This is a genomic window from Njordella aestuarii (genome assembly GCF_056494165.1).
This window is the reverse complement of sequence record NZ_CM151397.1, coordinates 4,093,498-4,151,168: the sequence shown is the minus strand read 5'-3', so window position 1 is coordinate 4,151,168 and position 57,671 is coordinate 4,093,498. Positions and strand designations below refer to the sequence as shown.

At 50.4% G+C, this 57,671-nt stretch carries 48 protein-coding genes and 1 tRNA gene (2 of these 49 only partly in view); 28 read left to right on the top strand and 21 right to left on the bottom strand.

Annotation, left to right across the window (positions count from 1 at the left end):
• The 4 genes from SH451x_RS16355 to SH451x_RS16340 form a co-directional block, all read right to left on the bottom strand.
• Positions 1-1,015 carry the 5' portion of a response regulator gene (locus SH451x_RS16355; protein ID WP_479358062.1) on the bottom strand. 608 nt of this gene lie to the left of the window's left edge, so only the first 1,015 of its 1,623 coding nucleotides appear in the window; its start codon is at positions 1,013-1,015; its stop codon lies beyond the left edge, outside the window.
• Between the two features lie 148 nt (positions 1,016-1,163).
• Complete coding sequence (locus tag SH451x_RS16350; protein ID WP_479358061.1) at positions 1,164-1,673, bottom strand: DUF1569 domain-containing protein; 510 nt, start codon at positions 1,671-1,673, stop codon at positions 1,164-1,166.
• 85 nt (positions 1,674-1,758) lie between these two features.
• Positions 1,759-6,288 (bottom strand): PVC-type heme-binding CxxCH protein, encoded by a 4,530-nt coding sequence (locus tag SH451x_RS16345; protein ID WP_479358060.1) that lies wholly within the window; start codon positions 6,286-6,288, stop codon positions 1,759-1,761.
• A 183-nt stretch (positions 6,289-6,471) separates the two neighbouring features.
• Positions 6,472-7,755 (bottom strand): flavin reductase family protein, encoded by a 1,284-nt coding sequence (locus SH451x_RS16340; RefSeq protein ID WP_479358059.1) that lies wholly within the window; start codon positions 7,753-7,755, stop codon positions 6,472-6,474.
• 378 nt (positions 7,756-8,133) lie between these two features.
• On the opposite strand from SH451x_RS16340, the gene rnc reads away from it, so the two are divergent.
• Both rnc and SH451x_RS16330 read left to right on the top strand, forming a co-directional pair.
• A complete protein-coding gene (rnc, locus tag SH451x_RS16335) occupies positions 8,134-8,874 on the top strand; it encodes a ribonuclease III (RefSeq protein WP_479358058.1) in 741 nt (246 codons plus the stop codon).
• A gap of 144 nt (positions 8,875-9,018) precedes the next feature.
• The gene (locus SH451x_RS16330; protein ID WP_479358057.1) at positions 9,019-10,341 is read left to right on the top strand and encodes a peptidylprolyl isomerase; all 1,323 of its coding nucleotides are present in this window, start codon (positions 9,019-9,021) and stop codon (positions 10,339-10,341) included.
• Between the two features lie 23 nt (positions 10,342-10,364).
• On the opposite strand, the gene SH451x_RS16325 is transcribed toward SH451x_RS16330, so the two are convergent.
• From SH451x_RS16325 to SH451x_RS16310, 4 genes are all read right to left on the bottom strand, one after another.
• Complete coding sequence (locus SH451x_RS16325) at positions 10,365-10,991, bottom strand: hypothetical protein (RefSeq protein WP_479358056.1); 627 nt, start codon at positions 10,989-10,991, stop codon at positions 10,365-10,367.
• 22 nt (positions 10,992-11,013) lie between these two features.
• Positions 11,014-12,042: a hydantoinase/oxoprolinase family protein gene (locus SH451x_RS16320; protein ID WP_479358055.1), complete on the bottom strand. Its 1,029-nt coding sequence runs from the start codon at positions 12,040-12,042 to the stop codon at positions 11,014-11,016.
• A gap of 30 nt (positions 12,043-12,072) precedes the next feature.
• A complete protein-coding gene (locus tag SH451x_RS16315) occupies positions 12,073-12,999 on the bottom strand; it encodes a hypothetical protein (RefSeq protein WP_479358054.1) in 927 nt (308 codons plus the stop codon).
• 411 nt (positions 13,000-13,410) lie between these two features.
• Positions 13,411-14,730 (bottom strand): SPFH domain-containing protein, encoded by a 1,320-nt coding sequence (locus SH451x_RS16310; RefSeq protein WP_479358053.1) that lies wholly within the window; start codon positions 14,728-14,730, stop codon positions 13,411-13,413.
• 221 nt (positions 14,731-14,951) lie between these two features.
• On the opposite strand from SH451x_RS16310, the gene SH451x_RS16305 reads away from it, so the two are divergent.
• The 4 genes from SH451x_RS16305 to hemP all read left to right on the top strand — a co-directional run bounded on the left by SH451x_RS16305 (position 14,952) and on the right by hemP (position 18,137).
• Entirely contained in the window at positions 14,952-15,989 is a 1,038-nt protein-coding gene (locus SH451x_RS16305) for a zinc-dependent alcohol dehydrogenase (RefSeq protein WP_479358052.1), read from the top strand.
• A gap of 207 nt (positions 15,990-16,196) precedes the next feature.
• Positions 16,197-16,775, top strand: a complete 579-nt coding sequence (locus tag SH451x_RS16300; protein WP_479358051.1) for a glutathione peroxidase — start codon at positions 16,197-16,199, stop codon at positions 16,773-16,775.
• A 284-nt stretch (positions 16,776-17,059) separates the two neighbouring features.
• Entirely contained in the window at positions 17,060-17,758 is a 699-nt protein-coding gene (locus SH451x_RS16295) for a PEP-CTERM sorting domain-containing protein (protein WP_479358050.1), read from the top strand.
• Between the two features lie 193 nt (positions 17,759-17,951).
• The gene (gene hemP, locus SH451x_RS16290) at positions 17,952-18,137 is read left to right on the top strand and encodes a hemin uptake protein HemP (protein ID WP_479358049.1); all 186 of its coding nucleotides are present in this window, start codon (positions 17,952-17,954) and stop codon (positions 18,135-18,137) included.
• Positions 18,138-18,141: 4 nt separating this feature from the next.
• Here the strand turns inward: hemP and SH451x_RS16285 are convergent, their stop codons facing one another.
• From SH451x_RS16285 to SH451x_RS16270, 4 genes are all read right to left on the bottom strand, one after another.
• Positions 18,142-19,572, bottom strand: coding sequence for a tetratricopeptide repeat protein (locus tag SH451x_RS16285; RefSeq protein WP_479358048.1), 1,431 nt, complete (start codon positions 19,570-19,572; stop codon positions 18,142-18,144).
• Positions 19,573-19,822: 250 nt separating this feature from the next.
• Positions 19,823-20,521, bottom strand: coding sequence for a hypothetical protein (locus tag SH451x_RS16280; protein WP_479358047.1), 699 nt, complete (start codon positions 20,519-20,521; stop codon positions 19,823-19,825).
• A gap of 176 nt (positions 20,522-20,697) precedes the next feature.
• Positions 20,698-20,770, bottom strand: a tRNA-Lys gene (locus tag SH451x_RS16275).
• A gap of 228 nt (positions 20,771-20,998) precedes the next feature.
• Entirely contained in the window at positions 20,999-21,313 is a 315-nt protein-coding gene (locus tag SH451x_RS16270; protein ID WP_479358046.1) for a hypothetical protein, read from the bottom strand.
• 726 nt (positions 21,314-22,039) lie between these two features.
• Between SH451x_RS16270 and SH451x_RS16265 the strand changes: the two genes are divergently transcribed.
• The 3 genes from SH451x_RS16265 to SH451x_RS16255 all read left to right on the top strand — a co-directional run bounded on the left by SH451x_RS16265 (position 22,040) and on the right by SH451x_RS16255 (position 25,743).
• Positions 22,040-23,650: an AMP-binding protein gene (locus SH451x_RS16265; RefSeq protein WP_479358045.1), complete on the top strand. Its 1,611-nt coding sequence runs from the start codon at positions 22,040-22,042 to the stop codon at positions 23,648-23,650.
• 190 nt (positions 23,651-23,840) lie between these two features.
• Entirely contained in the window at positions 23,841-24,215 is a 375-nt protein-coding gene (locus SH451x_RS16260; RefSeq protein WP_479358044.1) for a FliM/FliN family flagellar motor C-terminal domain-containing protein, read from the top strand.
• Between the two features lie 202 nt (positions 24,216-24,417).
• Complete coding sequence (locus tag SH451x_RS16255; protein ID WP_479358043.1) at positions 24,418-25,743, top strand: hypothetical protein; 1,326 nt, start codon at positions 24,418-24,420, stop codon at positions 25,741-25,743.
• A gap of 9 nt (positions 25,744-25,752) precedes the next feature.
• Here SH451x_RS16255 and SH451x_RS16250 read toward each other — a convergent pair whose 3' ends face one another.
• Entirely contained in the window at positions 25,753-27,063 is a 1,311-nt protein-coding gene (locus SH451x_RS16250) for an alpha/beta hydrolase family protein (protein ID WP_479358042.1), read from the bottom strand.
• 187 nt (positions 27,064-27,250) lie between these two features.
• Here SH451x_RS16250 and SH451x_RS16245 point away from each other — a divergent pair, with 187 nt between their 5' ends.
• The 4 genes from SH451x_RS16245 (at position 27,251) to SH451x_RS16230 (ending at position 31,877) form a co-directional block, all read left to right on the top strand.
• Positions 27,251-28,366 (top strand): Gfo/Idh/MocA family protein, encoded by a 1,116-nt coding sequence (locus SH451x_RS16245; protein WP_479358041.1) that lies wholly within the window; start codon positions 27,251-27,253, stop codon positions 28,364-28,366.
• A gap of 251 nt (positions 28,367-28,617) precedes the next feature.
• On the top strand, positions 28,618-29,757 hold the full coding sequence (locus tag SH451x_RS16240) for a flagellar basal body P-ring protein FlgI (RefSeq protein WP_479358040.1): 1,140 nt from the start codon (positions 28,618-28,620) through the stop codon (positions 29,755-29,757).
• A 113-nt stretch (positions 29,758-29,870) separates the two neighbouring features.
• A complete protein-coding gene (locus tag SH451x_RS16235) occupies positions 29,871-30,254 on the top strand; it encodes a rod-binding protein (RefSeq protein WP_479358039.1) in 384 nt (127 codons plus the stop codon).
• 186 nt (positions 30,255-30,440) lie between these two features.
• The gene (locus SH451x_RS16230; protein ID WP_479358038.1) at positions 30,441-31,877 is read left to right on the top strand and encodes an IS4 family transposase; all 1,437 of its coding nucleotides are present in this window, start codon (positions 30,441-30,443) and stop codon (positions 31,875-31,877) included.
• A 151-nt stretch (positions 31,878-32,028) separates the two neighbouring features.
• On the opposite strand, the gene SH451x_RS16225 is transcribed toward SH451x_RS16230, so the two are convergent.
• Positions 32,029-32,406, bottom strand: coding sequence for an iron dependent repressor, metal binding and dimerization domain protein (locus SH451x_RS16225; RefSeq protein ID WP_479362914.1), 378 nt, complete (start codon positions 32,404-32,406; stop codon positions 32,029-32,031).
• A 183-nt stretch (positions 32,407-32,589) separates the two neighbouring features.
• Here SH451x_RS16225 and SH451x_RS16220 point away from each other — a divergent pair, with 183 nt between their 5' ends.
• From SH451x_RS16220 to SH451x_RS16210, 3 genes are all read left to right on the top strand, one after another.
• A complete protein-coding gene (locus tag SH451x_RS16220) occupies positions 32,590-33,579 on the top strand; it encodes a DUF1559 family PulG-like putative transporter (RefSeq protein ID WP_479358037.1) in 990 nt (329 codons plus the stop codon).
• Positions 33,573-33,944, top strand: a complete 372-nt coding sequence (locus tag SH451x_RS16215; protein WP_479358036.1) for a hypothetical protein — start codon at positions 33,573-33,575, stop codon at positions 33,942-33,944. Before SH451x_RS16220 ends, SH451x_RS16215 begins: the two co-directional genes overlap by 7 nt.
• A 270-nt stretch (positions 33,945-34,214) precedes the next feature.
• Complete coding sequence (locus tag SH451x_RS16210; RefSeq protein WP_479358035.1) at positions 34,215-35,441, top strand: HEAT repeat domain-containing protein; 1,227 nt, start codon at positions 34,215-34,217, stop codon at positions 35,439-35,441.
• A gap of 87 nt (positions 35,442-35,528) precedes the next feature.
• Here the strand turns inward: SH451x_RS16210 and SH451x_RS16205 are convergent, their stop codons facing one another.
• The gene (locus tag SH451x_RS16205) at positions 35,529-36,803 is read right to left on the bottom strand and encodes a cytochrome-c peroxidase (protein ID WP_479358034.1); all 1,275 of its coding nucleotides are present in this window, start codon (positions 36,801-36,803) and stop codon (positions 35,529-35,531) included.
• Positions 36,804-36,980: 177 nt separating this feature from the next.
• Positions 36,981-38,309: an outer membrane protein assembly factor BamB family protein gene (locus SH451x_RS16200; RefSeq protein WP_479358033.1), complete on the bottom strand. Its 1,329-nt coding sequence runs from the start codon at positions 38,307-38,309 to the stop codon at positions 36,981-36,983.
• 254 nt (positions 38,310-38,563) lie between these two features.
• On the opposite strand from SH451x_RS16200, the gene rnhA reads away from it, so the two are divergent.
• Entirely contained in the window at positions 38,564-39,043 is a 480-nt protein-coding gene (gene rnhA / locus SH451x_RS16195) for a ribonuclease HI (protein ID WP_479358032.1), read from the top strand.
• Between the two features lie 34 nt (positions 39,044-39,077).
• On the opposite strand, the gene SH451x_RS16190 is transcribed toward rnhA, so the two are convergent.
• Positions 39,078-39,398 carry a hypothetical protein gene (locus SH451x_RS16190; protein WP_479358031.1) on the bottom strand — a complete coding sequence of 107 codons (321 nt, stop codon included), beginning with the start codon at positions 39,396-39,398 and terminating at the stop codon, positions 39,078-39,080.
• A 189-nt stretch (positions 39,399-39,587) separates the two neighbouring features.
• Between SH451x_RS16190 and SH451x_RS16185 the strand changes: the two genes are divergently transcribed.
• From SH451x_RS16185 to SH451x_RS16165, 5 genes are all read left to right on the top strand, one after another.
• On the top strand, positions 39,588-40,412 hold the full coding sequence (locus SH451x_RS16185; RefSeq protein WP_479358030.1) for a carboxylesterase family protein: 825 nt from the start codon (positions 39,588-39,590) through the stop codon (positions 40,410-40,412).
• A 1-nt stretch (position 40,413) separates the two neighbouring features.
• Positions 40,414-41,448, top strand: coding sequence for a DUF6807 domain-containing protein (locus SH451x_RS16180; protein WP_479358029.1), 1,035 nt, complete (start codon positions 40,414-40,416; stop codon positions 41,446-41,448).
• Positions 41,449-41,493: 45 nt separating this feature from the next.
• Entirely contained in the window at positions 41,494-43,005 is a 1,512-nt protein-coding gene (locus tag SH451x_RS16175; protein WP_479358028.1) for a hypothetical protein, read from the top strand.
• A 206-nt stretch (positions 43,006-43,211) separates the two neighbouring features.
• Positions 43,212-44,480, top strand: coding sequence for an outer membrane protein assembly factor BamB family protein (locus tag SH451x_RS16170; protein WP_479358027.1), 1,269 nt, complete (start codon positions 43,212-43,214; stop codon positions 44,478-44,480).
• A 272-nt stretch (positions 44,481-44,752) separates the two neighbouring features.
• Positions 44,753-45,598: a hypothetical protein gene (locus SH451x_RS16165; protein WP_479358026.1), complete on the top strand. Its 846-nt coding sequence runs from the start codon at positions 44,753-44,755 to the stop codon at positions 45,596-45,598.
• 57 nt (positions 45,599-45,655) lie between these two features.
• On the opposite strand, the gene SH451x_RS16160 is transcribed toward SH451x_RS16165, so the two are convergent.
• The 3 genes from SH451x_RS16160 to SH451x_RS16150 all read right to left on the bottom strand — a co-directional run bounded on the left by SH451x_RS16160 (position 45,656) and on the right by SH451x_RS16150 (position 49,205).
• Entirely contained in the window at positions 45,656-46,990 is a 1,335-nt protein-coding gene (locus tag SH451x_RS16160; RefSeq protein ID WP_479358025.1) for a hypothetical protein, read from the bottom strand.
• Positions 46,991-47,203: 213 nt separating this feature from the next.
• Entirely contained in the window at positions 47,204-48,835 is a 1,632-nt protein-coding gene (gene groL / locus SH451x_RS16155) for a chaperonin GroEL (protein WP_479358024.1), read from the bottom strand.
• Between the two features lie 52 nt (positions 48,836-48,887).
• On the bottom strand, positions 48,888-49,205 hold the full coding sequence (locus SH451x_RS16150; protein ID WP_479358023.1) for a co-chaperone GroES: 318 nt from the start codon (positions 49,203-49,205) through the stop codon (positions 48,888-48,890).
• A gap of 640 nt (positions 49,206-49,845) precedes the next feature.
• Between SH451x_RS16150 and bamJ the strand changes: the two genes are divergently transcribed.
• From bamJ to SH451x_RS16120, 6 genes are all read left to right on the top strand, one after another.
• Positions 49,846-50,559 (top strand): BamJ family beta-barrel-assembly machinery protein, encoded by a 714-nt coding sequence (gene bamJ, locus SH451x_RS16145; RefSeq protein ID WP_479358022.1) that lies wholly within the window; start codon positions 49,846-49,848, stop codon positions 50,557-50,559.
• A 138-nt stretch (positions 50,560-50,697) separates the two neighbouring features.
• Positions 50,698-51,723, top strand: a complete 1,026-nt coding sequence (ispE, locus tag SH451x_RS16140) for a 4-(cytidine 5'-diphospho)-2-C-methyl-D-erythritol kinase (RefSeq protein WP_479358021.1) — start codon at positions 50,698-50,700, stop codon at positions 51,721-51,723.
• Between the two features lie 14 nt (positions 51,724-51,737).
• The gene (locus SH451x_RS16135) at positions 51,738-52,394 is read left to right on the top strand and encodes a septation protein SpoVG family protein (protein ID WP_479358020.1); all 657 of its coding nucleotides are present in this window, start codon (positions 51,738-51,740) and stop codon (positions 52,392-52,394) included.
• Positions 52,395-52,414: 20 nt separating this feature from the next.
• Positions 52,415-54,994 (top strand): ATP-dependent helicase HrpB, encoded by a 2,580-nt coding sequence (hrpB, locus tag SH451x_RS16130; RefSeq protein ID WP_479358019.1) that lies wholly within the window; start codon positions 52,415-52,417, stop codon positions 54,992-54,994.
• Between the two features lie 116 nt (positions 54,995-55,110).
• Entirely contained in the window at positions 55,111-55,896 is a 786-nt protein-coding gene (purQ, locus tag SH451x_RS16125; RefSeq protein WP_479358018.1) for a phosphoribosylformylglycinamidine synthase I, read from the top strand.
• A gap of 13 nt (positions 55,897-55,909) precedes the next feature.
• Complete coding sequence (locus SH451x_RS16120; RefSeq protein WP_479358017.1) at positions 55,910-56,485, top strand: hypothetical protein; 576 nt, start codon at positions 55,910-55,912, stop codon at positions 56,483-56,485.
• Between the two features lie 23 nt (positions 56,486-56,508).
• On the opposite strand, the gene uvrA is transcribed toward SH451x_RS16120, so the two are convergent.
• A protein-coding gene (uvrA, locus tag SH451x_RS16115; protein WP_479358016.1) for an excinuclease ABC subunit UvrA crosses the window boundary here: on the bottom strand, positions 56,509-57,671 show its 3' end. Its footprint extends 1,714 nt past the window's final position; 1,163 of the gene's 2,877 nt are visible here — the last part of the coding sequence; its start codon lies off the right edge, out of view; it ends in the stop codon at positions 56,509-56,511.

The following is a 57,671-nucleotide window of genomic DNA, read 5'->3' as shown; positions in this document are numbered from 1 at the left end:
GGCGGCGTTTGTTGCCTACTTGAACAAACGGTTGGAAGATAGTCTCCAAGTCTTCTTCCGAAATCCCGCACCCAGTGTCTTGGATCGAAAAGCATAAGTGCGGCGTTTCGTTGTACAAGCATTGGGTTACGGCGATCAATACTTTGCCATTGGGGGTAAACTTGATCGCATTGCCTAAGAGGTTCAGCAAAATTTGTCGAATACGTATTGGGTCGCCTGCAATACCGTTGGGCAGTTCTTCGGCCACATGACTGCTCAGTATGGTGCGGTTCTCCTTGGCGCGTATTTTCAAAAAGCCAAGTAGCTCTTCAATAAAGGGTCGCAGTTTGATCGTGCCGACTTCAAGGCGGAGCATATTCGCTTCCATCTTTGACAGATCGAGCAGGTCATTAACGATTTCGACGAGATACGATCCGTTGTCTCGGACCATCTTTAAGAGATTGCGCTGATCGGTCGTTAAGTCTCCATCTAGCAGTAATTCGCACAGACCTAGCACTGCCGTCATGGGGGTTCGAATCTCATGACTGATATTGCCAATGAGCGCGGACTTTGCGCGATTCGCGGCATCAGCAGCCCGTTCGCTCTCTTTGAGACGCCTAACCATCGAGTGCCGCTCGATCGCATTATCGATGACTCTAAACAGCACGGACGGATAAATCGAATCTTTCGTAATGTAGTCTTGCGCACCCGCGCGTAGCGCCGCCGATGCATGGCAGTCTTCCGAACCACTGGTTAGGACAATTACAGGGAAGCGAACCACATGGTCTTCCTGGATTTCATTTAGAAATGCAATTCCGTCCATTCCAGGCATATGGATATCGATAACGACACAGTCGATGTTTGCGTCGGTACGCGCCCTGCAAATTTCAACTGCTTCATCGCTGCTTCCAGCTTCGTAGAACAAGTATTCGCGGTGCGGAGCTCCGTGCAGCAGAGCGTTTTTAATGCGAGTACGGTCCTCTTGAGAATCGTCGACGATTAAGATTCGTTGAGTCGCGGGTCGCTTATCCGGCATCAGTTTGGCCCTTGTGGCAACGCCACGACGAAGCTAGGTATGCAAATGTAGACTGCAAGATTGTCAATGTTATTGCAGATAGCCGCGACGGCAAATCGGTTGTGGATTGCCGCGAATCTACACGCCCCTATTCCTTCAGCAGACTCGTTTAAGCCGAGTTCTGCAGCAGGCTGAAATATCCTAGGTGCAGTTCTGCATGGCGCAAGTTCAGCCTGATCCGATCGGTGTGTGACATCTTGCCAAACCCAGGGCTATCAAAGTCCGCGACGTCCCCATTCTCTAATCTTCGAAAAGCTTTCTTTAAACGCTCGGACGATGTCTCCACATCCGCATCGTCCTGTCCGACAGTTCCCGTCGGGACCCGCGGAATCTTCACACCACGTGGTAATCCTTTTTCGAGATATCTCGGAAGCAGGAGCCGCATAATCCATCGGATAAAAAATGGCGACTTATCAATTGGGTAGCCTTCATACCCATACTCAATCCACGCAGCCAGATGAGAAAATACTTGCCCCGCCGTCCAGTTGCCATTTGTCCGCAGCCGGCCATTTCTAGCAGCCTCTGCACATCGGTCGACTTCGTCAATGCACTCTTGGATTGAACAAAAGTGCAGTTCGCGATAATTGCCGATCTCTGCAACAGGAATCACTTTTGGCATATACGCGGCCTGTTCCGGACTAGGTTCTGAGCACTGAGGTCTTCGCTATTCGACATGAAAAAAGCAGTTATCTGGAATGGTCGTATCAAGGAGTTGTCGATAGGAGGGCGTCAACCTGTATATCGAGCTGCTTCGCAATATTGCGCATCTCTTCCGCCTCGACGGCGTTATTTCCTTGCTCGTGTTTGCGAAATAAAAATAGGTAAGTTTCATTTGCAGGTCGAAAGCCATTGAAGAAATTTTGTCGTTTCCGTTGGACTATTTGGTATACCTGCCAGAGCTGTTGCGGAAACTGGTCAGCGCCAATCGTTGGATCCGACTTTGAATATCGAGCGTCATTGATCGCATAGAACGTTCCGCGAGCCGTCTCCTCTGCAGCCTCATCTAGGTTTGCGCCAACGATAGTTTTTGTCCAATCGATTGAAAGGTCGATCAATCCTTTTTCGGAAAACCGGAAACCATCAGGAATATATTCGGCTTTGATCGTAGGCAGGTCAAGCATCGCGTAATTCTGTTCTACGCAAAGATTTCTCACGGCAGCGGTGAATTCTGCGAATCTGGTACTCATGCCATGCGAACTATTTTCATCAGCGACGTTTCCGAACTCTTGCGAGGGTGGCACGATAACGATAAGCCGGCGTCCAGGTCGATCAAGGTCTGCCAGGAACCGTTTGTAGTCGGCAGCGAAACTCGCAACCGTCCACTCGGGGTTCAATGCTTCGTTGCGACCGAAACAGGTTAACACAACCGTTGGTTCGACTAGATCAACTTGCTGAAGTCGCCTTTGGTAGCCGTCCTTCGTTTCACCAAACACTGCTTGTGCAGCACCTGTGACATCGTCACCTGCCCATGACAAGTTGCGAAGGTGCAGCGACTTGTTCGGTAAGGTTGTGCGCAAAAGAGTCTCAAAGACACACGCGTTTCCGATCTGCTCCCAAATGTCATCGCCTACGATCGCAATGGTTTCGTCGGACGACAAATTCAATACATTATCATGTTGAGTTTCAGCACTGACTAGCTTGAGGGAGCGCGTGCGTTGTCGCCGAGCCTGGGCATGCACGCCACTTGAGTCAACGGCATGGTTAGCTGAAATATCGACAATTGCAGGTCTTTCACCTGCGTCTTCGACGGCAATTCCGAACTCCCCTTCACCGTCGCTGAGCAGAAGGGCAACCAAACGATGTTTGCCTTGTCCGAGACTGAATGGTTCTTGGTGCAAAATTGGTTTGCCGTCGATGAAAACGTTCACACGTTCCGTGGATACAATGCGAAGCTGTACCTCGCCCGCTCGCTTGCAATCCAGTTCCGTCTCGAACACTTGGATTGCTTCTTGCGATCCGTGCGGGGAAAAAGTATCTGCTTCGGCCAATGGTATGGAACCATTTACTTGAGTCGTGATGCCTGCCCAGAACATGTCGTCGTTGTCATCGGTGACCTTGTCAATGCCGTGTCGATTGAAGAACGTTCGTATTTCATCGGTCCCTTTCAAGAAGTTCCAATTCCGAATCCATCGCTCGGTCGAGACAGTGTATTCCTGGGTACGACCTAACTGACTCAGGAAGTCTGACAGGTCCGCGAGGTCTTCCAGTGGCAATCGATCTAGTAGTCCGACTGGCATTAGCGAACCACCTAGCTTTTCTTCCGCGATATCATCCGTGGAAACGTTGACCAGTTTGCCTTCGGCGGTTTGGAGTACAATTTCTTTTTCCGTGCGAGATTTTTCAAGGCCAGTAATGACTTCATCGCTTTCAAGCAACACGACGACCGTCTTGTACCCTTCCTTTAACTTCGCATCGGGCGCGATCAAAGATTCGACGATGTAATCAAGCTGTGAGCTTCCACCGAGTGAGATTAAGTTAGGGCCGATGTTCCCGCCCGCCGTTCCAATTTGGTGGCACCTTACACACTGGATTGATGTCTGCCGATACAAAGCTTCTCCGCGAGCCGCGTCGGACTTTCCCGATTCAATTCGTTCGCGAATCTTCTGAACAAGCTCCGTGTTATATACCCATCGATGTTCATCGAGCTTTCCTAACTGTGCGATGCGTTCAGATAATTCGCTGCTGTTGATGGCGGCTCCTTGGAGTATCGCCAAGAGTGACCTTGCTGTTTCAGGGGATAAGGAGTCGCGTTTTGCGAGGTTGGCTGCGAGCAGATTTACGCCTTCCTTGCGTGAAAAAACGCTGGTCAGGCTTCGTTGTGTCTCTGTGTCGGCGTTGGCACTACCGAGGATCTTAACTGCGACCGTTATTGCGGCACCCAGATCTTTCTCCGATAAAGCTAGGACGGCCGCGACACGCTGCTCGATGGGTTTCTGTTCAGAATCGCCAATACTTGAAAGGGATTTTTCCCCCGCGGTGCCGAGCGTTGCCAATGAACGGGCAATGGTTTGTAAGGTATCTTGCGATGTACTTTGTCCCAGCAGCTTCTCGAGAAACGCCTGTTGTGGTAAGTCCGCATGAAATATTGCCAGTTGCGCGACGGTAGCTACTACCGCGTCTTGCTGCTGTTCGTTCGCGAATGTCGTCGCTTGGAAAACGGCGATGGCCTTTCTAGCCAGTGGTTCAATTGCAGTTTTCGTTTTGTCGTCAATCGTAAGACTCTTAAGCAACACGTTCGCCGCTTTCCAGCTACTGACGCCTGCTCCAGTGTCGGAATCAAAGCTCGCCTCCAGCTTGTGGATTAGCCTTGCGGTGACGTCAGGACTGGCATGCTTGGCAATGGCGGAAATTAACGATTCATCAATTTCGCTAAGTGGTAGCTGTTCGAATTTGATGATGATCTGCTCTATCCATTTTGGATTCGGATTGCTCGATACGACAAAGCTCAAGTGTTTCGTCGATAAATTTTGCAACCAGTCATATTGCTGATCGTTGCTCGCAAGTTCGACAGAAGCTGCTGGCGAGACGAGCTCGGACTGAAGGCCGCGGTCTTGGCTGCGCACGAGTTGCCATAATGCGAAATCGATGGAGTCGTTCATCGGCAGATCGAGAGCCTGAAGCGCGATGGAAGCTGTGTTCTCGAGCTTTAAATCAGAAATCGTTTGTAGCAAACATATTGTTTCCAATCGCACCAGCCAGTCGGAATCGTTAATGGTCGCGGATGCGATAGTGAGCGCCTCGTTCTTGGCGGCAAAGTAGTTTGCGACCATCCGAACCGCGGCTGCTCTGATTTCTCCGTTTTGAGAATGCAACAGGGATTCGAGATGTTCGATTTTCAGTGCTCCAGCAGCACCTCGGATCCAATTGACGTTTAATAACCTGCTTTCATAGCTGTTCGCCTCTGATTCATCGAGCCAGTTCGAAATTAACTTAGAGGTCTCCGCGTTCCAGCGTTGCGCGATGAGCAAGCGAGCCCAAGTCTGATGCTGAACTGACGGCGAGTCCAGTAAACGAAGTAAATCTGCCGTTTGGCTATCGACGGAAGTGAACGCTGGTGACTTCGTTTCAGCCGCCGCGTCCAATTTAACTCGCCAGATCCTTCCGTTTTTGGTATCGCGACGGTCATCTCTAAAATCAACTTCGCCATGTTGAATAATGGGGTTATACCAATCAGCAATATACAGATCGCCGTTTCCGCCCAACTTAATATCGATGGGGCGAAATGCGATATGCTCACTGCGAATGAGGTCGGCTTGTCCAATACTGACATAACCAGAATCCGTACGGGAGACTTGAAATCGGTTGACACGATGCGACCGGAAGTCAGCCGTGATAAACTCAAATGAATCCTCATGCTGGGCGACCGGTAGAATTTCCAGTCCGCAGTGTTTGGGGCTGCCTGGATTCAGGCCTCTAAGCCATCGCGTTGCACCAGGACTGGTTGCAAATACCGAACCTGGGAAGATGTGGTTGATTCCCTCGTAGTAAGCGCCATCCGTACCGAACGATTGGCCGTTGGGAGTAAACACGTGTCCCCATGGATTCACAAAACCTTTCGCTAGGACCGTCAGTTCATCAGTTCGTGGATCGAATCGCCAGACTCCGCCGCCATTCAAATGTTTAATGCCGTAGCGCGTCGGAACATGCGAATGAATGTATATCGATTGGTTCATATAGATGCAGCCATCGGGTCCCCACCGCAACGTATGCAACAGATGGTGAGTATCTTCAGTACCAAATCCATCCAGCACGATCTTGCGTTCGTCAGCTACGTTGTCCCCGTCTTTGTCGAGGAAGTAGAGCAGTTGCGTTGAAGCAGCAACGTAGACTCCCTGTCCTTTTTCGTTGGGGACATCTGGCAATATGCCAGTCGGAATAAGTAGGTCGTCCGCGAACACTGTTGACTTGTCGCAAACGCCGTCACCGTCCGTGTCTTGCAAAACGACAACTTTGTCACTTGCCGTATCACCGGGCTTGATCTGCGGGTATGTCTCACTCGTGGCCACCCACAATTTGCCGTCGATTCCGAAGTTCATGTGAATCGGTTTGGCAAGATGATCAGATCCGGCAAAGAGACTGGCTTGAGCACCGTCCAAAACTTGCATGGATGCAAGCTCTTTATCGGTGTTAGGTTCGGGGATCTCTTGCAAGTCGCGTTGTGCGAATGACGAAGATGCGTTCAACACGCAGAAGGTAGCGAACGCGAGCCAAAATAAACGATTGGTTGCAAACATAGGAGAATCCAAGGCGAGGAATACAAGGCGGGGCCTTCATTCTAAATGCTCACATCAAACTTCGAAAGCAAGGCGGGCAGAATAAAACCGCCATCTCACAAAATGCGTTGAGAGATAAATGGTTGTAGCCGTTGATTTCCTGATGTCGACGACATGCAAGATGCGAAAAATGCGGCCGTGAGATTACAACTGGAGGGCGATATCACAGGTGGGCTGCGCGACGCATGGCAAAATCCAACCTGTTTCTATGTCAGGCTCTTTACCGCCCGAATATTTGACGGAGCCTGAAAGAAGTCGAGTTATACAACTGCCGCAAGACCCTGCTCGACATCCGCCAGTCACATCCGCTCCCCCGCGTTGCAGCTGGTCGAGCAAGCTTCCTTCGTTTGATCGATATTGCAATTTCTTGTTCGAATCGCGCAGCTGAACGACGGTCGATTTTTCCTCTGGGATGTGGTTGTCCCTCGGTTCGTTCGAAGCAGTTGGAGAGGGCATCTGTCCACCAAAGGACTCGAAATGGATGCGGTCTTCTTCAAAGCCACAATCTCCGAGAAATGTTACCAGTTTGTGCATCCATTCGTTAGGGCCGCAAAGGAACGCGTGCCCATTATCTGCATAAGGCGTAAGCTGGGCAAGCGTCTCTGGCGCTATTCGGCCAGACAAAAGTCGAACATTAGAAAGCTGTTCAGAGTCCGGTTCGATGTCAGTGATTTGCGAGAATGCCATGACTAAATGGAAATTCTTGTACAAACGCGCGAGCTGAAGGAGTTCGCTGGCTAGCGGCGTTTGAGTTGGTGTCCTTGTTTGATAGAACATCCAAACAGGTCTATCAGGCTCACATGGCAGAATACGGTTTGCAATGGCAATTGACGGAGTTACACCAATCCCAGCCGATAGAAGTACAAGTGGTGACGTCGGAGAAGCTAGGTCTGAACTGAAGTGTCCGCTGGGGCCTCGAACTTCCACATTCAATCCCGGTTTGCCAAAACGGTGCAGGTAACCGCTCATGCTAGCCCAGCTCGCAGGCTCACGTTCCAATGTAGTATTGCTGGTCTGTATATTTCGCTTTACCGTTATGCGGTAATGGAGCGGATTGGCCAACCCAGAAATTGTATAACATCTGGTAGGAGGAACATTACCTTCCTGACCAGCAGGAATTCGAAGCAGAATATATTGCCCTGGACGATAATTTGGCAACGGGCGATTATTCGATGGAATCAGATAAAAGGATCGAACATCATCGGCTTCTCGAACTACGCGTTCGATAGTCATTGTTTGCCAGCCTTGAGTTAATGGATTTTTGACCTTTCCATAGCTATTTTCGATTCTTTGAAGAAGCTGAGCCAAGCCGGTGGCGTACTCGAGTCGATCGTTGCCTTGCTCGCGACTGCCGCCCTTGCTGTGCGTCGGCAGCCAGTGGTGTTCGATCGATAGGGATGACGGGGATTGAAGCTGTTGGGAAGTCATGTGTCTGCGTTTTCTCGGCAGAATTGAGGTTTGGTAGCATCAAGCTTTCAAAGATAGGTCGCCGAAACCAGGCAAGAATTGTGGGTTCGAGTTTTTGACGAAAGTTCCGACATTGCCGGATTTGCGAATTCTGAGGCCGCAACATAGGCTTCGAAAACCACGCTACAGCAGTGATTCGAAGCACCTTGGGACACTTCAATTGAACTTTGCGCACTCCTAAAGAGAAAACGCTGGCTGTCGAAGATTGCGGTTCCGGATATACTTAGAAGGCCGTGATCTGCTATTTTGAGGTAGTGAGTCGAAAGGAGGGCGAGACTTTCGAATCCAATGCCTGAATCGGTCCGCGCTTTTTCGCGACATTTGTCCTTGGGGTGTTACGTGAGTGAATCGTTGATGACGCCTGTTTTGACGATCGAAGAAAAACTGGAAGAGTGCCAACGCATTATTGAATATCGATTCAATGACATCCAGATGTTGCAGAACGCCCTCACGCACGCATCTGGGGCAAGTCGTCGACTGGACAGTAACGAAAGGCTGGAGTTTCTCGGCGATAGCATCCTAGGAATGGTCGTATGCGAGCATCTCTATCTGAATTACCCCGATCTGCTTGAAGGCGAATTGACCAAGATCAAATCGACCGTAGTATCACGGCGGATATGTGCCCGCGTTGCACGCCGAATGGATCTGGAGAAATGCTTGATTATCGGACGTGGAATGCTCAATGGAAATCTGCCTCGATCGCTGCTAAGTGATGTTTTTGAATCGCTGATTGCGGCTGTATATCTGGACGGAGGTATCCAAGCTGCCAAAAATTTTATACACATGTCAATGCGAGATGAGCTAGTAACGGCTAATGAAGACTGTTCAGCTGGCAACTACAAGTCTGTCCTCCAGCATTTTAGTCAGCGCGAACTAGCCCTTACTCCACGTTACAAACTGGTCAGGCAAGTTGGGCCCGATCATGATAAAATTTTTGCGGTTGCTGCCGAGCTTGGTGACCGTGAATTTACCGCTGCCTGTGGTAAAAACAAAAAGGATGCTGAGCAGCGCGCTGCAGGCAATGCGCTTGCGGAGCTACGCGGAGAACAACCACCTTTCAACAGCCACGAGTGTCCATAGTGGCCCTTCCGGTTTCTAACGTAACATCACAGATTGATGTTCACTCCAACCAAAGCAGCTTTGGGGTCGTACACTCAATGAATTGCAATTGTTTTGATCATCAAACTATCCGCGACAAGCAAGCTGACATAAAAATTGTACCCAATGAATAGGCAACAGACAGTTTTACTGCGAATTGGCAAGATTGTTCTTTCGGTTTCCGCATTAATGCTCTTGGCAGAACGGATCGATGCTCAGGAAAGTTTATTGCGTCCCTTTGACGATACGACTTTCTCCGACGCCCTCAATGAGCAGGAGCAGAAACGTGCAGAAATGGCCGAAGCTATTGATGCAAACCGTGCCTACCGCGATAGCAAGTTTGGTATATTGCCAGATGATGCGCCAGAGGATGTAAAGAGTGCTTATGCAAAATCGTTATCAAGTTTTAGAGAGGGCGTAAAATCCCTGCGCCGGGCGTACACCGAGTACAACTTGTCTGCGATCGACGGGAAGGATGAGGCACGCGTTGAAAAGTGGAGTGAAGCATTAAGGCTTTCCCACCAGGGAGCCCGCCAATGGATCGATCACATGGCTGATATTTATGTCAGCGATCCAAGCAAATACAAAGACCTAGGGCTAACTCTGATGGAAATCATTAGAGGCGAGGCAACCGCCGATCGAGTCGAAAATCTTTTGAAAGCAGCACATGCCGTTTTCGAAAATCCTCCAGACAAGCTAGATGCTGCATTAATAAATGGTATCGCGTTTACCGGCTATGCAAACGGCGATTTTGAACTCGCCCAAAAGGCTTGGGAGCAATACAAATCTGAGGCCGAACTTCCTGTCAATTCGGAGTGGTACTTTAGCTCCTTGGATCGTGCGGAAGAAAAATGGCAGCGAGAGCTTGAGCAACGTGAATTGGATAAAACTCGGAATAATCCTCGTGTTCAGTTGATGACTACCAAAGGCTTGCTGACTATCGAATTGTTTGAGGACTCTGCTCCCGAAGCCGTTGCGAATTTCATCTACCTAGCCGATCGTAGCTTCTACAAATCGCTGAAGTTTCATCGAGTGCTTCCACAATTCTGCTTACAAACTGGATGCAAGGCGGGTGACGGGACGACAAACGCCGGCTATACGATTACCAGTGAATCTACCAAAGAAAACCGCCGTGATGTGTTTCGCGGTAGCGTCTTTTTCGCGTTGGGCGTAGACGAACAGACGGGAAACTTAGATGAAGATACCGCTTCTTCTCAGTTCATTATCGCTTCGGCCATGTTGCCGCAGATGAATTCCAATGTCACCGTTTTTGGTCGCGTCGTGGAAGGTGAGCATTCATTGGGAATTTTCCGAAAGGTTGATCTTTCGGAAAAAGAGCAAAAGGAAGATGCGACCTTGGAAGTGGATCTCTTGATCAACACCAAAGTGCTAAATCGACGTGATCACGAATACATTCCTACGGCTGTTCGAGGCAAACTGCCATTCTAACTACGAATGGCATACATACAGCTTTACAACTGCTTAACTAGTACGTTGCTGTAGTTCTTTGCCATATTTAACGTTTCTGGATCAACGATTTGCTCCTGAGCTGCTTGCTCTAGCGTTAAACCTTGCGGTATCACGCATGCTTTCAACAACCAACACGCACTTGCCTGTTTCAGTTGAGCGAAATAGACGGCAATTGCGTCCGAGGTAGTTTGCCAGCCAATGCGCGGCATCTTGCTGCTGGCTTCCGCGTCGGCAGTCTTTAGTAGTTCGGGATTGTAGAATGCGCTGATGTTGACCACTGTTGTAGTGAACATGCAAGATCTGTTCGGCTGCACTTCCGATAGTAACTCTGGTGAATCGGCATTTGCCACGTAGTTTATTTCAAAAGACGGCGAGCGTTTTGCCTCGCGTTGCAACAGCTCAAACGCGATTTCCGCACTCGCTGCTAGCAGATCAATGCAGCGCCAGTGGAGAGACGTCTGATCTAGTTGATGGAGACTGTCGAGAAGCCGCAATGCTTCGATAATGTCCCCACCTCCTACAATCAATAAGACATCGTGTAATTCCTGATCCTGCAGGAATTCAAAGTATCGCTCCGGCCAACTTGGCTGTTTTAACAGGCTCCCGCCTATTTTTACTACTGCTGTCACGATTGGAGGGACTAATAAATGTTTACGTGGTCGTAGCTCTGTGAATCTCTTGACTATCAGCCAGTGCAGCAACTGCATACGCTGGGGCGCATCGGGAAACGATGGGGCTTAACCAATGATCCAGCGTCAATACTTTGCCAGACCATGAGATCTTTCTGAGAACAGCTTGGGCGAGAAAATTGCCGTGACCGCTCAAAAGTATCTGTTCGCATTCATTCCCTGCGAACTTGCTTAGCTGTAACTCGAGAGAAGTTTGCACAAACCCGATCTGTCTGTCGAAAATCTCGTGGGCAACTTGTTTGATTTGATTTGCATTAAACATTTCTTGGTCTCCCCCAATACAGCGGGCAAGGCGATTCAGGCAATTGGTAAGTGACCTATCCTGACCGTCGGCGGCTGGCGATAATGCACCTGAGCCTTCTAGCAACTCAAGCACTCGGTATGCATCCGCGGTATCTGCAAAGGACTCATTGACAATTGGATAAACTCTATCGTCAACTCGAGCTTCAGATAAAATGCCTGCAATGTTGGATCGCTCCATTCCTGTGTAGACTAGTTCTCTGGATTGCAAGCGATCGACGTCAGTGCGTGAATGCGTTAAGACGCTTCCAGGTACCAAACGAAGGATGTCGGTCGTTGTCGATCCAATATCTACCAAGATTGTGGGGGCGGCGATTTGATGGCAAGCCCACTGTGCGAGTGCTCTCCAGTTTGAAGCAGCGATGTTCCACGGTTGTTCGATTGCGCTGGACGCCGCGTGGAAATGACCGTCGACTCCAAAGTAAAGCGTTTCGGTATGTCGAAAGGCGCTCTCGACTGCATTCACAATTGATGTCACGCCTGCGCGACGTGTAGCAAAACAATCGGCCATCTCACCCGTCATCGTGACCGCGACGCGGTCAAAATGGATGAAATCTTTTTGAAGTCGGGCGAGGGCGTCGGCGAGTCGTTCCGGTTGCTTCCACAAAGGAAACGTTTCAGCACATGCAAGTCCTCGGGTATCGGCGAGCTTGATGTTCGCACCGCCGATATCCAATCCTAGAGTCGCCATAGATAAAGTTCCGAATGGAGCTTAGCAAGCCTATGCGCTTGTGTGCATCGCAAACTTTCGGATCGCGTCGATGACTTGCAGCATGTGGGCTTGAGGGTACTCTTCCCATTTGCGACAACGGTGCCGGACGATAGCCAGCTTCATTTGCTCGACGGCATCTGAAACGTCCTCGGGCATCTGGGGCAGTCCAAGAAATGGATTTTCCTGTGCAAGTGTAGGCGCTGCTACATCATCGGACGTCGCGCTTCCGACGTTGTCCGAATCGATTTCACCTTCGTCGCCAAAATCTGGGCCTTCCGCCAAAGGACCACTAGAAATTCGGTCATCCTTCTCGCTCTCAATCGATTGTTCTTCTTCGACTGCAGTGAGCTCCGTATAACCGTCGTCGTACTCAACAGCGACGATCTCATTACTTGCAGGTTCATTCTCTGGCTTTCCGCCATTGGCTTGCCAGCGTTGATTTCGCATCTGTGAGACGCTCCAGTCGCTCTGCGTAGCACCTTCTAGCCACATAGGTGCGTCGTCCCACTCAAGTGCAGCCAGGAAATGGCTCCAGAAAAGTTTGGGGTAAGTTTCGTAGTCGTTTCCAAATCGAGCAAAAACGCGACGCAAACGCCCGACATGTTGCGGCGATACACCTTCGACTTTTCGCGCCCAGGCTTCGTCGCTGTAGGCTACTGCGTCGAGCGAGTTGGCGATGGCTTGCTCTCGCCATTGAACGATAATGCGTCCCTTCTCCCAGTTCGAGTAACTGACGACTTTGTTCCAGCGACCGACAAACTCGATAGCGACGGGGTCATCGTCAATCCGATCAAGGGTCGAAACAGCCGGTTCAGCAAGTTCATCAACCATAACATTTGCTTCGAACGGAATGTCATCGTTCGCTGGCATGTCAGAGTCAATTGACTTGCGCGTTACCTTCTTTAGAACGGGCTTCTTTGCAATACCTGTATTCATAATTCTCCGGATGGCATTAATCCAATGGTGCAATCCGCGATCGTTGATCCAACCAACGATCGCTCCGACAGCGGGGCAGTCGTGCTAAGCGATGATCAGGATTTCAAGCCAGTCGCTACTCGCCGAACATACAAATGGTTTCATTCGTCGAACGAAAGTGGCGCGATTTGTTCCAGATCACTGCCTAGAAGCATTGCGTAGAGGAAGCTTCAAGAATAGTCCTTTGATGGACTAAATGGCGGGATTCAAGGACCGCGCTGCAACGTGTGTCGATTCTTGCGTTGGATTTGAATAGGGAAAGTTTGCCGCTTGCCTTATGCATCAACTTGCTATCGACAGCTTTTCCACGGCCCCACAAGCCGACGAGCGTGTGGAAAACTCGTCAGCAAAGCACCGTCAGTCTATCTTTAATTAATTCGCGTCAGCGCCATTGCTCAACTGAGATTCAATCTGGTCGGCCTGCCAGGCAATAGCGGCGATGGTTCGCGAAAGTTCTAAGACATCGAGCGTGTCAGTAAGAAGATTACTGCGCAACACCAAAAGTTCGTTGTCGCCGATTTTCTTAAGCGAAAGAGCCCCATGTACTATTTGGTCATTGCTGCGCAGGATGAGCGCTGCACTGCTTGAATTGATTGGGCCGCAGACTGACCAAATACTGAGCACTCCATAACCCTTGTCGTCTTGGTTGCCAGTTTCGACCGTAACCTTCTGTCGGCGCATTGGGCCTAACTGCATGTTGAGCACAATTGACTTTTCTGAATCGTGATCAATCGTCCAGTTCGACTCTTGTGCAATTTTTCGCAAGGTTTGAAGCGGGGCAGCGGGATCTGCCTTGGCTTGCGCTTTCGATGATTGGTCAGTGATAGGCGTTGCGGATGCGGGCGCGGAAGCTTGATTGCCGACGGCGGCTGCTTGCATGGCCTGTTGGACGATTGAAGGCAATACCATCCCCATGCCTAAACCGATCCCTCCCCCTGCTCCACTCCGCCCAGCGGCTTCGATACCGCGCGCAGTCTGGTAGACAGTGTAAGAGTTCAAATCACCTAGTACTGCCATGCTCGAACGCGCATCGATGGCCTTCTGGACTTCTTCAGGCGGTGTTATCGAGCTGATAACGATTTCGACGAGTTCAAGCCCTAGCTTTTCAAAGCGTGAGGCAATCTGCAGCCTTGCCGCAATGCTGAGCTCGTCCATGCGAGCTGGCATGTCTAGCAATGGTATGTTGGCGGATGCAAAAATGTCCGTTAAGCCCGCAATGATTTGGTCGCGGAGATAGTCAACGACTTCTTCGGTGGTCAAGCGGCCCTGAGACCCTACCACGGTATTGAGCAGGAGCGCTGGGTCCTTAACGCGGTAGGAGAATTTACCAAAGCCGCGAAGTCGCACGACACCAAAGTCTTTGTCTCGCAGTGTGATCGGCTGGCGAGTGCCCCATCGCTGGTCGAGAAATGTTTGCTGCCCAATGAAGTAAACTGATGCTTGGAAGGGGGACTTTTCGAACGGCAGCGTCAGGATCGATCCAATGATTGGCAGATTCGCAGTCGTTAACGTATGACGACCGGGCCCGAATTGATCCATCGCCCGTCCGTCGCGGAAAAAGACCGCGACCTGCGACTGTTGCACGATTAGTTGAGCGCCAAACTGTATCGCAGCCGAGCCGTGTTCGGGAACGCGAGCAACTACGGTTTGATTGGTCTGATCGTAGTAATCAATAACTTCAAGTCGGAACATTTTGCTACCTCGGGAGTTTCCCGCACCAACAAAGGCTGCGATGCATTCTGGAGTCTGGATGATGGAATGACGAAGGAAAGGTTAACGTCGTCTCTTTTTACGCTCGATCTGTTCGAGTACGATGATGGCTATGTTACCAGCAATCTAGCATTTCGTGGATTGGACTGCGGCGGCAAAACGTATTCGAAAATTTGAAACAGAATCTGGGTGGAATCAAGAACATGAAAGCAATGCTTCTGGGGGAATATAAGAAACTGTCGATTGTCGACATGCCGAAACCCGAAATTGGCCCCAATGATTTGCTGGTAGCTGTCAAGGCATGCGGGATTTGCGGCAGCGATATTCATGGCTACGACGGCTCTAGCGGTCGTCGCATTCCTCCATTGGTCATGGGGCACGAAGCGGCGGGGGAAGTCGTTGAGGTCGGCGGTGCAGTCTCAAAATTTACGCTCGGCGATCGAGTGACGTTTGATTCAACGGTTTCCTGCGGACGTTGCTCGAATTGTCGTTCCGGCAAAATCAATCTCTGTTTGAATCGTCAGGTTCTGGGCGTGTCGTGCGGTGAATATCGTCGACATGGAGCGTTCGCAGAGTACGTGGTCGTTCCAGAAAACATTGTTTACAAACTGCCAGAGTCACTATCGTACGAGCACGCGGCCTTGATCGAAGCTGTCTCGATTGCTGTTCACGCTATAAATCGAACACCGAAGATGTTGGGGCAACGGGCCATCGTTGTTGGCACTGGCATGATTGGGCTGCTTGTAATTCAGGCTGCCAAGCTGGCTGGGTTTTCCGAAATTATTGCTGTGGACCTTGAAGACGAAAAGTTGGCTAAGGCCCAGAAGTTAGGTGCAACTTATGGTTTGAATGCCAAGAAGTGCAACGTGGTGGAAGAGGTTCTCAGACTGACCGATGGAGAAGGATGCGACGCTTCACTAGAAGTTGTTGGTGCCACAGCGACTATACAAACGGCCATCGATTGCACTCGCCGCGGCGGTGCCGTTACGCTGGTTGGCAATCTTGCGCCAAAGATTGAACTGCCTCTGCAGTCTGTCGTGACCCGAGAGCTTTCCATCTACGGCTCCTGCGCAAGTAATGGCGAGATTCCCGAGTGTATTCGCCTGCTCAGCCAAAATGAAATCGATGTCAAGCCGCTGATCACGGCGACAGCGCCCCTGGATGACGGGCCAGAATGGTTCGAGCGGCTTTATGCGGGCGAGCCTGGGGCTATGAAAGTAGTCCTCATGCCGACAGCGTAAAGCCTTCTTTCTCCGGTGGTTAGGATGGATTTGGCCGTGGCGACGAACTTCGGCAAAATTCGAAGCGATCGACTTTTTAAATCGTTTGACGTCTAGCGGAACGCTTGACTTGCGTAGATAATTTCAAGGTACTTGTGCCGCTCGCTTATACAGCGGACGGCATATTTCTTAGGTTTCTGATCTGATCCGGGCACGTAAGGTTTAAAAATGAGTATTCGTATTGCATCAATGGCGTTGGCGTTCCTCTGTGCCACCGCTTCGGGGCTTCCGAGCATGGGAGAGGTTGCGAGTGACAAGACTGTGCTCGATCACACTGTGAAATCGATCGATGGCGAAGACGTTAAACTCGAAGATTACAAGGGCAAAGTACTGCTTGTAGTGAACGTGGCCAGCAAGTGCGGGTACACGCCACAATACGAAGGACTTGAGAAGCTGAATCAGAATTACAAAGAGAAAGGCTTGAGTGTACTCGGGTTTCCATGTAATCAATTCAGGAAGCAAGAGCCAGCGAGCAATGCAGAAATCAAAGAATTCTGCGAATCGACTTACAAAGTCAGCTTTGATATGTTCAGCAAGATCGATGTGAACGATGAAACAGCTGATCCGTTCTATAAAGAGTTAACAAGTGTCGATGCACAGCCTAAAGGTGCAGGTGACGTCTCATGGAACTTCGAGAAATTTGTGATCGGCAAAAACGGCGAAGTGCTCGCTCGCTTCCCTTCGGCTGTTAAGCCGAACGACCCAGAGTTGATCAGCGTGATCGAAAAAGCGCTCGCGGCTGATTAGTTTTAGCTAAACAAATGAGTGCAAAGCGGCAGAATACTGCTTTACGCTTTCAGATAATCTCAAGGCAGATCGGTTTCAAAAAGCTGGTCTGCCTTTTTCATTGGCGGGCAGGTTCTGCTATATGTCTTCGCGAAGAGGCGATTGACGTGAAAACAGAATCTTATATGATATTGAGACTTAGTTAAGTTAGTGTAGCGAGCGAGCAATCACTTTTTAAAAGTTCACAGCCAGCAAGCAAATAGTTTTCGGCCTTCGGCCAATCTTTTTCTTGTAGGGAGAACTTTATGCGATCGCTGTCTCTGTTTCTATTCCTGTCTTTTTCGGCTGCTGCCTCATCCGGCGTTCAAGCTGAAATCGTCATTCCGTCTTCGGGTGATGCTCGCTTCGGATGGTCGAGAGGCGATGCCAATAGCTTTTATTATGGTTGGGATGTCTTCAATTCGTACCCAACGGACAGTACACCCGATCTCGGTAGTATTGGGCCGGGTGGCACAGGCGCACTACTAACTGAAACGACGGGGGCGGGCTTTTTAACTAGTGGAGGAAATATCTATTCTTTTGCACAAGCCATGGATTTTGCAGTAGAAACCCCCTCGTTCAATCTTGGCCCGGGGAGCTCGACCCGCATTGTTGCGCAGTTTCGGACTCTCGGAACTGAGCTGGATTATGCAAGTATCCGCTTAGACGGTCTGGAGGCCGACTTTACACAGGAGTTGGCGCGCACGACTCTGGGCGGTTTCGGCGGAGCTCAGGTTGATTTTCTAGCCTCTTGGACTTTGCCAGTCTCGGCATCTAGCTATCTGTTAGCGTTTTCTGCGAGTGGATCGTCGCTATCTCTAGACCAAGTTCATGTAGACGGTTTCTCGACTGTTTCCGCCGTGCCGGAGCCAAGCTCGATGCTTCTGCTCGGTGGTTTGGGCGCAGCGTGCGGGGGCTGGGGGCGTCGAAGGTCGCGACGAAAGCAAGCAGTCGCCGCCCAGTAGCTGATCGATAAAACTCTTTTAGGGGCAACCGACTTCTCCGTCGGTTGCCCGTCTGGCTTCAGCCGCATGTGATGGAAGCGGACGAGGACCTGGACCGCTGAACTAGCTTCCGAGTGGACGAGTTACCTTCAATGATCCGGCATCCTTATCAGTAGTTCTCACACGCACAACAATCTTACCCACACACAACCATATGACTGAAGATCCGGACCAACCGCACGAGGGCATTGAAAAGCAAGTTGCTCTAACACAGACGGGAGTGCGGCAGTATCGATTTGAAGATTTGTCGCAAGGCGATAATAGAATCCTCGTGACAATCAAAAACGAGCCTTACGAACTTCGGCTGACCAAAAGCGGTAAGCTCGTTTTGAACAAATGAAGCATTACTTGAAATCGTTCGCTTCGCCCGCAATCTGGACCGACTGCAGGACCGCACTTTGAAAAATCGCCAACCACTTTTTCTGTACTTCTTCAGAAGGCTCTTTACCTATAACGGTGTACGACATTCGGTGTAAGTCAACTGGGCCTTTGAGGAATCGAACCAGCTGATGACGCTCTTCGCCAGACTGCGCAACTACGGTTTTCACGGCGATGGTGACTGCGTTATCTTCTTCGATCAGCACCTTCGTGTTCGACTCAGGTGAAATTGATCGTATCTGCTGATCCAGCGAGTTGGCAATATCACTAGTTGTGCCCAGGTTTGCTCCATTGAGAATTCGTTGGATCTCAATTCGTTCTGTCCAGCTCTGAATACTTTCGCCTGGAACGTAAAGTAGTGCTGTGGAATATCCCGCTGCTTTCGATCGATTGCCAACTTGCCAGCCTCTTCCATCCAGCTCGGCGACGACTATTTCGGTTGGCTGAAAGAGCGCCTCAGTGGCTCGACGCAAGTCAATCGTTTCATGCAGCTTGCCCTCGACAAGATCAATGCCATAAAAACCATAAACGCACCGTTTACCTGAGCCAAGTGATAACAATTGCGTTGGCTCGCCTAGGATGCCTTCGATCGATTCTTGCGGTATACCAACGGTAAAGACACCGCGCTGCTCGAACGCCGTCCAAACGGTCTCGAGTCCGCGAGCGATCCCGGCGTGGTTGGAATCGATCTGGAACGCCGCAAGTAGTTGCTGCCACGCGGCTGGAAGATTTTCGGTTCGATACAGGGCTAATGCATACTCGGCACGCGCGGTTACATTTTGCGGATTTGATTCTACGGCAGCGGCGAGCGAGGGAAGGCTCTGCATCACTTGCTCAACGCTCGGTTGAGCAGTCGGATCAGGCGAAGAAGCAGGTTGTGGACTGCTTGAACTCGGATTCGAGAGTTTTCCGATGTCGTCCATTCTTGCAAGCCTAAACCGACTGTTGTCCCAGAGTGCCATTACCTCGGCTGTCACGCCCGCGGATTCAAACTGAAAGCCGTAGCAATCCTTGAGTTCAACTCCGGCGCGTTTCGCTAGATTTTCTGCGCGCTCAAGTCCAAAAACTTTTTCGGCTTTACCGAATTCGGCTAATTCCTCTAGAGCTAGAATCCCGTCGAGCGATATCTCCTGTCGCTCGATAAAACCATCCAGCATCTGCGGCTGGAAATTCGGTGGAACTACGAAATGCTCTGCTGCTTTTTCGAATTCTCTAGATTGCAAGAGTGGTAGAACGGACTTAAGAGTCTCAATCAACTGAGCTTTGGTTGGCGTTTTATTGTCACTCGCGTCTTGAGCCATGGCGTGGTTCAATGAGCTTATCGCAATAGCCAGAGGTAACGCACGAGCGAGGCCGCCTTGGAACGCTCTTCTGACTTCGACTTTTCCAAACATCATGGGCCCCTTAACGGAATGTTTCAATTTTACTGATAACGTTCGCTTCCGAAACAATCGCGTATTCTAATCAGTGGGGAACCAGCTGTGCGAACGAAAAGTCCAAGGAAACTTGACTCTAAGGCAGCTCGAATTCCGATGCGGGTACGAAAAAACCTACGTGATTTCTCGCGTAGGCTTCGTCTCGGAAAGTGGCGTTTTACGCCGCGGCCCCATACATGCGTGATCCCTTAGGTACGATTACGGATCAACACTAACGCGTGGGACTGTAAGAGTTTGCCGGTGGTTGCGCCAATTGGGTTGGCACATTAAAGCCGCTGTCACTTGGGACACCTTGCTGGAAAGTATTCGTCGCGGGCGGTACTTGTTGAAACGCTGTTGAGCTCGCGTTGAGTGCATCAGCCGCGGGAGCCGTTTCTCTAGGAATGTTCGCGGACATATCTTCAAAGTCGACGATCGCCGGAGGAAGCTCGGCTCCCAAATCGATCGCCATACCTGAGATTCGCCAATTTTGTTCTTCAAGATGCACCGTGAATACGATGTCCGTATTTAAAGTGGAACCATCCTCGTTGAGTTCAGAAAGTTGGCTTTCAACGTATGCCGCATCTTCGTCATTGTCCAGGTAACGGGTTTGGCCGATTTGAAAAGTCGAAAGACCAATTGGCTCGATGGATAGACCGCGGCGTTCAATTTCAGCTTGGGCAGCTGACGTGAGTAGAGCCCGTGTTTGGCCTGCGTTCCCCGTTTTCCAGCTTTCCAGAAACAACGTCACGGTTTCACTAGCAGGCGTTAGGCTGTGCACCGCTTTGCCGGTAATGACGGGAGCTTCCGTCTGCGCGACCTGAGCCGCAGGAGTTTTCGAGACCGTCGATTCGGTAGGTGATTTACTGCTGCAACCGGCGGCCAGTCCAAGCAAAGTGAACATTGCTAAACGCTGACACGACATCTTCATAAGTTCAATTCCATTTTTCGGCTGATTTGGGTTGGTAATCCGATGGCTCGAAAATACGAAATCGCCTGATGCAAAGTCAACCCAGATGCTTGCAGCTTTTACATCACATGCGGTGGCGTTTGCCGCGAACCAAGAAACCCCGGCGGAGATTCGCAATCAGGGGCAAAAAAGAAAAGTGAGAGCGCCGCGACTCGAACGCGGGACCCACGGATTAAAAGTCCGATGCTCTACCGACTGAGCTACGCTCCCAGGTGTAAAACTAAGTTCACACGCGGAAAACGAACCGCATTCAGATGTGATCATTCACAACGAATAAGTTGCATTTTCCCTCAGAAATGCAACTCAAAATCCTGTGTTGCCGTGACTGAGGGGCTAAATTTAACAACAAATCGAGTACCCGCAAGGGCTATCAAAAAAGCTCCCTGCAAAACTCCTCAAACTCAAACTCGATTCACCTGCAAAACGCTTAAAAACGTCTTATTTCGTCCAATTCTGATCGTTTGCCCAGTTATCGATCGTGTCAGATACCGTGTTACCAATGCTGTTCGCAGCTGATTGCCCCAGAATGTTTGTCTTTCCAGCCTTGGTCAATGCCAGAGTTAGCTGACTTTTTCGCTGCCAATCTGCCATCGTAAAATTCCGCACGTCGACGTACGGAAATTCGGCCACCGGAGTAATCTTCCTTACCAGTTGGACGCCTTCCTTGGTATGCACGACATAAAAATGCATGCTCCCGTAGATGCCAATGGCTCCAACTACAATGCCTGCAAGAAACGATGTAAATCGATTCATAGGTTTCCTAATGAAATCCGTCAGTTAATCAGTGGTTCAGTTGCTTAATTCAAATACCAGCAAATCAATCAACTCGAAAAATGCATGCGAGGCCCCGAGCGGTTGCAAAAACTCTATGAGAATCAGCAGACCCGCAGTCTATATCAGACCCAATTCGCCGCAGTCAAGTTCGCCAAAGTCACATTGCGATCCTGGATGCTTCCTCGCAGCCTAATCACGCATGTAGTTGCGACGAGTACATTATACGTGGCTGAAGTCACAACTGATCGCGTTTTCCAATGCGACAGGAAAATTAGTCGACAGGAAGTTTGAGAACCAAGAGATCAACAGCCATGAAATTTTCCTGGCGATCAATCTCCTTGTAGTCTCCTTGCCGTTTTATCTCGTCGCCCCCGAGCCGCCAGAGGCTTCGCCATACAACCGTGAGATACTACTCAGTACAAAATGAAGTGAGCCTGCTCGTTCTCGGATCGAAAAGTAAGACGCCGGCCCGTATCCGCAGCAGCGGTGCAAGTTGGCCGAAGTCAAAGCGACGAACTGTACATAGTACCGTGTTCAAGCGGCAGCGGACGGACCCTGACCAGTTCCTGTTTGAAGCGATGATGTCAATGTCTTAGCAAGGTTCACTCGTGTAGTTGTGGTGAGAACTTAATGCTATAAAACAAAATCGCTGACCGAATTTGGGCGTCGGTTTTTGTCTATACGTTCGATCTACAATGGGCACTTATGTCTTCTCATGATCAGTTAAGTTGGAATTTGCCACTGCACTGGGTTGAGCAAAGCCGCAAGGCAGGCAAGCGAATGCGAGTGGCGGACTCCACCGGCGTCAAGTTGGGCGGGGGAGATATGCTCACTCGTACGATCGCATTGCAACGAGTCCTGCGTCGGCATCTGGCAGTAAGCGAAGGTCACGTTGGCGTGCTTCTACCACCCAGTGTTCCCGCGGCCGTCACCAACTTTGCCTTGACGCTCGACGGAGTTACCAGCGTCAATCTTAACTATACGGCTAGTTCAGCGATCCTTAATCGTTGCCTTGAGACCGCCGATGTAAAGCACGTAATCACTTCGCGTCGTGTGATGGAGAAACTCACATTTGACTTGAAAACGGAGTACCTGTACCTCGAAGATTTGCGAGACCAGATCACGTTGCTGGACAAACTAGTTGCGGTTGTGAAGTCGAAGCTGTTTTCCGCCAACAGTTTGATTGCTAGGCGTGACGGCAAACCTCGAAACGGCGATGACGCCGTCACCGTCATTTTCACAAGCGGATCGACGGGAGACCCTAAAGGAGTCGTTCTAACATACGAAAATATTGCCTCGAATATTCGTTCAGTTCACACTGCTCTTGCGCTGACCGAACGCGATACGATTGTGGGGATTCTGCCATTTTTTCACTCGTTTGGCTATACAGTATCTCTGTGGGCGCCGATGGCGCTTTCCTTGGCGGCTGTTTATCACTACAGTCCTCTTGATGCTCGGCAAATTGGCAAGCTAGCGCAGGACTTCAAGGCGACGATACTATTGACAACGCCGACGTTTTTAAGAAATTACTTGCGAAGAGTTGAGCCTGAGCAATTTAAGACGCTCGAATTGGTTGTAGTTGGTGCGGAGAAAGAGCCGATTGCCCTGTCGGATGCCTTCGAAGAACGCTTTGGTGTTCGACCGATTGAAGGCTACGGTATGACTGAGATGGGGCCATTGGTCTCAGTAAACGTTCCTGCATCTCGAAACCGCGGACCCGATCCTAACTCAGGGTTGTGCGAAGGCTCTGTCGGAAAGCCCTTGCCGGAAGTGGAGGCAAAATTCTTGTCGCTCGAAGGGCACGAACCGCTGGGAGTTAACCAGGACGGTATGCTGTATGTGCGTGGGAAAGGGCTGATGCCTGGGTATATGAAGCGGCAGGATCTGACGGACAAAGCAATGCGCGATGGATGGTATGAGACAGGTGATATTGGCCATTTCGATGATCACGGGTTCATCCACTTGACAGGTCGCCAGAGCCGGTTTTCGAAAATTGGCGGCGAGATGGTACCGCATGGTCTGGTCGAAGAGGCAATTCACAGTTGTATTGGCGGCACCGACGATGAAGGGACAGTGACGGCAGTTGTGACGGCGGTACCGGACGAGAAACGCGGCGAACGGCTAATTGTGCTACATCGCGGCTTAAACAAATCGCCTCGCGAAATTATCGATGCGTTAACCGGTCAAGGATTACCTAACCTTTATCTGCCATCAGAGGATGCTTTCATCGAAGTTCCTGAAATTCCGATTCTTGGCTCTGGCAAGCTTGATTTGAAAGCAATTCGTGATCTGGCCTTGGAAATCACGACACCGTGATGCAAGAGGAAAGTCCTATGTTGTTCTAGAGGCCATCATGCAACAATTCATGTTGATAAAGTTTAACGTTTTGGAGAACTTTAAGCCGATTGTTGAGATAGATTCAACCGGTAGGAATTCAATTTCGGCTGACTAATGATAGCAAAGCAGTTGCTGTTGTTCGCAAATTCTACTTTTAGTTGCATGCACTGTGTCCAACGTTCCTAGTCACACCACCGACCAGCCTGAGCGCAAGCGATTCTGGAAGAGTTTATTGCAGTTGGAAGTTCCGGTATGCGTCACGCTGGCAAGAAAGTCAGTACCGGCAGAACAGGTGATCAAGCTCGTCCCGGGCATCATGATTCACTTTGATATGCCTTGCGACAAGCCGCTCAGCTTGGAAGTCGACGACATTGTGATCGCCCGAGGAGATGTCGTGAAAGTTGGCGACAAATTTGGCTTAAAAATTTTAGCCATTGAAGAACGCGATGAGCGTTGGGTTGATATCTTTGCCGGGCAGTCGGATACCAAAGCCAAGTTGCCTGAAAAGGTCGCGGAAAAGACAATAAACACCGTCGCTCGTTAGCGTTGGATCTGACATTTGCCCCACGAGGGTGTTCTTTACAACGATGAATGCTGATATTCGAAGCATTCCGAATTGCCTTGACGTCGCACTTGAAAATCGGCTATCGCCTACTCTTTAGAAAAAGCGCGGACTTTTTGTAGCTTTTCGGAAATAGCTCCCGAAGGCAAGAGTCGCGCACTTCGAGACTTTGCGACTTGCTGCAATGCTACGCTACCGACATCAATATCGATTTCTATCGCAAGGCTTGATTGTCTTGGGGCTTGCGCAATTTGCATTTGTGCAGACCGGATGTCGTCGTGCAGCCTATACCGAACTATATGTCGAGCAGCTGAACAATGAATCACGCCTGCTCGAAGATCGAATCTACGAATACGACGCCGCCTATCGCAGTCAGGAGACGGAGCTTGAAATGCTGCGTCGTGATAACGAACGGTTACGACACGAACTCATGCAAGGCGAATCGAGCGTATTTCGACCGCGAAGTCACGCTCAGCCACGTGCAAATAATCGATCGTTCGATGAGCTTGACTTTGAATCGGATGTTGAACTGCTGCATCCACCCAGTTCTGGACCTGTCGTTGCTCCGATCCCCGTTCCGGATATCGAAGCGAACAGATCTAATAAAGAACCATCCAGCAGTGAAGAATTGAGCGACCCTTTTGACGATGATGGGCCATCAATCCAGACTCCGTCCAAGGGAATCGAGAGTGAACTTGTTCCACCGAAGATTGAATTGGGACAGCCACCGAGCGCTCTTCACGATGAGGCTAGTAGTCGGCGGAGCCGAACCCTCGACGAAAGCGCTGTAAACGAAGTGGTCGAGCTAGCATCGGCAACAGTGGTGGATTCAGAGTTGAATGATGTATTGGCGTACGGCGCAGAAACTGAGTTGAGCGAAAGCCAAACAGATTCATTTGAGGACGTCGAATTGGTTGCGGTTGAAGATCCGCAGAGCATCGATACTCAACTGCCTAACGTTGATGGGGATGTTGAGCAATTCCGCATTCATTCGCCCTTCGCTGAGGCCTCGGCTGATACCGCTTCGTCCAGCGATCGTGAAGTCGCAAGCAATCAACTTGAAGAGAATGCAAACGGAGATGTGATTGAGATTGCCTTCCATCCGGCCTTTACTCGAGGTCTTGATACGGACCAAACTCCGGGGGAAGACAGCGTACGCGTTGTGCTTCAACCAAAGACCAGCTCAGGTGCAATTGTTGCAACCGAAGGTCTTATGACGATCGTCATTGTCGATCCAAATGCGTCGTCGACGCAAGACGCCAGTTTGCCGCTTCAATTGGGCCGATGGACGCTTACCGAAAACGAACTCGAGCAACGTTTTGAACCGATCGGGTCTGCAAAAGGCTACCATCTTGAGCTGGGACCGCTCAAGAGAAAGCCTGCTAATTCCCAAGTAATCATATTCGTTCGAATTGAATACGAAGATGGACGGAAGCTCGTCAATCGCTTTCCGCTTCAAATGCAAGTCGACGGCATTGGCAAACCAGTGTGGACGCCGCGAATAAAGTAGCAGCGAAACCTATTTCCAGTGACGGTCTGCGAAATTCATGTAGTGCTCCCAATCTTCGGTCAGCATATCATGTTCGCCATCACGGAGGTGGTAACCGATTGATTCGCCAACCGAAACACCTGGTTCTGGCTGATTCGGCGAAGGTAAGCCTTTTTTGCCGAGCAGCTCATATGCGGCGTTGGCCAAGTACGCAGACATGTACTCACCCTTAGGATCGGCCCACGTGTCTTTAGTTGCACTTGCGATATAGACCGGACGCGGTGCGATCGATGCGATAAGCATATGTTGGTCAATAGGCAGCTTGGCAGGGTCTTGGTTGTACTTCTTGAAGTTACTGTTAAACCAGTGAGGGAACGCAGTATTGATGCGCCACACGGTTTCACCAAAGTTTCGGCGACAAAGTGCGGCTCCGCCACAGCCAGAGTTATTCGCAAACACAAGAGAGAAACGAGTATCGGTAGCTCCAGCCCATAACGCTGTTTTGCCAAGCCTCGAATGGCCAATTACCGCGATTCTATCAGCTTTTACCTCAGGCTGTTCCAGCAAAGCATCGGCGCAACGAGAAAGTCCCCAAGCCCAACCAGCAATGGTGCCCCATCGTGCAGGGTGCTCTTCGTCAATTTTGTGTTGAGGAAATAGACTGTGAACTCCGTTGTCGAAACCGTCATCAAAATCAGGATCAATATCCCCGTAGTAAACCGACGCAAGTATGTAGCCACGACCGGTAATTGAATCGATCGGCGTACGTCGGCTATTTCCACTGCGTGTACCAGCGTTCGTCTTGTTGTTGGTGATTCCGTTGGAAGGATCATTGCGCATCCAAGATTCCGTCAAGCGAATGCTGGGATCGGCGGATAAAGTGTGGTTCCCAGAAAAGTTTGGCATTAAGAACGTGCCCGTAACGGGGACATTTTCCGGGGGCATAAAGAGTATGAGTGCAACGGTATGTTCTTTGTTGGCTACCTTAATCGTGACATGCAATTCTCGTAGCCGAGTGTTCGAGTCTTTGAGCAGGCCCTCATGAATTGTCTTCGACGACACTTCAATGGATTCGTTCGAATTTGTCGCAAAGCCATACTCGAACTCGGCAAGTTGATTTACAAGGTAGCTACGATGTTCGTCCCACTGCTGCGCTGAATTTATTTGTTGACCATTTGGTCCAGACAATAGATTGGGCAAATTTTCGACCACAGCTTTCGATTCATCATAATTTGCTTCCGGGACTTGGCCGCTGGCGGGGGCATTCCCAAAATACAACGCAGCGGTGATAGCGAGAGGCAGGCAAGCGACGGCTTGCGGCGAAATCCAGAACTGTGACATCGGCGGGACTCTTCGGAAGGATTGGATCTTTTCAATTCTAGGAGACCAAGTCCACGCCCCTTAGGTGCCCTGGACCGGCGAGAAATGCTATAATAACCGAAATGCTAGGCGATGTCCCCTACCGCATTACTTGACTTGTAAAAGTGTTGCGTCTTTGACTCTCATCATTTATTGAAAGGTATCTTCGATGGAAAACGCGAATGGCTCGAACCGTCGCACGTTCGTTAAGACTATATCAGCAGCAGTAGCCGCTGGAACCGCTGCAGGCGGTTTTTACAGTAGTCGCACATACGGTGCTGAAGATAAAAAGCTTGGATACGCCTTGGTTGGCTTGGGCAGCCTAGCAACCAATCAGATTGCACCTGGCTTGCTCAAATCGAAACACTGCAAGCTGACAGCCATCGTCACTGGTACGCCTTCGAAGGAAGATGTCTGGAGCGAAAAGTACGGTATCTCTAAAGACCATATCTACAACTATGAGACCTTCGACAAAATCGCGAACGATGACACCGTTGACGTGATCTATATTGTGCTTCCCAATGGCATGCATGCAGAATATGTCAAGCGGGCCGCAAAAGCAGGCAAGCATGTGTTCTGTGAAAAGCCGATGGCGAATACCTCAGAGGAATGTCGTGAAATGATCGCGGCATGTAAAGAAGCGGATCGCCAATTGGGTATCGCCTATCGCTGTCAGTTTCATCCATTGCACCTCAAGTGTATGGAGTTTGCGAGGGATAAGACTTTCGGAGAAATGCGTCATATTGAAGCGGGCTTCGGTTTCAAAATCGGTGATCCAACTCAGTGGCGTCTAAAGAAGGACTTGGCTGGTGGCGGCGCCCTGATGGACGTTGGGGTTTACGCTTTACAGGCATGCCGTTATTTGACAGGCGAAGAGCCCGCGGAAATAGTTGCGCAAGAAACTAAGACAGACCCAGTGAAGTTTGCTCAAGTCGACGAAACCATCGTGTGGACGATGAAGTTCCCCTCCGGTGTAACGACAAGCAATACCACGACTTATAATTTCAATGGGGTTAATGGCTTCCGCGCGTATTGTGACCGAGGCCAATTCGGACTGGATCCTGCCTTCAACTATACCGGAAACAAAGGTAGCACCTCGCGCGGTCCTATTGAGGCTGAATCGACCGATCAATTTGCTGACGAAACGGACGCGTTCGCTCGAACTATTCTAAGCGATGAGCCCAACAAGGTTCCTGGTGAAGAGGGTCTGAGAGATCTTTTGGCTGTCGAGGCTATCTACCAATCGATCAAAGAAGGCAAAGCGATTAAACCGGGTACTGTTTAACATCGGTCCGCAATATCGCAGTTTAGATTCATCATCAAATCGAACGCTTGGGGGCGGTTTGCTGGCATTGGTAAGTTTTGCCAATGCCACGTGAAATTTATCGGTTGATAAGGCTTTTTATTAAAGCTTTCTTCCCGTCGTTCGCAGTTGACCTATCGTTGCAGAGCGTTTTTTCTTATCAGAAAGGCTAAGGAAAGCCTTTAAACCTTTGCACTCAACTGCCAGTATGTGGCAAGTCGACGGATCACGAGATGCATTCACCGGTAGGAAATAGTTTGATTGGTAGCCATCGATACCTGCAAGTGCTCAAGCTTGCTGCGTTAGCTTTGGTGCTTTCCAATCTGACATCTACTGTAGTTGCGCAGAACGAGCTTCGCATTCGCGACCTGTGTCGTATCAAAGGCCAAGAAACTAACACCTTGCAAGGTGTTGGGATCGTTGTTGGCTTGAAGGGGACTGGCGACGGTGATTCCAAGCCTATGGCAAGAGCACTGGCCCGCATGATGTCCTTGATGGGGGCACCTATTGCTGCTGATGTGCAAGGTCAATTACAAACTGCGGATATCGAAAATTCTAAGAACGTCGCGATGGTCTTTGTCACCGCGACGGTGCCCGCGGGAGGCTCGCAGCCCGGTGACCATCTTGATTGTACGGTGAGTGCCATTAAAGCTAAGAGCCTCGAAGGCGGTCAGCTCCTGCTTACGCCTTTGTTGGGACCGCGGCCAGATTCTCCAGTGGTTTACGCGATGGCGAGCGGGGCAGTCGCACTCGAGAATGCTACCCTGCAGACTACCGGAAAGATATCTGCAGGATGTAAGATGGAGATGGCCGTTCAAACCAATTTCGTCGAATCGAACACATTCACATTGATCTTGGACGCAGATCACAGTTCATTTGGGACTGCACAATATATCGAAGATCGCGTGAATGATGAGTACCGAATGGGGATCGGCGGAGGCACTAGTACGTCGCAAATGGAAGTTCCTGCGACCGCTCTTGATCAATTGCATGTCCAGGTGCGAATACCCAACACGTATGCCGATCGGCCTGTGCAGTTCATTTCGCTGATCCTAGATCTGCCGGTCGTCAACTTGCGCGGCAATAAGCGCGTTGTCATTCGGGAGCGAGAAGGAATCGTCGTCATTGGGGACGACGTCACCATTTCCCCGGTTGCCATCTCTCATAAAAATCTCACGATTTCCGCAGGCGGAAAAGGCGGTGGAGGTTCATTTGTGGGAACAACGACGACTGGCGTTCCTGCTGAGATGCCGACGCTGCAAAACTTAGTCAATTCTCTCAACGTCCTCTCAGTTCCAACAGATGACATCATTGCGATAATCAAGGCTCTCAAACGTCAAGGCAATTTATACGGCGAATTGGTGATCGAATAGTTTTGTTCGAGATCGCAAATAACTTTATTGAAAATTCCGATCAACGAAAAATCATCTCAGTAAAGCCATTTTTCACGTCGAGAACGTGTGCGATAAAGCCTCAGCGAAATATCATGCAGATCAACAATCTTTCCGGTACGTCGATTCCGAACCGCAACGACTTTGTCGCAAGGCAGGCCGAATCGGCGCTCAGTGATAAAATACAAGTGCCGAGTTTGTTGAGTGACAAGAAACTAGATGGTTCGAAAAAGTCGCCAAGCGATGGAGGCGAGTTGAAAGAAGCGTTTCAGAACTTCGTCGGTCAGACATTGTTCGGCGAGATGCTCAAATCGATGCGTTCAACGGTTGGGAAATCTCCATACTTTCATGGCGGTCAGACCGAAGAGATCTTCAGTAGTCAGCTCGATCAAGTCCTGAGTGAAGAGCTAACCAAGTCATCCGCCGCCAAGTATTCCGACCCCATGTTTGAGCTCTTCCAACTCAACCAGCGCCGCTAAAAAGGTGTCAGGACTGAATGGCACTGTTGAAATTCCATCGGCGCAGAAGTCGTCTAGTGGCAGATCGAAATTTTCTGTAAAATCTCGATCGTCATTGCGAGTGATCTAGTCATAATCCCTTGCTTTGGCGTATTTTCTAAGAACCTTCTTTGGTGAGCTGCAACTACAACCAAGGAAGGTTTTTCTATGCGCACTATATCGCATCGACCTGTCTATCGCAGCTTCAGTTTTGCCGATGCACTGCAACCATTCTTGCTGCAGGATGGACTCCCGTTCTCGCAAGTACTCGCTCCCGAGCGGATCGCTACCGTGTTCCAAAAACACGGAAGCTTGTTTGGCGGTATCTATACCACCGCCATTACGCTGTGGGCTTTCATCGGGCAAGTCTTACGCGATGGGAAAGAAGCGGCCTGCCAAGCTGCCGTGGCGAACGTGGTCGCCTACTGCCAGCTTACTGGGAAACCGGCTCCCACCCACGATACCGGCGACTACTGCGTCGCACGTGCAAAGCTCTCCGAGCATGCACTGCGTGAGCTGAGCTGCGAAGTTGCAGCTGATGCACAAAGCGACGCAGATTCCGCTTGGCTTTGGCAAGGCCGCAACGTTTTTTTGATCGATGGCTTTACCTTCATGATGGCCGACACGCCTGAGAACCAAGCAGAGTATCCTCAGCATACCGCACAGAAGCCAGGTGTTGGCTTTCCTATCGCTCGCGTGCTAAGCATCCTCTCTTTAGCAACGGGATGTTTGGTAGATGCCGCAGTCGGTCCTTTTGCGGGCAAAGGCACTGGCGAAACGGCTTTACTAAGGAAGCTCTTGGATGTTTTCAAGCCAGGAGATGTCGTGGTTGCCGATCGCTACTTCTGCAACTACTGGCTGATCGCTATGCTCATGCAGCGAGGTGTGCATGTTTGCTTCCGCAAGCATCAGAAACGGCCTACGGACTTTCGCAAAGGAAAGCGATTGGGATGGGACGATCACTTGGTCAGTTGGGTACGACCGGCCCGACCATCGTGGATGTCGGCTGAGCAATACGCAAGCATGCCCGAGAGGATTGAGCTTCGAGAACTACGTTACGTGATAAGTGCACCGGGGCGCAAGCAAAGTTCGATTATTGTCATTTCGACGTTTGTGCAAGATCAAGGCGAGGAAGGCGTGAGCTTTGAAGAGATCGCCGAGTTATATTCCTTTCGTTGGAATGCCGAGTTGGATATCAGAAGTATCAAGACGTTTTTGAACTTGAATCATCTCCGCTGTAAAACCCCCGCGATGGTTCGTCGAGAATTCTGGACGACCATGCTGGCATACAATCTAATTCGCGTCGTGATAGCGGGAGCGGCAGCGCTGCATGAGCGTCGACCGCGAGAAATCAGTTTTACGACGGCATGTCAATATGTGCTTGTTGGTTGGCTCAACGCGATGCTAAACTTGAGCGAAGCCGAGAGGCTGTCATACAGCGTGAGATTGCTGGCGCAAATAGCAGCTTGTCGCATCGCCAATCGCCCGGATCGTTTGGAGCCGCGCGTCGTCAAGAAACGCCGGGACAGTTATCGCTTGATGATGGAGCCGCGACCGACCCTCCAGGCTAGACTACTAAAAGGCGATAACCTCTTCGAAACTTAACAGTTACGTACGCAACAGTGACATTCGTGTCAGGACTCGTTTTCTTGCCTTTTTTCGCGTATGGTCGCGCCTGTGTTTTGCTACGTTTCGTAGCGTATTATCAGTAGATTCATCCTTACAGCAGGCTTCTGACCTCAACGGATCCCCCGGTTTAAAACGAGTCCTGACACCTTTTTGGGTGGGTGAGGTGGTCGATCATGCAGCGGAGAGTCTCGGGGCTGACGTGATGCTCGATTCCTTCGGCATCAATTTCGGCTTGGACATCACTTACACCGATCGCCTTCAGGAAGTTCACGACGGTTGCATGGCGCTTTTCTGCCTTCTTGGCCAGTTTCAGACCTTCTGTCGTTAATCCTATCGGGCCATATGGTTGCGTTGTGACTAGCCCTTCTTTTTCGAGTCTGGCAATGATCTTGCTGGCCGTAGGGCTGGCGACCTGGAAATGGGACGCCACGTCTACCAAGCGGCATTTGCCTGAACGACTGCTGATGTGATACACCGCTTCCACATAATCTTCCGCTGTCTCCAGTGCGTGATCGGCCCGTGTTCGCTGGTGTTGGTTGTCTCGAGTGGAAATTGTTCTTGCATCCTTTCAAAAAGAATGTTGACAGAATATTAGCAATGGCTAAACTTTGCAAAGATTAGCCTTGGCTAATTTGAGGTTGGGTTGCCCGAGAATACGAAACATGTGTTGTTTTGAAAGGATCGATTCATGGGGGAAAAACAAACTGGAGTTTGGCGTTCGAGGCAAGCGTTTACACTTGTGGAATTATTGGTTGTCATTGCGATAATTGGCATTTTGGCATCGATAACTTTGCCTGCCGTCCAGTCAGCGAGGGAAGCTGCACGGATGGCACAAAGCACAAGCAATCTGCGTCAGATCGGGTTGGGAATTCAGAATTACGAATCCTCGTCGCGGCGTTTGCCACCAGGGTACCTTTCCGAGTCTGCTGCACCTTCGGCGAATCCAACGACGCTCGACAACGGGCCCGGCTGGGGCTGGGGAGCCGCTATTCTACCCTTTATTGACCAATCATCGACTTACGTGAAGCTTGATTTTTCTCAATCGTGCTACAGCGAAACGATGAAAACGATTGTGCGGACTCGAGTCCCGCTTTTCATCAATCCAAGTGCTGACAATATACGCGGTGATGCGGTTGTTCGTGACGAAAGTGGCAAGGAGCTTGCAAGATTCGGGAGGTCTCATTATCTGGCAAATGCGGGGCACGACGAGCCCTGGGGAGTCGAACCTCCGTTGCTAGATTGGTCGTCGCTCGCTAATGGGCCGTTCTACCGCAATTCAAGCGTTTCGCTTACTCAGGTTTCAGATGGGCTGTCAAATACTGTATTTGTCGGCGAACACACGACGATTAGCGATAAAACATGGGTGGGCGTCGTTCCTGGTGCGGTGTCCTGCCCAACTGACCCACTTCGATTTCCATTTTCAGAGTGTGACGGAGCTGCGACTTTTGTCTTATGTCACTCCGGCCCTGCCACTGGGGAAGACGATCTCATCCACCCCCCCTCGTATCCGACTTGCCATGTCTGTCAGCAATACTCAGTCTGGAAAACGCGCGGTGGTCTGATTCTGCGAGGCGATGGAAGTGTTCAGTTCGTACCAAGATCCATTAACTTAGACGTTTGGAAGGCAATGAATAGCATGAATGGTGGCGAAGTTCTTCCGGAGTTATCGTTATGGTAAAGTCGGCGTTGAACAGTTGGACTGAAGTCGCAAGTTTAGCCTCGGCAAGTTCATCTCGCGGCGTAGCGCTGCTAATCTTTGGGCTACTTTTCTTGCTCTGCACAATCGTTGGTTGTGGGAGTTATCCGGAGGCGACGAGTGCCGAATCGCAAGAGTTGATTGCTCGACTATATACCGCGTGCAACACTGCGGATTGGGACCGTTTGGAAAGAGTTGAGCAGCGTTTCAACGCGTTGGTTCGCGATGGGTTGATTTCGCCGACCGAACAAGATGCATTTAACGACATTCTCGGCCATGCACACGCCAACGACTTCGGTAAAGCGGCGGAGATGGCAATGGAGTTCGCCGAATCGCAGGTCCGTTGATCGCTGGGTGGGCAATGGCATTTGGGATTCCGGAGTTCGAATTCGAGCCGACAGACGAGTCCCCTGAATTCCTTACAAAGCGGAATGGACGTGTCAGCACCAAAAGGACTCGTCCTGTTCGACGTTAGATGTGTGCTAGAGCGTTACGCGTCGAATCGTACCCGCTCGTATAAGCGAGTTTGCATTTCCAGGTCGCTTCACCTACTTTCTCGTAGTAGAATAGGAAGGATAGACGATTCTAAACTGCGGCTGATACGAGGGGCTCGTTTCATGAAAACTGGGAAGTCATTGGCAACGAGCGTTCGTTTTGCATTGATTTTGCTCGGCGGGTCTGGCCTGGCTCGTCCTGCCACTGTCCAAGCTGATGAGCTTGTTTTTACCAATGGTACCGTGCTTTCGGGCGTCAGGCTCGACGCAAATTCTTCGGAGACAGTTGCCACGTTCGAATTGGAAGATGGCGTTAAGATTGGGTTAGCTCCGTCTTCGATTCGCGTTGTCCAAGAAGACCCCAATGCGGCCCTCTATTTGAAAAACGCCGGTAAAATCCGAGACACAGTCGAATCACACGCCGGCATTATTAAATGGGCGAATGATAAGGGGCGGCGAGATATTGCATTGGCGCATACGGAACGATTAGTTGAGCTTGAGCCTAAAAATGCTGCCGCATGGCGATTGCTTAAATATGAGGAAACTAGCGGCGGTTGGATTCCTCAGGAACGCTACTGGCTATCGAAAGGTATGATCCGCGAGGGGGCGCGATGGAAATTGCCTCAGGATGCGGCGATCGCTAAAGCAATCGAGGACCGAAAAAAAGCAAGCTACGAAATCAAACGACGGGTCGATGCAAGCATGCGTGATCTGCTCGCCAATAACAACCGAACACCTGCGGCAAAAATTTTCTTTGCCGAGCTGAGGGATCCGAATGCGCTGGCTCCCCTACTTGAGCAGCTGAAAGAACATAATACCAACCAGGAGATGCGTTCTTATCTCGTCGATGTTATTGCGAGGTTGGACACCAATGCCGTCAGTACGGCACTTGTCTCGATTTTGGTCGCTGAAACCGATGCGATGATTCGAAATCGTTGTATCGATTACTTGCTCGCGCGCCCGCGTGAAGCTGCGATTCAGAAACTGCAGTCGTATTTGACGAACGGCGACCCACTGAAGGATCGGCCAGAAGTCATCAATCGAGCAGCCGAAGCTCTTGCGGAAATTGGAGACGAGCGTTCTATCCAGCGACTGATCGATGTGTTGGAAACAAAGCATCGGCGGCCCGCTGGGCCTTCTACAACCACTAACGTGGGGCAGGTCAACGGGAACGCGGGCTTCGGAAGTGGAGGTGCGAAACTGGTTGAGTTTGTATCGCAAAACCAAGGTGTCTACGATGCACTGCAAAGAATTACCGGTCAAAGTCTATCATACAACAAAGTTGAATGGCTAAACTGGTACGCTTTGACTTATGCGGATACGGGATTGAATCTTCGCCGCGATCCTTAACCAGATTGTACGCCCAGAGAATCGTTGAGTTACAAAAAAACAGCACAGGGCGACTCCTGTGCTGTTTTGCGTTTAGAGGTTGGGAGATCACTCAGGAAGCTTGCCGGTTTCCACTTTCGGAAATTCGCCGGTGAGAGACTTCATAAAATTAACCAAGTCCGATCGACCTTCTGGCGTAAGTTTGAAGGGCTTAATTTTATCGCTCAAGTATGGGTTGGGATGTCCGCCTTTGGCATACCAATCGACAACTTCCTCAAGTGTCTTTTGTGAGCCGTCATGCATGTAGGGTCCCGTTTGATCGATGTTGCGCAGCGTAGGCGTTTTGAATGCACCTCTGTCAGCATCAACTTTGGTTTCGACAAATCGTCCCAAATCTGGTTCGGCACTTTCCATTCCGACACCAAGATTGTGATACTTTTCGTCGGTGAAGTTTGAACCAACATGGCAAGCCGCGCAATTTGCTTCCGCTGAAAAGAAAATAGCTCGACCTCGTTTCGCTGAATCGCTCATCGGATTCGCATCGGCTGCTTTCTTAAGAGCCATATACTGATCGTAGAGTTCTTCGTCATCTTCTTTTAGCGCTTCCAAATCTTCAATATCTTCGGCAAAGCTCTCTTCAAAACGTCGGAGCGGTTCGTAGAAGTCGTAGGGAGCTGGGCCTGTAACAATGGCTCGCTCAAAAGTTGCAATAGCACGTCCAACGTCGTCAATGTTTACTGGACGGCCGAAGACTTTTTCGAACTGCAGAACGTAACCAGGTATCTTCTCCAGTGTCTTGATGGCAGTCTCATGAGTATTGCCCATTTCAATTGGGTTTGCGATCGGCCCAACGGCCTGTGCTTCCAATGAATCGGCGCGGCCATCCCAGAACTGTGCCTTGCTAAGGATGCGATTGTAAGACGTTGGTGAGTTTCGATTTCCTTCCTGCCCTCTTACGCCAACACCGAACCTAGTTTCTCGAGCATAGCCAGTGTCGGGATGATGACAATCTGCACAGGATACCGTTCCATCTGAAGACAGTCGACGATCGAAATACAACTGTCGACCAAGTTCCAATTTTGCCTTGGTGATCGGATTGTCTTCTGGGATGTAGATTCCACTTTTGCCTACATCCAAGCCAGTAGGCAAAACAACTTCCAGTGGTTTATGGTTTTCCGGATTCGCCAGATACGATTTGATCTCTTCGAGAGTCGCATGCTCACCTTGTGCAATTCCGGCGTGAATGCCCGGCGCCAACAAGTCAAGCTGGGCCGACTCGTTTTCGACTGCCGAGGAGATGCTCGCTACGGAACATAGCAGGCTCAATGAAAAAGCCGGTTTGAAGATACTATTCAGCATAAATTGAAATCGTGAATTTTTCATAAACGCAGATTGGTAAAGAGGTAAGTTTGAACGGCGGGAATCAATACATCAGCATAGCCTATTTCGAAGGCTTAGTCCATTTCGTTCACTCGATGACGGAGGCGTTGTGACGAGTTGTCGCAGTGTGCAAAGGTGTTCTTGCCGAGCAGAACCGCTCACTGCGGAGTTTTTCAATCACTATTCGGCACCTTCATGAATACGATATAAATGGCCGTCGGTGCGAATCAGCAAATCATTTTGGATGAAGCCTGGCGAAGCAAGCAGACGCTCACCCATCTCGTTGCGGGCAATTTGCAATGCTTCAATTTTATCTTTCTGCAAACTGAACTCAAGAATCGTACAGTCGCCTTGCTCGCTACAAAAGTAAACGTGATCGTTTACCTTAACAGGCGAAGCCGAAAAATTGCCGCCAAGACGTTGACGCCACTCTGATTTACCAGTCTTCGCGTCGATCGCCGAAGCGATGCCACTGTCACTGACCATTATAAGAAAGCGGTCAAATGTGATCATGGAAGGAGTGTTCGGGACATTCGAATCGATGGTCCAACGAACGTGCGTGTCTGTTACGTTGCCACTTCCGTTTGGATCGATCGCCATGAGCACCGGAGTATTGTAGCCGGTGGATATGCACACCAGCCCGCTTACGACGACCGGACGTGGCACGACCGAATAGCCTTCGTAATTTACTCTCCATATCTCAGCGCCCGTTGATGGGTTGAGACTTTGCACCACATTCGAGCCTGGGACGATCAGTTGGGCTTTGCCCATTACATCGACTAGCAGTGGAGTGCAGAAGGAGAACTTGCTTTCAGCATCCGTATCCCGCGGGCATTGCCAAGCGATTTTGCCATTGCTTTTATTCAGTGCGATAGTTTCGCTGACGGTAGCACCGTCACGGGTAAAGATGAGAAGATCTTCGTAGCAAATCGGCGAACCGCCATTTCCGTGAACAGGATCATAGCGCAGTTCGGTATTGCGCCACTGGATGTTGCCATCAAGGCTTACGCAAGCAGTTCCTTGATGTCCGAAATGGACGTATATGTTTTGACCATCAAAAACGGGCGTGGAGCTAGCGTGGCTGTTCTTTTTGTGAATCTTAGAAGCGTCTGACATGGGCTCGCGGAACAATTCTCGCGTCAGACTTACTGAGCCAGTTTCTGCATCGAGTATGACGATCGACAAGACGAGTTCAGACTTGCCAGTCGTTTCCTCTTCAACGGCGTTGGTTAGGTATATGCGATCGCGGACCACGACCGGGCTGGACCAACCTTCACCAGCAATCGCTGTTTTCCATAACACATTCTTGGAGGAATCCCACAGTGTCGGAGCCGACTCGACGGGTGCCACACCTTGTCCCGTCGGACCTCGAAATTCGGGCCAGTTAGCTTGAACGCAGCAGAGAGGTATCGTTGCGAAGACGAAGTGAAGCATGAATTTTAAACACAAGCGTCGCCATCTTCTTGGACGGGGGTACAATTCGGTCTTGGCTGCATTCATGGCTGACATTGAACAGATCGAGGTTGGTAGAAGCTCGCAGCATTAGAGTGATGTGCATTTTGGGTGAGCTTCGTGGAATTGGTTTTGCGCTATTGTAGCTGTGAACTGATTGATTTGAGACGCACCAGACGGAAGTTCATCCAACTTTTGCCACCTACACGTTGAACGAAAGATTGCGTAGACTGGGCACGCGCGGCGGCATCGGGGCTCTACGCGTTTGCAAACAAAGCGGCCGAGTTTTACTAGTTTCGGAGATTATTCGAGTGGCGGATGAGTCAGGCGCGATACGCCGAATCGTTGAACTTTATACTGACGGTGCGTGCCGAGGAAATCCTGGCCCCGGTGGTTGGGCTTACGTCCTGCGAGATTTTGCCACTGGGCAGGAGCGCGAGGGTAGTGGCGGTCAGCTTGACACGACCAACAACCGCATGGAACTTATGGCGGTTATTGAGGGGCTGAACGCATTGAAACGTCCTTGCAACGTCAGGCTTTACTCTGATAGCAAATACGTGCTTCAGGGACTTGAAACCTGGATGAAAGGCTGGAAAAAAAACAACTGGCGGCGGAAGACCGGGAGCGGATTTGCGCCAGTCAAAAATGATGACCTATGGAAACGACTCGACGAACTGATTCATCATCACAAAGTTCAGTTTCACCACGTCGCAGGTCATAGCGGTCATCCTGAAAACGAACGCTGCGATGTGTTAGCCGTCGCCGCTGCAGAGGCAGTCCGCAATTCTTGACTGGTAGTTCGATGCCAGTTTGGTATGCAAGTGTTCAACCTTCTTCAATGGCTTCCTTGATTTCCCTGACGATGCTTCCGCGGGTCATGCATCGCTGCAGGATCCGTTTGACATCGACGCCAAACTGTTTGCCGATCCAGATTGCCAGATCAACGTCTCGAATGCCTTCATACTGGTTGACGAGCTTTTCGTCGTGAAAAATCGTATTCGTGTCGCAGTCGAAACCGCTTTCGTGGGCATCCGTCAATTTGTCGACTACGATTTGCGGAATACCACGCGCTAGGCAATGCTGTTTCGACCAAATCGTATCGCCGTCGCATTCCTGCAGCCAGTCAAGCAATTCGTATTCGTTCATAGAAGCTAGCCCCTAACAGTTAGCAACATTGAGGTTAACGGCCTTGCTAGGTTGGGCACACCTTGCTTCAAGGACGACATCTTCAGCAATCTTTTTACTATGATAGCGAGTGAAGCGTCGTGCAGTTAAACTTGCAGTACAGTATGTGTCTTACGAATTCATCAGTGACGAAGGCGATAAAAGCATAACATGAGATTGCTTGGTATTTTATTTCTATTATTTGCGTCATCTTTGCATACAGGAACGATCATTTCAACTTCAGTTGTCGCTCAAGACTCAGCTTGGAAAAACGATCCGTTTGTGGCAAAGCTTGAGCCACGCGAGTTTAAAGATACGGCTCAAACAATGTTGCGTTACCGATTCTATGCCCCCAGTGTGCGTAGTGAAAGTAAGTTGCCGCTAATCATCTTCTTGCATGGGGCTGGTGAACGTGGCGAAGACAACATAAGTCAATTGAAGCATGGCGTGAAACAGTTTGTTAGTGAATCGTTTCAAGACGATCTGCCGTGCTTTATGATTGCCCCACAGTGTCCTGCCGATCGCCGATGGGTTGATGTTGATTGGTCTGTGCAAACGGTGGAACAACCCAAAGAGCCCACAGCTGAGATGTCGGCACTACTCGAGTTAATCGAATCTGTCCTGCAGGAATTTCCAGTTGATCAAGATCGAGTCTACATTACTGGATTATCCATGGGTGGCTTCGGGACCTGGGACGCGGTTTTTCGTCGTCCAGATCTGTTTGCGGGAGCTGTGCCGATCTGCGGTGGTGGCGATCCGAAACTTGCGGCAAATATTAAAGAACTACCTGTATGGTGTTTCCACGGTGATTCTGATCCTGTTGTTACGGTAGAGCTTTCACGAGCGATGATCGCTGCCATAAAACACGCAGGAGGCAATCCGAAGTATACCGAGTATCCGGGAGTAGCGCACGATAGTTGGACGCAAACATATTCTGAGAAATCCATCTTCCACTGGCTTTTTGAACAACGTCGAACGCAACAAGGGAATAACTAAAATGAAATGGCTCATGAGTCTTCTTGTGTTGGGATGGTTTGGCTTGCAAGTAGGTGCGCAGGAATCCTCAACCAATAACAACTCTTTGCGGCTCGATCTGACTAACGAAGATTCGCCTGCTGTCTTTCTCGGTGACAATCTGATTACACGATATGTTCCAACGTCTAATACCAAGCCGATTTTGTATCCACTACGTTCTGCTAGCGGCCTGTCGCTCACGCGAAATTATCCCGTAGCCGACGCAATGCCGGCAGAGAAGAAAGATCATCCGCATCACCGGTCGTTTTGGTTCAGTTACGGCGAGATCAATGGGATCGATTATTGGTCGGAAGAAGCCAAAGACAAACAAGGCTATATCGTAACAACTTCTGTTGATACTTCGGAGAGTGGAGACGCGGGGGTTGTTTTAACGACGGAATGGGAATGGCAAGGCCCAGATCGATCGCCGCAGGCAGCTTCCCGGCAGGTATTTGCCTTTAGTAAAATCGAGTCTGGCGTACTGATCGATTGCGATATTGTATTAACCGCAACTGAGGCAGATTTACATTTTGGTGACACCAAGGAGGGGGCCTTCGCGGTTCGCGTCGGCGGCGCGATGAAGGTCGATGCGAAACAGGGCGGAGCCATTTTGGACAGTGCTGGAGCAAAGAACGATGTCGCGTGGGGGAAAGATGCACGTTGGGTTCAGTATGTAGGGCCAGCAATTACGAATTTGCCAGAGGTTCCCACTGAGGGGGCCGGGAAAGAGTTGGAGTTTGCAACTGGCGGCATAACGATGCTGGTTCATCCGACGACTTTTGGTTATCCTGGACGGTGGCATGTCCGTACATACGGCTTGTTTGCTCACAACCCGTTTGGAGTGAGCGACTTTGTTTCGAGTCTGCCTGCGAAAGAGGGCAGTGAGTCGGAACGCGTCGGCGGATTCATGCTACATAAGGGCGACAAGCTGCATGTGCGGTATGGTGTGTTACTGCATGATGGAGAGCTGGCTGCTCAGGTAGTTGATAAAATTTGGCAAGATTTTGCAGACAGGTAACCGGATTTGGACGAGCCACAGGAATTTTTCCGCACGAATTGCCCGATGTGCAACAAGCGTGTGAAAGTACCGCCGAAGTTGGCGGGCAAAAGTGTCCCCTGCCCCAAGTGCGGAAGCGCTATCAACATTCCGCTGCTGCCTTCGACACAGCCAGAAGATCTTTGGCTGGATGACTCGGAAGCCACTGCGGCGGGCACTGAATTTCCTGCTAGTGGAGTCGGCGAGTCGAAAACACCGTCGACGCAAAACGAGCCGGACAAAGCCAAACCCTTGCCCGCAGTACCCTCACCGGTCAAGTCGATTAGCGCCGAGCCTGAAGACGATTTCAAGTTTATCGAGGATACCCCGTCGGCGGCCAAGCCCGCTTCAGTGAGAGGCGTGCTTGATGAAATAGACCTGGGCGAATTCGATCTATCTGCGCTGGGACCGCCCCCGAAAGTAAGTGACGATCTTTTCGACGCCGGCGCGATCAGTTCCGCTCTGAACGATGCGAAAAGTGATAGCGATGAATTTCGGTTTGCATGTAAAGTCTGTGGTACCGCGCTCTACGCTCGCCCAAGTCAAATTGGGGATATGACTCGGTGCCCCGATTGCTACAGCGAGTTCTCGATTCCGCGACCTGCTCCTAAGGTTGTGACCAAGACCGCTTTTCGGCCAGATGAGTCGCCAGCAGTGGCGTTTCAACCATCCACAGGAAAGAATCGTCGCGACGATCCAAGCACCACCAGCGCGGACGAGTTCTTGCGAAAGGCTGAGCTTGAGTTAGATAACGAAGATGAGAAGCAGCGAATTGAGTCCTATGATTTTGATACGCATGGCTTCATGCAGCGCGCGTTCGGATTTCTGACTGATTTTAATGTTTACGTGATGGCGCTTGCGCCTGGTTTCTTGTTTGGATTGGTTCTCTTTGCCGCACAAGCGGTGTGGGATTTAGGCGCTCAAAAGAACGAGACGCTCGCGACTTTAGGCGTCGTCTTGGTGATGTCAATCTTTGGTGCTCCCCTGCTGGCTGGAACAATGGTCAACGGACTCGCAATTTTGGAAGCCACGGCGAACAAGCAGCGTCGGGTCAGCCAGTGGCCGGCCTTTAACATTACCGAGTCTTTCGGCGAAATATTCATGCTGATAATTGCGGTAGCATTGGCCGGAGTGCCGGGTGGCTTGTTAGGCTGGGGAGCTTCCGCCCTAAACATGCCGTATTTTCTCGGCATCGCAGTTACTCTATTCAGTATCTGGTTCTTCTTTCCAATCATTGTGTTAGGCATGCTCGACAATCAAGCGATAACCGAACCGTACAGTTCGGATGTCGTCGCTTCAATGGGCAAAAAACCGGACTCTTGGGCTGGGATGTATACGCTCAATGCGCTTGCATCCATTTTGGTCTTTGTGTTGATCGTCACGATGTTGGGTAGCAATGGGGTCATGAAGATGCTATCGGCGATGGTGCTGCCGTTAGTGATTTTCTTCGTCTTCCGCCAACTCGGGAATCTCGCTGCAAACATTGGCGATGTGACGAATATCGCGTTCGACGCAGAAGACGAAGAAGCGGAAGAATAGAAAATGTTAAAGCGAGGAATTTTCCGTTACGGCGATCCGTTGAACTTTCAACCTGCATCGTCTAGTTAGCGGACAGTCATTCTGATTCGTTCATTTTCCAAACCAGTGCGATTTTTGCTATGATGTTGGGGAGAATATTCGAGTCAACCACGTACTGCGAAGTTACTAGGTCCACGCGTCCCTAATCAAACAAAGGCTGCAGATTAATGAAGAAGTTACTAAGTTTCGGGTTCATAGCGGCGTTCGCAGTGAGCGGTATTTCCAGTATCAGTCGCGTTTCTGCAGAAGATGCTTCGCCATTCGCTAGCTGGCGTGGGCCTTTAGGCAGCGGTTCGGTCCTGGATGGTACTTATGCGACGAAATGGAACGATTCGACAAACATAAAATGGCGAGCGAAGCTACCTGGACGCGGTGCGTCGACTCCAATCGCTGTCGAGGGCAAGATCTATTTGACAGCCGCGGACGAATCAAAAAACTACCTAATCTGTGTCGGTTCTGATGGCACCATGGAATGGAAAAAGGAAGTTGGTTCGGCCGTTGCAGCAAAGAATGCAAAAGCCTCCGGTGCAAATTCTTCACCTGTTTCCGACGGCAAGCACATCTTTGCATATTTCAAGAGTGGCGATGTCATTGCGAGTACTCTGGAAGGCGACATTGTCTGGCAAACGAACTTGCAGGAAAAATATGGTGAAAACACTTTATGGTGGGATCTCGGAACCAGTCCTGTGTTAACAGAAGAGTCTTTGGTCATCGCTGTTATGCAGGCCGGACCTAGCTTTTTAGTATCCTTCGACAAAGCGTCGGGCAAGGAAGTTTGGAAAACGGAGCGTCAGTACAAAGTTACCGAAGAATCGGACCAAGCTTACACAACGCCAGCAGTCCATTACAAAGACGGTACGGAAACGTTGCTTACTCTGGGAGCCGACCATCTCACTGCGCATGATAGTTCGGGGAATAAGCTGTGGGAATTGGGAGGCTTCAATGCAAAGAACCAGCGTTACTTCCGCAGTATTGCCTCACCGGTCGTTGTCGGTGACTTGGTAATTTGCCCCTATTCAAGAGGGAACACGCTGACTGCTGTTCGCTTGGGAAAAGACATTGCTGAAAAAGACAGGATCGCGTGGTTCCGTGATGACTTGGGCGCTGACGTCCCGACGCCGGCAGTTGACGGTAATCGAATCTTTGTGCTGGGCGACAAAGGACAAGTAAGCAGCCTGGATGTTGAGACTGGCAAGACTCTTCACGAGATGTCGCTTCCAAAGCATCGCGCTCAATACAGCAGCTCTCCAATTTTTGCCAATGGCCATCTCTACTGCACTCGAGAAGACGCGACGACGTTTGTTGTCGATATCGAAAAAGAAGCGTTGGTTTCGGAAAACGAGCTAGCTGGCGATACTGTCGCCACTCCTGTGTTTGCGGATGGCAAAATCTATATCAGGACGTATGAAGAACTGGTTTGCATCCAGGGTTCATAAGGCACCGTTTTAGTTAGCTTAAAAGGCTACAGCACCGATTGAGCGCGACAAAGAGGAAGACGTCGCGCTTCCATTTGCACCGGTGCTAGGCAGATCACGTAACACGATGGCTACGAAGTCAAAGTGTTGGCGTGCGGTTTGCCGCAGGCTGTGGCTGGTTGATCCTTTATTTCTTGTCTATTCCGCATAACCGTTAAAGTTTGCTTAGATAAAACGCGACCTTAGTTAGAGTGGCACTGAAGCGGTGCCTACGCGAAAATAAGGATCTGCGCGTGCTTCCTAAAGCCTTGATTAATAGCTTGCTGATCGTCGGATTGATCGGTGGAGGATGTACGCATCGGCAACTGGCAAAGAGTACCTCCATGACTGCTGGTTCGGTAATGGAAACCGAGTACCGCATTGTTCTGATGAATCTAGCTCTTTTTTCCTGCCATCCCGATGCGCTTCCCTGTCATGTGCGTATCAAAGACGGAGTGGTTCAAATCAACGATGAAGTCGGCTGGGGGAGTGCGGGGGGCTTCACCATGTTTAATGGCACCGACTTCGGGATTGATCAGTTTGGACCAGCTGCATCGCGTCAGGTTACCGAGCAATGGGGCACCGATGCGATTTCGGATCCAGTCGACCTCAAAACGCTGCAGGATATGTACCGTGTGGCGATGGGCCTTGCCCCGTTGCCTGATAGCCACGCCATTCAGTACATCAAACAGCAACCTGAGTCGGTCGACAGTTCAGGAAGTGGCTCCGATTCTGATTCGCCGTCGCTGGCTAGTCGAGACCAGGCGAGCCGGATCGTCCAAATCAGAGTGACATCCAGTGACAATTCGGAGACCGATGGCGAATCGGGAAGTTCATCATCGGAAAGTGGAAGCAAAAGTGACGGTATACCGCTTGAAGTTCTCCTACGTGACGTTCCCGAACCAGGCTGGTTTTGTATTGGGTCGCGTAAAGAGGTGCCGAAAAATGCTGCCTACGTTAGTCGCTATGGCAACAGGTACGCCTGGGTTATGCCTGAAGGCGTACCGTACCTTGCGCAGCTAACGCTAGCGATTCTGGTCGTTACGAAGTTGGAAGCTGGTGAAGCCGTGTCTTCAAGCGGGCTGGCTTTTACACGATAGCAACCTTTTGTTAAGATGATCGCTAAGTGGAATGCAGTTTAGCCTTGAGGTTTGCTTTTACTGTTTTTTGCGGTCGTCGCCAACCGCGTCTTCCGTGGAGATCGGCTGATCAACGTAGACTTTGATCGGTACCGGTGCAAGATGTATTGCGTTTACGGTGCTTGAGGCTGTCTCAACTTCGAATGCGACCATAGACTCGGGGGCATCCTTGAGCGCAATTAACAAGCTTCTGCTGGTTGGGCTGCTTTGTGTCCCTTCCGACTTGTCGATTGGATAAATCTTAGCGCTATTGGTGAGTTGATTTTGCCTCGTAAGTGCGACTAGGAGCGGGTATGTATTCGGCGAAGCTCCTGTACTCTCATTAGCAAGTTCTTGTTCGATACGATCTCGCATAAGACTATTGGCAATCATCAGCAATTGGTCATGATCTGACTGGCGCAGGGTGCGCATTTGATTGTTGCCGAAAGGAAGCGCGATTCCTGCGATCAAACCGGCAACAGACAAAAACAAAATTAAAAGTAAAACCTTTGTCGGGTGCAATGCTTTGCCTGAGATCCAGTTAAAAATTGGAACGATCGTAGTCAGTGCGGCGATGCATGCAAGAAAGACCCAACCGGTAATCGAAAATCTGCGGTCAAACTCATAGACCGTCGAGATGTTCCCGTAGTTCGTGTTAATATTCCAGTTGTAGTACTGGACCGCTGCAACTGAAAAATCTCCAACTGGAACTTTTGGAAAGATCCGCTCGTATCGCGCAATCGATGGCCCAGATTGCGCGACTGAAATCTCCCATCCAAGCGGCGGTTCAGCCCTCAGTTCGAAGGGGCATTGCACTAAGCGTTGTGCGCAATGCAGAACGACTTCGTATCGATTCTGCGGAACGCGGCGCGGCTCAACTTGGTAGCTAACTTCAAGCCGACAATGGCCACGAGGGATCTTCAAGCTAAAGTTCACGACATTGACCACAGTCTTGTCATCAACCAGGGTGCCAAATTCGGCTTCGATATCGCCTTCGTTTCGAATCTCCTGTGTAAATGGTAAACTGTTGCTATCTATCTGCAGTCGCGCGATGTTTGAATTGTCGGTTGTCAGCAATGAAACTGCCGCAAAATCTTGTTCTGTTTCAGCGTCGATATCATAGACTACATCAACAACTGCAAATCCTTCGGTTTGCTCGTGCGTCCCGAAATTGCGGAAATCTATTTGGACTGTTTCACGCGTAATCAAGTGCTGGGGAAAGCCATTCAACTGGAGAAAAACGCCTCCATGGGGGGCGTCTTGTTCCGCTGCATTGACGGCATACGTGATGCCTGGGAGTATCGAAATTGAAAGAAGGAAAAATCTGAGCCACACCAGGGAGTGAGAATTCTTATGAATTGAAAGTGCGTTCATGGGGGGGCTGCGTGGGGAAGCGATTGGTTCAAGCGTGTGGCCAAATGGGGGAAGTGAATCAGTACGATTCGCTGATCGCCTTGGGCGCTAATTTGAAGTTAGTTCGACGGGCTTGATTATGAAATGGTTGCTGGGCAAGGATATAAAAAAAGACGCGGCCAAACGATTGGCCGCGTCTATTTTTGAATGAATAGCTTTTTTAGCTATAGTTCGTTAGTACATGTCATGGTCGCCGCCATGGCCTGCTGATTTCGAATGCTTATCATCTTTTGGCTTTTCAGCAATCAAAGCGTCGCTAGTCAGCAACAGTGTGGCAACGGACGCCGCATTAGCAAGAGCCGTACGAGTCACTTTGGTTGGGTCGATTACACCTGCTTTAACCATGTCTTCGTAAACGTTGGTCAATGCATTGTAGCCACTGTTAGCACCCTTGGCTTCAGCGACGCGTTCGCAAACGATGCCGCCGTCTTGGCCAGCATTAGCTGCAATCATCGTCAGAGGAGCGCGGCAAGCGCGGATGATGATGTTAAAGCCAACTTGTTCGTCGTGCGAAAGCTCGGCCGAAGGTTTGATACCGGTCGAAGCACGAAGCAACGCGACGCCTCCGCCAGGCAGGATACCTTCTTCGATTGCAGCGCGAGTTGCATGCAGTGCGTCTTCAACGCGAGCCTTCTTCTCTTTGACTTCGCTTTCGGTTGCAGCACCGACGTTAACCTTAGCAACACCGCCAGCAAGCTTCGCTAGACGTTCTTCGAGCTTTTCTCGGTCGTAATCGCTGGTTGTGTTTTCAATTTCACGACGGATCTGATCGATACGCGCCTTGATTTCGCTACTCTTACCAGCACCTTCGATCACAGTCGTGTTGTCTTTGTCGATGATGACTTTCTTTGCACGTCCTAGGTCTGCCAAAGTCAGCGAGTCAAGCTTGCGACCCAAGGCTTCAAACACAGGCGTGGCCGATGTCAAAATGCCGATGTCTTCAAGCATTGCTTTACGACGGTCACCATAGCCGGGAGCCTTAACAGCAGCTACGTTGAGCGTGCCACGAAGTCGGTTGATAACAAGAGTAGCAAGCGCTTCGCCGTCAACATCTTCAGCGATGATCAACAGAGGCTTGCTTTGCTGAACAACTTGCTCAAGGACAGGGACCAAGTCTTTGATGTTACTGATCTTCTTTTCAAAGACCAAAATGTATGGATCTTCCAGAACGACCTGCATCGTAGCGGAATCGTTGACGAAGTAAGGCGAGAGGTAGCCGCGGTCGAACTGCATGCCTTCAACGAACTCAAGTTCATCAGTCAGGCTCTTGCCTTCGTCGACGGTCACGACGCCGTCTTTACCAACTTTTTCCATTGCGTCAGCTAGCAAGTTTCCGATCGAGCGATCATTGTTCGCAGCGATCGTGGCGACGTTTGCCATTTCTGCTTTGTCTTTGATCTTGATCGACATCTTGTGTAGTTTTTCGGTAATGTCGGCAACTGCCTGCTCGATACCGTGTTTCATCTGAATTGGATTGACGCCGGCCACAACGGCCTTCAATCCTTCGTTGAAGATTGCCTCTGCCATAACCGTAGCGGTCGTCGTGCCGTCGCCGGCAACGTCGCTGGTCTTGCTTGCAACTTCACGGACCATTCGAGCGCCCATGTTTTCATAGACGTCTTCGAGGTCAATTTCCTTAGCGACGGTCACGCCGTCCTTGGTCACCGTAGGAGAACCAAAACTTTTTTGCAGAATGACGTTGCGACCCTTAGGGCCGAGAGTCACCTTGACGGCGCGAGCTAGTTTCGAAACTCCGCGCCGGATCGCTTCGCGGGCTTCTTGATCGAATGCAATAATTTTAGCCATGTAAACCTAAACTCCAGACTCACTGATTCAAAGGGTAAGATGCTTTTTGCGTTTAGCCGATGACAGCGAGAACTTCGCCTTCGCTCATCAGCAGATATTCTTCGCCATCGACTTCGATCTGTTCACCGGCGTAGCTCGTGAACAGAACCTTATCGCCCGCCTTCACTTGCAGGGCTGAGCGCGAGCCGTCATCCAGAAGACGTCCGTCGCCAACGCTGATTACGACGCCTCGTGTGGGCTTGTTTTTAGCGCTATCAGGAAGGAAGATCCCGCCCGAAGTTTTTTCTTCACTTGTTTCGCGTTGAACAACCAAGCGATCGCCCAGAGGCACCAACTTGACCTTCGACTTGTCTTTCACAGCCGCTGGCATACACGACACTCCTATCATCTACAGAGGAATTTTCGAGGCTTCATAGTCAAAACGGCATTCAGCGCCGCGTTGAGCAACCGCATTAGCAAGCCCTGTACCAGGATCGTGCGGCGGAATCGCCGTACTCGGACTTTGCCAGTGAAAAGATTGGGAAAAAAATTTTGCTCATTGTCACTGAATTACCGGCAACGGTGGGGAAACCCCTTTTGACGAGCACTCATTTTCGTTTCGGCATGCTCACGGCGGTGCAGAAAACGACGCGGTTTTGGCAAACTTCTTTCCGATCGGGATAGCGTCCGAGGAGTCCTGCCAAATTGACATTGATCAGGAAGATTTGGATTCGCAGGAAATGAAAAGAGTTTTACGATTGAAGACTTACAGGAAAACGCAACAATTACCTTTGAAAATGCTTTGCTGGTACAGGTTGCCTCGGTGACTGAATAATCAGCCGCGTGTAGCAGTGCTTTATATTTAGCTCGTATGGGGGATTCGGCGGGTAGGCGATTTTGCTAGCCTTCGCAATGTTTCTTGCATTTCGAACTGCATTGATAGATCTTGCCGATGTCGCCACAGGGATTTGTGCGTATCATCTTCCAAGGTCAGATTTGTGACCTCTTTATAACTCAAGGATTTTAGAGCGATGCCTCGTTTAGTTTTGCCCGCCTTCCTGTTTCTCTCCCTCTGTTTTACGGCTCCCTTATTCATGAATTTTGGTGACAACGCGATTGCACAAGCACCGGCAGGGGTAAAGCCCGCTGACGGAGCATCCTATGCTGTCGGCTTAAATGTCGGTTCTACCCTTAAAGGAGGCGGATTCACGGAACAAGACTTGAAATCTGCCGACTTCATCATGGGGGTTTTTGACGCACTTAAGGGCACCGACTCGCGTTTGACCGATGAAGAACTGAGAGCTGCTGGCGAAGCACTCGAGAAAAAGTTGATTGCACGCGTCGAATCCGTTGCCAAAGACAACCTGGCGAAATCCAAAGCATTCTTGGATGCCAACAAAGCGAAAGATGGAGTCCAAGCATTGCCCAGCGGACTTCAGTATCTAGAACTAAAAAAAGGAAATGGTGCTCAACCGAAACTCACCTCAGTAGTGAAGGTTCACTATGAAGGTAAGCTGATCAGCGGTGAAGTTTTCGATTCGTCGATCAAACGTGGTGAGCCCGTACAGTTTCCCGTAAAGGGAGTAATCCCTGGTTGGACAGAAGCCCTTCAACGAATGCGAGTTGGCGATAAGTGGCAGTTGTTCATTCCGCCTGAACTTGCATATGGCCAGACTGGAAGTCCTGGTGCAATCGGCCCTAACGAAGCACTTATCTTCGAAGTTGAATTGCTTGAAGTTCAGTAGCGATAAAAAGGAAAGTTTAATCTGTGTGTTATGCGATTTAGCGTAACACGCATGTGGGCACGAGTATTGGTGTGGTGTCACTTGAGTATGGTTCAAAACCTCTAATTCAGCTCGACAAACTGCGAGGCGTCAGTCGCTATGCGGATCACTACCGACAAAAACTCAGTGTCGGTAGACACGCCCTGCAAAATTAATCCTTTTCTTGAGGTTGTTCGCCGCAGGCCAGATGGGTTTCATGACCTGGATACGGTCATGATCGCGGTCGATCTGTGCGATACACTACATTTTGAGCGTTTGAAATCTGGTAAGATCTGCCTAGATGTCCAGTCGGATTCGTCTTGGATTGGCAGTGATATACAGTATAAAGAACGACTGAACGTTTCCGCGGAGGATAATATCATTTTAAAGGCTTTAGAGCTGCTCAGGGCAGAGCTACAGTCGCATGATTTTGTGTTCGAAAACTGTGGTATTTCCGTCCAGTTAACAAAACGTATCCCGCTTCAGGCTGGTTTAGGTGGTGGTAGCAGTGACGCGGCAGCGGCACTGATTGCTGCACAATTGCTGTGGACTGGTGGTGTGGATTTATCGATAGCGGGACGGTTAGCTGCGCGGTTAGGCTCCGACGTAAATTTTTTCTTGGAGAGTTATAACGGCCGCTCGTGGGCAGCACGTTGTACAGGACGTGGTGAATTGATAAGCCCCTTCCCTCTTTCTGACGGGAATCAGTGGCTTATCGTATGTCCAGATGGTGGCTGCGATACGGCTTCGGTTTTTCGAAGCCTAGACTTGTCGCAAAGAATTGAGAAGGAGCTTCGAACGGCCGACGAGCCAATCCAAGCTCTGCAGTCGTCGGACTTGGCACGAATACGAGCTAGTGTTTTTAATCGACTCTTTGAGTCAGCGGCGCGGGTTTGCAAGCCAGTGGAAGACGTATCGAAAAAACTAGACGGCTTAGGGGAATTAGGAATCCATGTGATGTCTGGAAGCGGTTCGACGATCGTCGTACCAGTCGCATCAGAAGGCGCGGAGAGGTTTAAGCAAGAGTTGGTGGCATTGCTCAAATGTCCTGTGTATGTCGCACAAGCTTGGGAAACAGGACCAATTCAAGAACAAATCCCAATCGTTAGCGTAGAACAGTGTGGCACCAGCCCGCTGGGGAAGTAAAGGAGTAGGTGAAGATGGAGATTACCGAAGTACGAATCAAGCTGATGGAAGAATCCGAAGATCGACTGCGTGCTTTCTGTTCGATCACCATCGATAACTGTTTTGTTGTTCGCGATTTGAAGATCATTGAGGGCTCAAACGGTCCCTTTGTAGCAATGCCGTCACGCAAGCTGACTGAGCGTTGCCCAAAGTGCGGCTACAAGAACCACATGCGCAGTAATTTCTGCAACCAGTGTGGAGGTCGTATTCGTGTCGCAAGTTCTTCCAGAGAAGGCGATGCGAATGCCAACAAGCTATATGCGGATATTGCACATCCTATCAATCAGGGTTGTCGCGATATCATTCAACAAGCGGTTGTGACAGAGTATCAAGCGGAACTAGTACGAGCCAAACTTCCAGGCTACATTTCTCGCTACGATGATGAGTATTCGGAAACTACCAAAAGTGTCGATATTGATACTGTTGATGAATTGACAGCAGGTCGGCTCGAACGTCCAGACGCCGAAGTTGGGCCGGAAGATGTTCAGCTTCGAATCGATACTGGTGACGAGCAAGCCAAGGCGGATGAGCCGCACTTTAAAAAGAATGATGGTCGTCCCAGTCGAGAAAATGTTGATTCGCGGAATGATCAGTCGGGATTCGGGCAGGGCATCTTGGATGGCGATAGCTAGTAAGATTTGTTGCGTAGAAAATGCTTGACCCGCTACCTGTCGATTCCATCCTGCCAGATGTGTTATCATCGGTTCGGTCCAGGCCAATTACGATAGTTCAGGCGCCGCCTGGAAGCGGCAAGACAACGCGCGTGCCGGCCTATCTCATGCGCAAGCTAAGTGACCAAACCGTTACAACTTCAAGTAACAACTCGCGAAAAATGTTGTTGCTGCAACCGCGCCGCATAGCCGTGCAAAGCGTGGCGAATCGGATCGCTGCCGAAGAAGGGCAAAGCGTAGGCGAGGATATTGGCTACGCGATTCGCTTTGACGCTCGAGTCAGTCCGTCCACCAAACTGCTTGTGTGTACCGAAGGCATTCTGCTGCGAAAGCTCAGCGAAGACATCACGCTCTCAGATGTTAGCGTCGTGATATTTGACGAGTTTCACGAACGGTCTCTCGATTCCGACCTTTTGTTGGCCATGTGTCGTCATCTTCAAGCAACTCTACGACCTGACTTGAAGATCGTAATCATGAGCGCCACGATTTCGGCAGAAGACCTCGGTAACCGCTTTGAAAACGCGGCAGTTCATCGGGCGGAGGGAACTATGTACCCCGTCGAGATCAAGTATCGCCCCTCGAATCCTCGTGATAGGTTGTCCGAGGTAGTTGCGCAAGCGGTGGCCGAAGCGATAGCCAGGCACTCAGGGGATATCCTTGTGTTCTTGCCAGGTAAAGGCGAGATCTTTCAAACTCAGTCAACCGTTTCACACGTTTTGTCGAGAGAAATCGAAGTGCTTCCATTGTTCGGCGCCATGACGATCGAGCAACAGGCAGCCGTGGTGAGACCCTCTCCTAACCGACGCGTGATACTAGCGACGAATATTGCCGAAACATCTCTCACAATTGAGGGAATACGCGTTGTCATTGATTGCGGGCTTGCTCGCGTGATGCGTTTCGATCCTGCAACTGGTTTAGACCGCTTAAGTCTGGAGGCGATATGTCGAGCGTCGGCAGATCAGCGTGCTGGTAGAGCTGGTCGCGTAGCGCCCGGCACCACTTACCGGCTGTGGAGTCAGGCGAGTCAAAACGCGCGCCCTGCTTACTTGGAGCCTGAGATTCACCGTGTCGATTTCTCATCATCGCTGCTCCGACTGCTTCTTTGGAATGAGCCAAATGTCGGTGGCCTTCCGTGGATTGATCCACCTGGGACCAAAACGCTGGAAGCTGCCACTAAGTTGCTTGAAAGGTTGGGGGCAATCGAACTGCTTCGAGTGACGACTGTGGGCGAAATGATGGGGCGATTGCCGTTGCATCCTCGGATAGCGCGTCTGGTGTACGAAGCTAGCTTGAATGGTTATGCGGCCGAAGCTTGTTTTGCGGCAGCGATGATCACCGAACGTGATCCGTTTGTGAAAGGTTCCAACTTTGGCGCACGTTCGAATTCTGCAGGACGGAATCCCAATACGTTTCACCGCGCCGAACAACCGTTTACCAAAGAGGCGTTTCGTTGGAACTGTGATGTGGTTGAAAGATTGGAAGCGATCGAGGGTTTCAAGCTTTCCGGGAATCCAATCACAAAGTTCGGAGAGGTCCACAGGAATTCGTTGCAGCAGATGGAGCGAGTCGCCGAGCAGGTCTTTTCTGAAGCTAGCTCGCTATTAAAAGGTATTGCCCAACCAAATGCTGAGCCCGAGATTGTTCTACGCAAAGCGTTCTTGAAGGCCTTTCCAGATCGGCTGGCTCGACGGCGCGAGCGAGGAAAGGAGCGTGCGCTGATGGTCGGTGGAAAAGGTGTGAAGTTGTCACCGGACAGCGGCGTCGTTCAAAGCGAACTTTTTGTCTGCGTGGATGTCGATGCAGGTGGTGTCGACGCAACCGTTCGAAAGGCCAGTGCTGTAGAGCGTGATTGGCTAGAGGGCGAGAATCTAAGAACTGTCGACGAGATGTTCTATTCCCCTACGCAAGCCGCGGTTCAGTGCCGACGACGAACGTATTGGATCGATCTGTGCATTGAAGAGTCGCCTGCCGCCGTTACTGATCACGACGGCGCTGCAGAAATCCTTGCTGCGGCAGTAATCGCGGACTGGAAACGTTATGCGCCTGCGGACCAACCTGACATGCAAAATCTTCTAGGCCGAATCAAGCTGCTGACGCGTCATGAACCGACCCTGAATTGGCCGCAAATTGATACCGGTTGGCTGCAGAGGCTCTGCAAGCAAATATGCAGAAGCGTGAAAAGTCTACATGAACTGAGGAATGCAGATTGGACTTCTTACATTCGAAACGCATTGTCAGGCGAACAGGCCGCTGCACTGGCGCGGTTAGCTCCGCCGCGACTGAAGGTTGCCTCGGGGCGTGAGTTCCCAATCGACTACACCCAGGAGCAGCCAAGCATGTCGTTAAAGATCCAGGATGCGTTCGGGATGCGAGAAAACCCCAGGTTGGTAAATGGCAAGGTGATCTTGCAACTGCATCTGCTGGCTCCGAATCAGCGGCCTCAGCAAATTACCAATGATTTGGCGAGTTTCTGGGCGAATGGCTACCCGACTGTGAAAAAAGAATTAAAACGCCGATACGCGAAACATGCTTGGCCTGACGATCCGATCTCTGGCGTCTGACCGCCCTCCTTCCGCTCAACGGGCTCGTCGATTCTAATCTGCCAACAGTACGCTTGCAGACGGCTCTGTAGCGACCGATTTTCCTCGATTGATAATAGTTGTACAAATCCAGCTTGATGAGTAAACCAAAAGTCTTAGTACTTCGAGCGCCCGGCACGAACTGTGACCTCGAGACCGCTCACGCATTTGAAATGGCCGGTGCAGAAACCAGTCGAATCCATATCCAGCAGCTGATCGAAAAACCGATTTGGGCAGAAAAATACCAGATCCTTTGTTTGCCAGGTGGATTTAGTTATGGCGACGACATTGCGGCTGGTCGCATCCTTGCAACAGAGCTGCAGACGTCGTTGAGCGATATGGTCGAAAGGTTCGTAGACGAAGATCGGTTGATCCTTGGCATCTGCAATGGTTTTCAAGTGCTGATGCGTTTGGGGATATTCTTCGATTCGCCGCCGCAACGTCCCGACGCAACATTGACGTGGAACAAGAAGGGCCGCTTTGAAGATCGCTGGGTACATCTACGCGTCGCGTCGGAGCTTTGCCCATTCCTGACCGGGATCGACCAGATGTACCTACCAATCGCGCATGCGGAAGGACGTCTGGTTATCCGCGATTCCGCGACTGCCGCAAAACTAGAGAACGCAGGGCAATTGGTCTTACGGTATACTTCTGAGAGCGGATCATCCGATAACAGCTTGCTGGAGTTCCCAGATAATCCCAACGGAGCCGACATGAACATCGCAGGTCTTTGCGATTCCAGTGGTCGAGTTTTTGGATTGATGCCGCATCCTGAACGTCACTTGTTTGCAACACACCATCCTTCGTGGACTCGTCGCGAGACTCAGCCTGAGCACGGCGACGGTTTGCAAATTTTCAAAAACGCAGTTTCCTATTTTGCTTAGTGGAGCCAAAACGATGTCAATTCAAAAGTTATCCTCGATAGCAGTTGCTGGACTTCTTTTCTTCTCACTGACTCTAACTGGTCAGTTGTTTGCGGAAGATAAGCCTGCAATCGAAAAATCGGAAACGATCGCCATGGCGGGCGGGAAAGTAATCGCTGCCAAGCCTGCCGATTGGAAGACCGTCAAGCCGAAAATGCAAATGATTGAACACGAGTTCAACGCGCCAGAGGTTGGCGAAGATTCCGCTCGGATTACCATCATGCAAGCAACGGGTTCGATCGACGCGAACATCGATCGTTGGGTTGCGCAGTTCGAAGGTGCTAAGCGCGAAGATGCCAAGGTTGAAGATAAAGAAGTCAGCGGTGTCAAAGTGCATGTCGTCGACATTACCGGCACTTTTGTTCAGAAGATGGGAGGTCCTTTTGCACCTGGCCCAACTGAAAAGTTAGAGAACCACCGCATGTTGGCGGCTATCATCGAGACCAAAGAAGAAGGCAAAATCTTCATCAAGATGACTGGCCCGGCGGCGACCGTCGAGAAGCTTGCTGACGGAATGAAAAAGATGGTCTACGAGATCGAAGTCAAATAAAGACTTTTCTAAACGTTAGCTCGTCACTGAGTCTCTAAGTGGTATCCCGTTTTAGATTCGCGGCACGCCGCGATCGTCGTGGCGGGGCCACTGGCTACGAGATAGCCACCTTGGTCTGCGGCACCAGGTCCCAAATCGATCAGCCAGTCTGCTGCATTGAGTATTTGTTCGTTATGTTCAACTACGATCAAGCTGTGCCCGCGATCTACCAGTTTCTGCATGCATTGAATCAGTTTTTCAACATCGTAAAAATGCAAACCGGTCGTTGGTTCGTCCATAATGATCAACGATTTGGTGTTCGAGGCGTTGAGGAGAAAATTGGCAAGCTTCAACCGCTGCCCTTCGCCTGCAGAAAGTGTCGATGAGCTCTGGCCCAACTGTATGTAATCGAGCCCGACTTCACTCAGGACTTCCAGCCGTTCCTGAATTTTTGGGGAGCCTCGGAAGAATTCAATAGCGTCGGCAACGCTTAGATCAAGCACGTCGGCAATGGTTCGGTCGCGGTATCGGATGCTCAAAACTTCCGGCCGAAAACGCTTGCCGTGGCAATCTGGGCATGTCACGTTGATGTCTGCGAGAAATATCATATCGATCTCAAGTGACCCGGTGCCTTCGCAAGTCTCGCAACGCCCTTCACTGTTGTTGAACGAAAAACTGCTGGCGGATAGACCTTTGGCTTGTGCCTCTCGCGATTCTCCAAACAGATTTCGGATTTCATCGAATGCCTTGATCATTGTGACGGGCACGCTTCGTGACGATCTACTAGCAATTCCTTGATCGATCATGATGCACTCGTCGAATTTGAGCCGCCCAGTCATCTTTGCGAAAGGCAGCGTTTGATGCTGCCCCTGACCAAGTTTATTTAGAATCGCGGGATAAAGAGTTTCGTTGACGAGCGTGCTCTTACCACTTCCGCTAACTCCGCTTACGACGCAAAGGCACTGCATAGGGAAGTCGACATCGATATTTTTCAGGTTGTTGCCATGTGCGTTCTTGATGCTAATAAAGTCTTTCGTCTCTCGATTGACGCGGAGCGTCGACCAGCGTTTGTTTCCGTACAAATACTTTGCTGTGAGCGTATCGGCCGATTTCAGTTCTTCTGGGACTCCCGCAAATACTATCTGGCCGCCCTTTCGACTCGCAAAGGGGCCGACTTCAATCAAGAAGTCACATTGTCGAAGCAGCG

What these genes read in the sequence shown, in the direction of transcription:
- SH451x_RS16350 (WP_479358061.1), bottom strand. Translation starts at nt 1,673, where the DNA reads ATGCCAAAAGTGATTCCTGTTGCAGAGATCGGCAATTATCGCGAACTG.
- SH451x_RS16345 (WP_479358060.1), bottom strand. Translation starts at nt 6,288, where the DNA reads ATGTTTGCAACCAATCGTTTATTTTGGCTCGCGTTCGCTACCTTCTGC.
- SH451x_RS16340 (WP_479358059.1), bottom strand. Translation starts at nt 7,755, where the DNA reads ATGACTTCCCAACAGCTTCAATCCCCGTCATCCCTATCGATCGAACAC.
- SH451x_RS16330 (WP_479358057.1), top strand. Translation starts at nt 9,019, where the DNA reads ATGAATAGGCAACAGACAGTTTTACTGCGAATTGGCAAGATTGTTCTT.
- SH451x_RS16320 (WP_479358055.1), bottom strand. Translation starts at nt 12,042, where the DNA reads ATGGCGACTCTAGGATTGGATATCGGCGGTGCGAACATCAAGCTCGCC.
- SH451x_RS16315 (WP_479358054.1), bottom strand. Translation starts at nt 12,999, where the DNA reads ATGAATACAGGTATTGCAAAGAAGCCCGTTCTAAAGAAGGTAACGCGC.
- SH451x_RS16310 (WP_479358053.1), bottom strand. Translation starts at nt 14,730, where the DNA reads ATGTTCCGACTTGAAGTTATTGATTACTACGATCAGACCAATCAAACC.
- SH451x_RS16305 (WP_479358052.1), top strand. Translation starts at nt 14,952, where the DNA reads ATGAAAGCAATGCTTCTGGGGGAATATAAGAAACTGTCGATTGTCGAC.
- SH451x_RS16300 (WP_479358051.1), top strand. Translation starts at nt 16,197, where the DNA reads ATGAGTATTCGTATTGCATCAATGGCGTTGGCGTTCCTCTGTGCCACC.
- SH451x_RS16295 (WP_479358050.1), top strand. Translation starts at nt 17,060, where the DNA reads ATGCGATCGCTGTCTCTGTTTCTATTCCTGTCTTTTTCGGCTGCTGCC.
- hemP (WP_479358049.1), top strand. Translation starts at nt 17,952, where the DNA reads ATGACTGAAGATCCGGACCAACCGCACGAGGGCATTGAAAAGCAAGTT.
- SH451x_RS16285 (WP_479358048.1), bottom strand. Translation starts at nt 19,572, where the DNA reads ATGATGTTTGGAAAAGTCGAAGTCAGAAGAGCGTTCCAAGGCGGCCTC.
- SH451x_RS16280 (WP_479358047.1), bottom strand. Translation starts at nt 20,521, where the DNA reads ATGAAGATGTCGTGTCAGCGTTTAGCAATGTTCACTTTGCTTGGACTG.
- SH451x_RS16270 (WP_479358046.1), bottom strand. Translation starts at nt 21,313, where the DNA reads ATGAATCGATTTACATCGTTTCTTGCAGGCATTGTAGTTGGAGCCATT.
- SH451x_RS16265 (WP_479358045.1), top strand. Translation starts at nt 22,040, where the DNA reads ATGTCTTCTCATGATCAGTTAAGTTGGAATTTGCCACTGCACTGGGTT.
- SH451x_RS16255 (WP_479358043.1), top strand. Translation starts at nt 24,418, where the DNA reads ATGCTACGCTACCGACATCAATATCGATTTCTATCGCAAGGCTTGATT.
- SH451x_RS16250 (WP_479358042.1), bottom strand. Translation starts at nt 27,063, where the DNA reads ATGTCACAGTTCTGGATTTCGCCGCAAGCCGTCGCTTGCCTGCCTCTC.
- SH451x_RS16245 (WP_479358041.1), top strand. Translation starts at nt 27,251, where the DNA reads ATGGAAAACGCGAATGGCTCGAACCGTCGCACGTTCGTTAAGACTATA.
- SH451x_RS16240 (WP_479358040.1), top strand. Translation starts at nt 28,618, where the DNA reads ATGCATTCACCGGTAGGAAATAGTTTGATTGGTAGCCATCGATACCTG.
- SH451x_RS16235 (WP_479358039.1), top strand. Translation starts at nt 29,871, where the DNA reads ATGCAGATCAACAATCTTTCCGGTACGTCGATTCCGAACCGCAACGAC.
- SH451x_RS16230 (WP_479358038.1), top strand. Translation starts at nt 30,441, where the DNA reads ATGCGCACTATATCGCATCGACCTGTCTATCGCAGCTTCAGTTTTGCC.
- SH451x_RS16220 (WP_479358037.1), top strand. Translation starts at nt 32,590, where the DNA reads ATGGGGGAAAAACAAACTGGAGTTTGGCGTTCGAGGCAAGCGTTTACA.
- SH451x_RS16215 (WP_479358036.1), top strand. Translation starts at nt 33,573, where the DNA reads ATGGTAAAGTCGGCGTTGAACAGTTGGACTGAAGTCGCAAGTTTAGCC.
- SH451x_RS16210 (WP_479358035.1), top strand. Translation starts at nt 34,215, where the DNA reads ATGAAAACTGGGAAGTCATTGGCAACGAGCGTTCGTTTTGCATTGATT.
- SH451x_RS16205 (WP_479358034.1), bottom strand. Translation starts at nt 36,803, where the DNA reads ATGAAAAATTCACGATTTCAATTTATGCTGAATAGTATCTTCAAACCG.
- SH451x_RS16200 (WP_479358033.1), bottom strand. Translation starts at nt 38,309, where the DNA reads ATGTCAGCCATGAATGCAGCCAAGACCGAATTGTACCCCCGTCCAAGA.
- SH451x_RS16190 (WP_479358031.1), bottom strand. Translation starts at nt 39,398, where the DNA reads ATGAACGAATACGAATTGCTTGACTGGCTGCAGGAATGCGACGGCGAT.
- SH451x_RS16185 (WP_479358030.1), top strand. Translation starts at nt 39,588, where the DNA reads ATGAGATTGCTTGGTATTTTATTTCTATTATTTGCGTCATCTTTGCAT.
- SH451x_RS16180 (WP_479358029.1), top strand. Translation starts at nt 40,414, where the DNA reads ATGAAATGGCTCATGAGTCTTCTTGTGTTGGGATGGTTTGGCTTGCAA.
- SH451x_RS16175 (WP_479358028.1), top strand. Translation starts at nt 41,494, where the DNA reads ATGTGCAACAAGCGTGTGAAAGTACCGCCGAAGTTGGCGGGCAAAAGT.
- SH451x_RS16170 (WP_479358027.1), top strand. Translation starts at nt 43,212, where the DNA reads ATGAAGAAGTTACTAAGTTTCGGGTTCATAGCGGCGTTCGCAGTGAGC.
- SH451x_RS16160 (WP_479358025.1), bottom strand. Translation starts at nt 46,990, where the DNA reads ATGAACGCACTTTCAATTCATAAGAATTCTCACTCCCTGGTGTGGCTC.
- groL (WP_479358024.1), bottom strand. Translation starts at nt 48,835, where the DNA reads ATGGCTAAAATTATTGCATTCGATCAAGAAGCCCGCGAAGCGATCCGG.
- SH451x_RS16150 (WP_479358023.1), bottom strand. Translation starts at nt 49,205, where the DNA reads ATGCCAGCGGCTGTGAAAGACAAGTCGAAGGTCAAGTTGGTGCCTCTG.
- bamJ (WP_479358022.1), top strand. Translation starts at nt 49,846, where the DNA reads ATGCCTCGTTTAGTTTTGCCCGCCTTCCTGTTTCTCTCCCTCTGTTTT.
- ispE (WP_479358021.1), top strand. Translation starts at nt 50,698, where the DNA reads ATGCGGATCACTACCGACAAAAACTCAGTGTCGGTAGACACGCCCTGC.
- SH451x_RS16135 (WP_479358020.1), top strand. Translation starts at nt 51,738, where the DNA reads ATGGAGATTACCGAAGTACGAATCAAGCTGATGGAAGAATCCGAAGAT.
- hrpB (WP_479358019.1), top strand. Translation starts at nt 52,415, where the DNA reads ATGCTTGACCCGCTACCTGTCGATTCCATCCTGCCAGATGTGTTATCA.
- purQ (WP_479358018.1), top strand. Translation starts at nt 55,111, where the DNA reads ATGAGTAAACCAAAAGTCTTAGTACTTCGAGCGCCCGGCACGAACTGT.
- SH451x_RS16120 (WP_479358017.1), top strand. Translation starts at nt 55,910, where the DNA reads ATGTCAATTCAAAAGTTATCCTCGATAGCAGTTGCTGGACTTCTTTTC.